This window comes from Vibrio limimangrovi (genome assembly GCF_054064025.1).
The window spans coordinates 57,672-115,342 of record NZ_JBSUGF010000006.1; the positions used below are offsets into that span (position 1 = coordinate 57,672).

The window sequence follows — 57,671 nt, forward strand, 5'->3', positions numbered from 1 at the left end:
TTGAGTGGATTCGTCACGATGTCATCCTTCATCAGTAACGGGCCAAACATCTCCGTCCCCCAATGCAAGGTTTCTAGTGTTGACCAAGCGTGCAAAGAAGCAGCTGTGCCAATCGTGCCTTCTAGAAGTGTGCCTCCGTATAAACCGATACCTGCAGCTTGAGCAACATGTGCTTGTTGTAAGGCTTGGATTGGGCCACCGGCTTTCGCGATTTTTAAAGCAACTGCACCTGCGAATCCGCCTTTTGCTAGGTGATACATATCCTTAGCGTCTGCGACTGATTCATCGGCTAGAATCGGTAGGGAAAATTTCTGGGACAAGCGAATCAAAGCATCAAAGTCTTTCATTGGTGTTGGCTGTTCGACCAAATCAACGCCCGCTTCAGTGAATTTCGCCATAGCAATAGCGGCGCTGGATTCATCCCAAGCCTGATTGACATCGACACGAATACTCGCCGAATCGCCCACAGCCTGTTTAATAGCAATGACGTGGTTAATGTCATCCTTTAATGCTCCAGAACCAATTTTGAGTTTGAAATCACAATGGCGCTGAGCGTCTATTAAACTCAGTGCTTCATCGATATCTTGGTTGGTATTACCACTGGCTAACGTCCATAGAACTGGGAGATGTTGATGGACTGCCCCGCCAAGTAATTCAGATACCGAGAGGTTTAAGCGCTTCCCTTGTAAATCCAACAAAGCGGTTTCTATCGCCGACTTCGCCAGGTTGTTACCCCGGATGGCAGAATTGAGCCTTACCTTTAAGGTATTGATGTTGTGAGACGGCTGCCCAATGAGGTGAGGTGCAAAGTAAGTATCAATGGTCAGTTTGACACTCTCAGGGCTTTCAGGGCCATAAGCTAAGCCGCCAATGGTAGTCGCTTCGCCGATCCCCTCGAATCCGTCAGAATCTTTAATCCGCACAATCACCATCGTTTGTACGCCCATGGTTGTAACGGAAAGCTTGTGCGGACGTATTGTTGGGATATCAATCAGACTCGCCTCAATGGAATGAATGTTTGCTGACATATAGGCTCCAAGTAACTTTGTTAAACAATATGTAAATGAGATGTGAATCATTTGTTTGGTAAAGGTTATGTGTAATAGTGGACTGATACAAATATCAAATAAGTAGTGAGCAATACCCAGGAGGTATGATGGAGTTAAGACACCTGCGATACTTTGTCGCTGTCGCTGAGGAAGGAAATCTCACCAGAGCCGCAGAAAAGCTATGTATTGCCCAGCCGCCGCTAACTAGGCAGATAAAGCAACTTGAGGAAATAGTTGGTGTTCAGTTGTTTATTCGTAAGCCCCGGGGGCTAGAGTTGACGGACGGCGGAGCGTACTTTTTAGTTCATGCAAAACAAATTCTCGACAAAGTGATGGTGACGATTGAAGGGACGCAGCAGATAACGAAAAAACGCAAAACATTATTTTCTATCGGCTTTGTTCCTTCGGTGTTTTACGGCCAGCTACCACTGATGGTAAGACGGCTAAGGAAAAACAAAAATTTAGAAATCGTGTTACATGAATTAACAACTCGTGACCAAATTGAAGCGTTGAAAACAGGAAAAATTGATATCGGCTTCGGCCGAGTCCATATCGATGACCCTGAAATCGAACAGGAATTGCTGTTTGAGGAACCGTTAATAGCTGCAATTCCTAGTGGTCATGAGTTAGGGAAAAGTAACCCTTCCTTACAAGAATTGGCCGAAATTCCAATGATCACGTTCCCCACTGGTCCCGGCGCACAATTTGCTCATTTTACTCAGGGACTATTTTATAACCGTGGTTTAAGAAGCAATGTCAGCCAACAAGTCAATGACTTACAAACCGCACTTTCCTTGGTTGCTTCAGAGATGGGATTTACATTGGTTCCGGAACAGGTACGTAAACTAAACCGAGAAGGTATTGAGTACGTCCGGCTTCAAGATACCAGTATCAAAACACAAGTCATCGCCTCTCGCCGAAGAGGAGAAAACATCAACGCGGTAATGCGACTAGTGAACACAATCTTGGAAGAGCTAGTTGAAAACCGCAGAACGGGCCGATACTCCTAACCCTTAAATGGGTTAGGTACCTTTTGCCCGATTCATCAAACGTTTATGTGGCTTAAATGCCACTTTCTACACACTTCACCTCACAAATACTTCTGTTTTTAAACCACTCTATACCCCTAGTTTTCTGGGTGAATTCACTTACCAGAAGTTCGATATACGCACAAAATAAACTATATTCGAACTTTTTTATTCTTTTCGCTTGACGACGGCCGATATTTTGAGCAAACATTACGTACGAATATAGAATATTAGTGCGTATATCGCACAAATACGTGAAACACATAATCAGTAAGGAGACATTGTTATGGCTGAGTTCCTTTCTCTCAAAGAAGCGATAAGCAAGCATATTTTCCACGGCGACACTGTCGCGATGGAAGGTTTTACCCACCTCATCCCGTTCGCAGCTGGGCATGAAATCATCCGTCAGGAAAAAAGGGATTTAACGTTAATTCGTATGACGCCTGATTTGGTCTATGACCAGTTAATTGGCGCAGGATGTGTGAAAAAGTTGATCTTTTCTTGGGGAGGAAATCCTGGAGTAGGATCTTTGCACCGACTACGAGACGCTGTAGAAAAAGGCTGGCCACATCAATTGGAACTCTTTGAGCATAGCCATGCGGCAATGGCATGCGCTTATGAAGCTGGTGCAGCTGGATTGCCCCTCGCAGTTCTACGTGGATATGTCGGCAGTGATCTGCCAAAAGTTAATGAACAGATCAAATTCATTACCTGCCCTTTTAGCAACGAACAGTTGGCTGCCGTGCCTTCGATTAGACCTGACGTGACCGTCATTCACGCTCAAAAAGCCGATAAAAAAGGCAATGTACTAATAGAAGGCATACTCGGTGTGCAAAAAGAAGCGGCACTGGCCGCTAAACGCAGCATCGTCACGGTCGAAGAAATTGTTGATGATCTTGATGCTTCCGTGAACGCTTGCGTTCTGCCTTCATGGGCAATCACGGCTATTTCACACGTTCCTTTAGGTGCGAAGCCTTCCTATGCCTTAGGTTACTATGAACGCGACAATAGCTTCTACAAACAATGGGATGGCATATCACGCGACCGCACAAGCTTCCAAGCTTGGGTACAGGAAAACATTTTCGAACAGGGAGAAGCATAATGAGTTTTGAATACACGTCTTCAGAGATGATGAGCATCACCGCAGCTCGTGCACTAACAGATAACATGACTTGTTTTGTCGGCATCGGCCTGCCAAGTGAAGCCGCGAATCTTGCCCGACTGACTCATGCGCCGAATATTACCCTGATCTATGAATCGGGTACGTTGCAGACCAAGCCAAACGTTTTGCCATTGTCGATAGGTGACGGCGAATTGTGTCACTCGGCATTGAGCACCGTATCTGTTCCTGAAATGTTTCGTTATTGGTTACAAGGTGGTCATGTCAGCGTAGGTTTTTTAGGTACGGCACAAATCGATCGTTTTGCAAACCTGAATACGACTCTGGTTGGTGATTACCGCGAACCAAAAGTGCGTTTACCAGGCGGTGGTGGTGCCCCAGAAATTGCCACCAATGCAAAAGAAGTCTTTATCACAGTGAAGCATTCAAAACGTACCTTTGTAAAAGATGTTGATTTCATCACCACTGTAGGCTTCGGTCGCGATGGAAAGGCAAGAGACAATGTCCCTAATCTCGGCAAAGGCCCGACGGTTGTTATCACAGACTTATGTATCCTTCGCCCTGACCCTGCAACCAAGGAATTGATAGTAGTTTCGCTGCACCCTGGTGTGACTCAAGAGGATGTTATAGAAGCGACTAGCTGGGAAATTCAGTTTTCCGATAGTCTGGAAACGACACCAGCGCCAAGTAGCTTAGAACTAAAAGTATTACGTGAGCTAAAAGAAAGAACTCAGCGCCAACATGCCAACCAAGAGTGAGTACCGCTATGACTAATGTTTACCTTTGTAACCCTCGACGTTCAGCTATCGGTCGCTTCGGTGGTACCCTTGCAAGTGTTCGCCCAGATGATCTTGCAGCCCAAATTTTTAAAGCTGTCTTAGAACAAGCACCCAATATGGATCCTGCAGCAATTGACGAAGTTATCATGGGCTCGGCTAACCAAGCAGGCGAAGACAACCGAAATGTTGCTCGTATGTCAGCTCTGCTTGCAGGCTTACCGACATCCGTTCCAGGAACCACGATTAATCGCTTATGTGGCTCAGGAATGGATGCGGTCGGAACGGCTTTCCGGGCTATCAAAGCGGGAGAAATGGATTTGGTACTGGCTGGTGGTGTGGAATCGATGTCACGTGCGCCTTATGTGATGGGTAAAGCCGACAGCGCGTTCACCCGAACCCAACAAATTGAAGACACAACGATTGGCTGGCGCTTCGTTAACCCACTAATGAAACAATTATACGGTGTCGACTCCATGCCAGAGACAGCGGAAAATGTTGCTGAAACCTATCATGTTTCACGTGAAGATCAGGATCTTTTTGCTTTTCGATCACAGAAAAAAGCGCAACAAGCAATTGCGGACCAAATTTTTGCACAAGAAATCGTCCCGATTGAAATTCAGCGCAAACGCCAAGAACCGTTAATATTCAATACCGATGAACACCCACGACCAAGCACGTTGGAAAAGCTCGCCTCGCTGCCAACTCCATTCCGCAACGGCGGAAGTGTTACAGCAGGCAATGCCTCGGGGGTAAATGACGGTGCAGCGGCCATGCTCGTTGCCAGTGAGGACGCGGTCAGTCAACATAGCCTAACGCCAGTAGCCAAAATATTGGGTATGGCAACAGCGGGGGTAGAACCTCGAGTGATGGGTATTGGCCCAGTGCCAGCGGTGAAAAAACTGCTGGAGAAACACAGAATAAGCATTCAAGATATCGATGTTATCGAGCTTAATGAAGCGTTTGCAGCGCAAGGGCTCGCGGTGTTAAGGGAATTAGGAATCGAAGACGATGATCCTCGCGTCAATCCCAATGGTGGCGCTATTGCATTAGGACATCCTTTAGGTATGTCAGGTGCCCGTTTACTGATGACAGCCGCACACCAATTACAACGAACAGGTGGACGTTATGCCCTATGTACGATGTGCGTTGGAGTAGGACAAGGTATCGCGACACTTATCGAAAGAGCTTAAACAAGGAGATCGCATGGGTTATATGAGCTATCTAGGTCGCACTATCTGCTGCCATAGCCATGGAGAAGAAGGGAAACCGTTGCTGATATTGGCGCACCCTCTTGGTATGAATCAAAGTGTCTGGGACGGAGTTCTTCCCTACCTCATCCAGAACTTTAAAGTTGTGACCTGGGATCTACCCGGTCATGGAAAAAGTGAGGCGTTGGCAGAAGATGCTACTGAAATCATGCCTGATGACTTGGCAGGAGAAGTGCTCGCGCTCGCCGACCAAGTCGGAGAAGAGCGTTTTCATTTTGTCGGTACATCCATTGGTGGAGTTATTGGACAGCAACTGTTGATCAACCATAGTGAGAGAGTAATTTCTGCCGTGCTAACCAATACAGGCGCGGTGATTGGTACACCGGAAAACTGGCAGGCCCGCTCTATAGATGTACGCGACAAAGGGCTAGGCTTGATGGCGGAACAAATAGTACCACGCTGGTTTGGCCAACTGGCTTGTCAACAACAGCCAGGTCTGATTGACGCCTGGAAACATCAACTCGCTGAGTGCGATAACCGCAGTTATGCGCTGCTGTGTGAAATGCTTGGAAAAACCGATTTTCGTCAGAAATCGTTGAACAAAGCAGTGCAATTAGTCTTGGTTGGAGGCGCTGATGACGTCGCGACTCCTCCTCAGGCACTTCAGCAACTGGCAGACCTGAGTGAAGCAAATGCACCTATTATTCTCGATGAGATCGGTCACGTCCCATCGGTAGAAAATCCTGCATTGTTTAGCAAAATACTCCTATCGAACATGTGTTGATTTGAAATATTCAGGCACGCCACGATCTTGGCGAGGCCTGATTTTTTCATTGATACGACAACCATTCTTCCTTCTTTACAGACATTGATTGTCTTTTTCTATAGTGCGATAATCGCACAATTATTCGGTTTTGGATCTATTACGATGGAACATAGCACTTCTGATAAAGATTTTCTCACTACGTTTGCTAAAGGACTCAATGTAATCCGTTCATTCGAGCCTAATTCGATGAGTATGACCCTCACAGAGGTCGCCAAAAAAAACGATCTATCCAGAGCATCAGCAAGACGCTTCTTACTGACCATGCTAAAACTAGGCTACGTTGAAACCGACGGCAATCGATTCTCCCTAACAGCGAAGGTTCTTGAACTTGGGTATTCCTACCTGTCGACATTGGATGTCGGAGGCACAGTCTCTACCCAATTAGAATTGGTCACTCAACAGCTTGGTGAGTCTAGCTCGGCAGCTGTACTCGAGGGAGAAAATATTGTTTATATCGCCCGAATCCCCGTCCGTCCTCTGATGGCTTTTAACTTACAGATCGGTGCCAGACTTCCGGCGTATGCAACGTCGATGGGACGAGTACTGCTTTCTGCACTTCCAGAAGAAGAGTTAGATCATTTGTTAGCGCAATCCAATCTTATCCAGTTGACACCAAACACGCTGACATCGCCTAGTGAACTAAAGGCAGAGATTGCCAAGGTTCGCGTACAAGGATATGCCATCAATGATCAGGAATTAGAGCTGGGGCTACGTTCCGTGGCAGTTCCCGTATTCAACCGCAACGGAAAGCTTCGATTGACCCTGAATGTAAGCTGTCACTCAAGTAAGACCACCGTAGATAGGATGATCAGTGAGTTTGTTCCTGTGCTACAAAACACTGCAGAGCGAATTTCGATGTCCCTGCCGTAATCCACACAACATTACCTTTGCGCTAGGTTGATTGAAACATTAAGCCATCGTTATCTTGTCACGAAGGTTGGGAGTCGTGGCGAATTGACCATCCACTGTAATGACAATGGCTTCCATCCCTTCAATATTATTAACCGCCTCTAAAATACTTTTTGGCCCCAACCCAAACAGTTTGGTGGTGTAGATATCACAGTCCAATGATTTATCCGCAATGATGGTCAGAGACGCCACATTGTTTTCAACAGGGTAACCGCTGTGGCTATCAAAAATGTGGTGATACTTACTTCCGTTGTGCTCAAAGGTTCTTTCATAGATACCAGAAGTCACAACTGACTGATTTCTTATCTTCACCTTGGCAACGCTGTGCCCTCTTGGCAGAAAAGGATTCTGTATCCCCACATCCCAGTCCAGATTATTTTTAGGCGACTCTCCATAAACTAGCAGGTTACCGCCAATGTCAATCATGGCAGAAACCGGCTGTTTTTCCTTGAAAAAATCCATGACCTTATCGCTGAAATATCCCTTCGCTATGGCACCCAAATCTATTTCAACACCCTGATTTTTAAAAAACACAGAGTGCTGTTCATCGTCCAAAACAATATCAGCAGGATCTAAGTACTTTAAAACCTGTTGGATCTCAGTTTGGCTTGGCACTCGCGCCTCTTTAAAGCCAATGCGCCAAAGCTTAATCAAAGGACCAATGGCAATATTTAAAAAACTATTAGCGGCAAGGCTATGCTCCTTCCCTATTTTGATTAATTCATACAAGTCATGATCAACGGCCACAGGCGTAATGTTCGCCGTGGTTTTCAAAGAATGCAATTGAGACTGTTCACTGTTCGCACTAAAAACTTGCTCGTAATGTTTTAGCATTGCACACGCATCGGTTAACCATCTATCGGCCTGCTCCCCCTTAAAATAAAGGCGAATTTTTGTGCCCATAAGTTCAATAACCTTAGTAGCTTCGTTCATGTCATCTCCTTTCAAAGCATCAGCTATAGGCTGTATCTTTATTATTTAAGAATGAATCAAGCAGCCCTTTGTCCACAGCTGACATCTCCCTATCACTATGATGGGCTATGAAATAATCTAAGTTCAATTGTTCGATGGGTAACGGATAAATATTGTACTTCGAAGGGCATGGCTCTATGGCCAGACTTTCAGGGACAAAAGTCATACCGACATCGGCCATAGCAAGATGTTTAATCGTGGCAATTTCACAGCTTTCTAAAACGATATTGGGTTTTATTTTATAAATACTAAATAAATGATCCACCTGTGCTCTAATGGCTGATCCTTTTGCGGTTAACACAAGCTTCTGCCGTAATAAGTCTTCAATGGCAAGGCTACCTTGGACAATGGTGGCGGTATCTTGTTGATAAAGAGGACAAGATTTAGGTATAACCGCGACATACCCATGCCTTCCCCAAGAAGCCGCGACAAGGTTAGGGGCAATATTGCTTGAGTTCTGCCCAATAAAAAAGTCTATCTCCCCTTTTAAAAGCCGCTTCTCATTGTGTTCCGGGATATCTTCCACCAACTCTATTTGGCATTCAGGATACAGAGACACGAATTTGGGCAAAAAAAGCGGGATAAGGTAGCTGCCGATACTGGATAAAATACCAATTTTTATTGTCTGCGTATTCATCTCCGACATTGCCGCAATTTGTCTGCGCATATTGGAGTAAACCGTCTGAAGAGAACCGAGGTAATCATAATAAACCTTACCTTGCTCTGTTAAACGAAAAGGGATCTCACTGCGGTTAATTATCTGACTATTCAGCTCTTTTTCAATCCGTTTAATGACTTGGGTTAAGTAAGGTTGAGAGATATAAAGGGACTCAGCTGCCTTGCTGTAGTTGCTGAAATTTAGCAGAGCATCAATATACGATAAGGTATTTTGATTGTGGTATTTTGACATTTTCCGTCCTTTCCGGTCGCCCATTCTCGCCACTATAACAAATTACTTATTAGACGTTAATACATAGCTATTAGATAGAAAGACAATCCTATGATAAAACAGTAACCAGAAATTAATTATGGTTATTAAGAATATAGGGAAACCTCTAATATGAACTACTTAGCAATTGTTGGCACGAATTCAAACGTGTCAACAAACCGCATGTTACTGCAATTCATGAAAGAGCATTTTGTCCAAGAAGCCCAAATCGAGCTCTATGAAATAAGTGAGTTGCCGGCATTTTACGAGGCACAGGGAGACCAAGTGCCAGAGGAAGTTGAAAACCTGTCCACTAAGATCCTGCAGGCAGATGGGATTATTATTGCGACACCAGAGTATGACCACGCGATTCCCGCTGTATTAAAAAGTGCGTTGGAATGGATCAGTTATACCAGCCAAACGCTCACGGATAAGCCAGTATTGATCGTTGGAGCGTCCCATGGTGCACTAGGTTCCTCCCGCGCTCAAGCTCACCTTCGTCAGATTCTTGACTCCCCGGAATTAGCCGCACGACTTATGCCCAGCAGCGAATTCCTGCTTGGAAAATCACAATCAGCCTTTAATGCTAGCGGTGCTTTAATCTACGAAGATAAGCTCACTGAACTAGATGAAATCTTTAGAGAGTTTGTCCTATTTACCGACCTTATAACAAAATTACTATCAGAACGATCCGTCACTAAAAAAGATAAAAAGTTCGCTTGGCAAACTCAGGAGGCATAACAGAAATGAAATTTACAGCAATCGTAGGAACCACGTCTCCAAAGTCCCACAACCGTACACTGCTTCAGTTTATGCAGGCGCATTTTGAAGACAAAGCAGAAATCGAACTGTTGGAAATCAATGAAGTACCGATGTTTAATCAGGACAACCCGTCCAACAATCCACAGCTTCTGGAAATCAATGAAAAAATAATCGCTAGTGACGGTGTTATTATTGCGACCCCAGAGTATAACCACTCTATTCCCTCTAGCCTAAAGAGCGTGCTTGAATGGCTAAGCTATGAGCTTCACCCTCTGGATGGTAAGCCGGTGATGATTCTAGGCGCATCGATTGATTCACAGGGTTCTTCTCGTGCTCAGTTGCACCTTCGTCAGATCTTGGATGCTCCTGGAGTCAATGCCAACGTGATGCCTGGCTACGAATTCTTACTGGGTAATGCCAACAAAGCGTTTGATGAAAATGGTCAGCTTAACAACGAAGGCACCATCGATTTCTTAGAAATTTGCTTCTTAAGGTTTATGCGATTTGCCAAAATCTCAAATCAATTAAATGAAGAAGAAGATTTCTCTTTCACACCTGGAACCTATGAAGTTAGTGCGTTAGGTCATGGTGGCGCCCTACCAATGAAAGTCGCTTTCAGCGATAAGAAAATCGAAAGCATTGATATTGACACAGGCGGCGAGACAGAAGGCTTGGCCGACGTTGTGTTTGTTCGTATTCCTGACAAGATAATCGAGGGTCAAACCCTTAACGTTGATGCTTTATCTGGCGCATCAGAAACAAGTAACGCAGTTATCGATGGGGTTGCTAAAGCGGTAAAATTAGCTGGCGTAAACCCAGATATCCTTAAAAGACGTCCAAAACCAGCCAGCAGCCTGAACAAAGGTGACGAAGAGTACACCTGTGATGTGGTTGTGATTGGCGGCGGCGGTGCAGGCTTAAGTGCAGCAGCAACCGTTCTGCAACAAGGTAAAAGTGCTATTGTGCTAGAAAAATACCCGGCGGTTGGCGGTAACACGATCCGTTCAGGTGGCCCTATTAATGCGGCTAACCCAGAGTGGCAGCACACTTTCGATGAAAACCCAGGTGAAAGACATACGCTTGAAGCGATAATGAACACCGACGAAAGTATGGTTCACGAAGAATATTTAGCTGACTTCCGCGCTCTTAAAGACGAGTTCGCCAGCTACCAAGCAGAGTTCGGAGAGAACAAAGGTTATCTATTCGACACACCGCTGCTTCACCGTATGCAAACCTACTTTGGTGGTAAACGTTCAGACCTTCAAGGTAATGACATTTATGGTCAATACGACTTGGTTAAGATCTTAACCGACCGAGCGTTAGAGAGTGTTAAATGGTTAGAAGACATTGGTGTTGAATACGACAAAGAAGCGGTTTGTGCTCCGGTTGGCGCACTATGGCGTCGTGGTCACAAACCAATTAAACGATACGGTACCGCCTTTATTCTTGCACTAAGTGAATACATTGAAAAATTGAACGGAACTGTCATTACCGATAGTCCAGCCAAAGAATTCCTAGTGGAAGATGGCGAAATCAAAGGTATTATCGCAACCGGAGTGAACGGTCAGAAAATTACGGTTCACGCTAAAGCCGTCGTTCTGGCCAGTGGTGGTTTTGGTGCCAATACTAAGATGTTACAGCAGTACAATACCTACTGGAGCAACATTGCTGACGATATCAACACAACCAACTCCTCGGCAATGACAGGGGACGGTATCGTTCTTGGTCAATCAGTGGGTGCAAGTTTAACCGGTATGGGTTTCTCTCAGATGATGCCTGTCGCAGACCCAATTACAGGAGAACTCTTCAGCGGTATTATTGTGCCGCCAGAGAACTTCGTGATTGTGAATACACAAGGTAAACGTTTCATCAATGAATTCGCAGGACGTGACGTATTGACGAAAGCGGCGCTAGAGCAAGGTGGTCTTTTCTACCTGATTGCCGATGATGAGATTAAGAAACATGCTGTTAATACCAGCCAAGAAAAACTTGACCGACAAGTGGAAGCCGGCACGTTATTTAGAGCCGACACTCTTGAAGAGTTGGCTGTAAAAGTAGGCATGGATCCAGTGGTATTAGTTGATACCGTTAACAAATACAATAGCTATGTTGAAGCCGGATACGATCCAGAGTTCCATAAAGATACCTTTAGCCTGAAAGTGGAAAAAGCACCTTTTTATGCGACACCTAGACATCCAGCGATTCACCATACAATGGGCGGTCTGAAGATAGATACAGCAACACGCGTTCTGGATGAAAACAATCAACCTATCAAGAACCTGTATGCGGCTGGTGAAGTAGCCGGAGGTATCCACGCAGGTAACCGCCTCGGTGGTAACGCACTGACAGACATCTTTACGTTTGGCCGAATTGCAGGTCAAACTGCTATCCATGAAATGGACTAAAACCGTCTAACCTCGAGCAAAAGGGGGCGAGTAATACTCCCCCCTCACCAATCGCACGTAGATATACAATCAAATTAATATTTAACTATCTGATAATCGTTAACCAAGCTGGCTTTAAGGCTTTAACTTAGCATCAGAGTGGTTGGAAATTTAATAAATCTGAGACGCCTGTGTAAATTCTATAACATTCACAATGCTTCGTTCACAAAGTCGATTAGGGCGTGCTAGAACGCCCATGGACAGAAACAATTCAGCACGTTGCACTAAACTGGATTACACAAATTTAAGAACGTCGGTGAGATGATTTATCTTGTGTAACAAATGGCTTCGTTCAGCTGGTTCACTATCTGGATCAGCATGGGAAAAATAAAGGGTCGTCACCCCAGCATCCACACCCGCTGCAATTCCTACAAGTGAATCGTCAACAAATAGACATTCATCCGCAGTGGCTTGTATTTTATCCATAACATATAGAATAAAAAGAGGATCAGGTTTCCATTTATTGGCATCAAACGCGCTGAAGATCCTGCCTTCAAAATAGTGCTGCAACCCGGTTAGCTGTAACGTCGTGTTCATATTCAAAAATTGCTACAGTATGGAAAAGCATCTTAATACCATAGTCGTTTGTTTACTCGCTTAGTGATTAAACTCAGCAGTCACCGACACCGAAAAAATTCAATAACTCAAAATTTGTGGGGCGTCCAATTTCCATGACCAACAAACTAAACCTTTGGCAGCTTACACATTAAGTCTCAACTGCTGCCAACTCCCACATTAATTAACTCAGGAATAACTTCTTAGGCACTCTTCTTACTCATCACTCTTTTTACTATGTACCGCCTCCTTATGACCAATTACACAAAAAGACACACCAATAATAAAGATTGGTAGATCAATATCACCAAAAACATCCATTTTGGTTTACCAATAATTGATTAAAAAATATAGTCTAGTTGTCCAATAACACGAAAAAGGCAAAAAATGAGCAAAAAAATTTTTACCCTCGCCCCTGTAGCTTTAGCCGTTATGATTGCTGGATGTAATTCTGATGAAGGCAAAACGTACACTCAGCCAAGCGTCCAGTCTAAAGTTCATGAAGTATTGAATATTGATGGATATACCTTCAGAGATGCTAACGGTGATGGAGAGCTGACTCCTTATGAGGATTGGCGTTTACCTGTCGATGAACGAATTAGTGACCTGCTAGACCGAATGACGTTAGAAGAAAAAGTCGGCATGATGCTAATCGATACTCTCTATGCTGAAGCGCGCGGAACGACAGGAACGTTACATAAAAATTATATTCACGATCAGCACATGACCCGCTTTATCTTCCGTAATACCATCCTGACACAAGAAGAGATTGATAATCTTACCGATGATGAACGAGATAACCCACCTTCAGGCCCATTTGGTGCAAACTATCCAATAAGCCCTATGGAAGCGGCGCAGTATATGAATGCCGTTCAAGAAGAGATGGAAAAAACTCGACTAGGTATTCCTGCCCTACATAAATCTAATGCCCGAAATCATATCGAACCAGATGCCAGAGCTGGGATTAACGTCTCGGCCGGCGCTTTCACTGCATTCCCGAAGGAAGGCGGATTAGCAGCAATGAACGATATGGACATGGTGGCAAAATTTGCAGAGGTGATGAAAGCGGAATGGAACGCCATCGGTCTACGTGGTATGTATGGCTATATGGCTGATTTATCTACCGAGCCGAGATGGTATCGTGTTCATGAAACCTTTACTGAAGATGCTGACTTAGCCTCAAATATAATCGATACTTTAGTTACTAACCTGCAAGGTAACAGCGTTGACTCTGACAGTATCGTATTAACACTTAAGCATTTCCCTGGCGGCGGCCCACAATTCTTGGGGCTGGATCCACACTACCAAGCTGGCCAACATCAAAGTTACCCAGCCGGTCAATTTGATTACCACGTAAAACCATTTAAAGCCGCAATTGATGCTGGTGTTGCGTCTATCATGCCTTACTACGGCATTGTCGGTGGAGGTGACTGGTCAATCAATAGTCCTGATGGAGAAACAAATCTAGATGTCGGCGCTCCTCTCGGTGACCTGCTTAACGATCGAGATAAGGATACGGTACGTGTGGCCAATAACGATTACGGCGCTGATGTAGGCTCACCTGAAGGCAATGTTGGTAGTGCCTTCTCCAAAGGCATTCTGGACGATTTACTGCGTAAAGAACTTGGCTTTGATGGCGTAATCAATTCTGATACGGGCATCATTGGTGAACCAAATGCACCATTAACCGATTATCAAGCCCCAGCAAATAACCGTGCATGGGGTTTGCAAGACAAAACCCAATCAGAGTTATTTAAAATTGCTATTGAAGCTGGCACGGACGTATTTTCCGGTTTCCACGAAAATGCCAATATCTTGGATGTCGTAACACAGTACCCAGAACTGGAAGAACAGGTCGACAAGTCCGTTGCACGACTGCTAAAAGTTCAATTTGAACTTGGTTTGTTTGAAGATGCATACGTTGATGCATCGAAAGCGAATGAGATTGTAGCAAACCCAGATTCCAAAGCACTTGCGGATGAAGCACAGCGCAAAGCCATCGTGCTGTTGGATAACAAAGGCAGCGTACTTCCACTACCTGAATCAACAGCATCGGCACCAGTCAGCTTATTCACTATGGGTATGGACGGAACTGTCGCAGCAGAACACGGCTACGATGTCACCGTCGGCGACAATGAGGACGGCGTAAAAGTAGCGGATGCGACTGGAAGTGATTATGCGTTAATCAGAGTTAGAGTAAGTAATACTTCTGCTGGATTACTGTACTTCGGTGGCTCGAACTTCAATGAGGTTTCATCACTTGATTTCACAACAATGGCATCAGCTGCTGCCGGAGAAGGGGCTTCCTGGAAAATCTCGCCTTCACTGGAAGATATCCAAGCAGTGATGAATGAAGTCGGCGCTGAAAATACCGTTCTGTCTGTCTACTTCCGTCAGCCATATGTACTTGATGAAACGAGCAAAATGAATGACGCTGGTGCGATTTTGGCGACATTTGGTTCCAATGATGCGGCGTTAATGGATGTTGTTACAGGTAAATTTACCCCTTCTGGCAAGCTGCCATTTGCACTAGCAAATAAAGCGCAGGCAATTATTGACCAGGCATCAGATGCACCTGGTTATGCAGAGGCCGATACTTTATATCCATTTGGATATGGTATGGACGGCTTCGAAAAATAATTAACTGAAGACTACAAGGCCTGACGATTCAGGCCTTTATTAATTCTTATAAACCGAGGCATAGCATGTATACTTTGAACTGGAATGATAGCTCTGTTCCACACGAATTATGGGTAGAGAAAAATTCAGACGACACCACAACGCTCAATTTAAACGTAATCAAAGATCTCGAACCTGAATTACTTTCAATTAGTTTGCCCTACTCTGTAGATACAGTTGCAGAAGCGTGGCAAGGCAGTGCTAAAGCGATTTCAACGGCTTACGAGGATAAACATTTATACTCACAAGTTCGCAGTCTGTTTAATTTTGATCAAGGCTGTGTGGTATGGGCAGTGACTCATATCATGCTAAGTGACGGAAACAAAATGTCGGTGGATCGTCTGGCACTCATCCCCTCGATGAAAGAAGCAGACAACCAATTAACGCCGATGAATTAAGCAAAATAAACAGAGCTAGACTTCAAATGAAAAAAGCTGGCAATGCCAGCTTTTTCAGATCAATAACTTGAATAATTAACATCGCGTAAATCTCTCGCCTAAGATTCTGCGTTTAATCGCCCGGCAAGATAATCCATACAAGTGTCAGGGCTCGTCAAAACCGGAAGCGTCTCTGTTATCAGAGAAGCGGCGTTCACCATTGAAGCCTGTGCGAGCAGAACGGCTTGATAATGTTGCTCCGACTGTAACGTTTGGCCGATATCTTCGGCAATACAGCGATTAAACGAGTCCAGCTTGCCTTCTGTATAGAGATCCCATGCACGGTCAATCTGTCTGAATGTGAACTGCGTTTCCGGGGCTTGTGACTTAAGTAACGCCCCTGTCGGTTCGATAGTACTTTCGAGGGTCACCGCAACTAGCACACTATCATACTGCGCACTGATCTTCGCCATCGGCTTATCAACTCTGAACACGTTTTCATCAGGAAAACTGTCTACCACAGAACCTAAAGTGGAGCAGGTGCAGATGATGTAGTCGAATCCATCATTGAGCTTGGCTTTAAGGTATTGATGGATAACCTGAGTTGATCGCTCAGTTTGACCATTGTTACGAATGTCGGTAAGGAAACTTTCTTGAACATCATGGCTGATATCATGTTGGGGAAATTTCACCGCAGCGAGTGGTTCAAATAGTTTAGTATTGCTATCAAGTGTATGGAGAAACAAAATATTCATTACAAACCGTCCAGTATTATTTGTTCGATATAAAAAAACCTCTCCGAAAGGAGAGGTTTGGACTCGAAAATTTTGATTAAGCGTTAACGAGATCCACCGCCTCACGAGTTAGACGAGCAAGCTCTTCCCATTCACCAGCTTCAACCAGTTTTTTATCAACCATCCAAGTTCCGCCGCACGCAAGTACACGTGGCACTGCAAGGTAGTCTTTGATGTTCTTCTGGTTAATGCCGCCTGTAGGCATGATGTGCACGTCACCGTACGGAGCAAGAAGGGCTTTCACCATGTTTACACCACCGGACGCTTCCGCGGGGAAAAACTTAAGCGTAGTTAAACCCATTTCCAGCGCTGCTTCGATTGCACTAGGGTTATTTACACCAGGAATAATATCAATACCAATCTCCTGGCAGGCTTTTACCGTATTCGGGTTAAAGCCCGGCGATACAACGAAAGTCGCCCCTGCTTCTTTAGCCGCAATCGCCTGTTCTTTATTAAGTACCGTACCAGCACCGATCAGCATATCTGGCTGAGTTTCACGAAGTAGTCGAATTGCTTCAACAGCCGCATCAGAACGGAACGTAATTTCAGCGACTGGTAGACCGTTTTCTGCTAACACTTTACCTAGTGGAATGATGTCTTCGGCTTTATCGATAGCGATAACCGGAATAATTTTAAGCGCTTTTAGCTGTTCGTTGATTATAGACATTATAAATCCTTTGTCATTAGTTCTGTTTTTTCGTCACAATATCTGTGGCTGATTTAGGAATAATTGCACCACGATGCTGGATAACAACACCGGCAAGCGCATTACCACGCTGGCACGACTGTTCTAAAGATCCACCAGCTAGATAACTAGATAAGAAACCGCCGTTAAATGAATCCCCTGCTGATGTTGTGTCTACCACGGTTTCAACTGGTGTTGTAGCAACCGAATAGCAACTGTCATTGATGCTATCTCCGACCAAACATCCTTCTTCACCAAGCTTAACAATCACTTTGTTAACACCTAGTTTGTGCAATCGAGTCAGTGTTTCTTCAGGAGTGTTGTCCCCCCAAATGAGCTGTTCGTCATCGAAGGTAACCAAAGCGAGATCCGTGGTCTGATACATGGTTCGGTAATTTGATTTAACCGTTTTAAGTTCATCATCAGGCCACAGAGCCGGGCGATAGTTACTGTCAAACGCAACCTCAACGCCCTGAATGCGTAAAGCACCCAGAAGGTTCAGCAACTTAATTCGGTCTTCCTCTTCCAGGATCGCAAGACTGATACCACTCACAAACACCATGTCCATCTGAGTCAAGGATTCTTCGATACGAGTAAAGTCTGGATGCTGAAGCAGGTAGCGTGCCGGCGATTGATTACGCCAGTACAAAAAAGTACGCTCGCCTTGATCGTCTAGCTGAATAAGATAAAGCCCGGGAGTACGTTTCTCATCCCGCAACACTAAATCTGTACTGATGCCTTCCCCTTGCCAGCGGGTCACCATGCCTTCACTGAGAGGATCGGTACCCATTGCAGAAACGAATGAAACCTTAATGGCTCGATCTTCGGTATTGAGTTCGCAACCGCGGCTTAAATAAACCGCGGCATTGAGCGTATCTCCACCAAAGGTTTGATGCATAGCGCCAAACGGCTTACCGTTTAGCTCAATCATGCACTCTCCGATAATAGCGATATTTTTCATAACAAGCTCTTAGGCAAAGTAACGCTTAGCGTTGTTAAAGCAGATATCTTCAACCATTGGACCAAGTAAAGACAGGTCATTTGGCACTTCGCCATTTTCAGCCCAGCGGCCAACCATGTCACACAAGATTCGGCGGAAGTACTCGTGACGCGTGTACGATAAGAAGCTGCGTGAATCTGTCAGCATACCAACGAACTGGCTTAATAGACCAAGCTGTGACAACTGCTCCATTTGACGTTGCATGCCATCTTTCTGGTCATTGAACCACCAACCAGAACCAAACTGAACCTTACCTGCGATACCGCCACCTTGGAAATTACCAATCATGGTTGCCATCATTTCGTTGTCACGAGGGTTTAGACAGTAGAGGATCGTCTTAGGTAGCTCGTTGGTTTTATCCATATCATCAAGCAGATGTGCTAGCTCAAATGCGAATGTGCGGTCGCTGATAGAATCAAAGCCGGCATCAGCGCCCAGTATCTTGAACATGCGCGTGTTGTTATTGCGCTGAGCACCAATATGCAGCTGCATTACCCAACCCAACTTCGCATAACGCTTACCTAACCATACTTGTACTGCTGTCGAGAACTGAGCGCATTCCGTTTCTGACAATGTTTCTCCATTCAAACGGCGAGTAATTAAGCTATCAAGCTTTTGTTCTGAAGGAATTTCAGCATAACGTACGATTTCAATACCGTGGTCTGCTGCGCGACAACCATGAGCATCAAAATGTGCGAGGCGCTTGTCCAGAGCCTCCAGAAGCGTTGCAAAGTTCGAAATCTCAATATCCGCCGTCTGACCAAGCAGAGTCATGTATTCCGCAAAAACATCAAGTTCGATCTTGAAGGCTTTGTCTGGGCGCCAACTTGGTAATACATTAACATCAAAGCTTTCATCCGCAGCAATCACTGCATGATGCTCCAGTGAGTCGATTGGATCATCCGTTGTCCCTGCCATGACAACATTCATCTGCTTCATGATGCCACGAGCCGTAAATTCCGGCGTTTGCAGAAGCTCATTACATTCGTGCCAAATGCTGTCTGCAGTTTCGGCGTTTAATAGCTTATTGGTAATACCAAACGGGCGACGAAGCTCTAGATGTGTCCAGTGGAACAGAGGATTACCCAGCGTCATTGGGACGGTTTTAGCCCAAGCCTGGAACTTCTCATATTCAGTCGCATCGCCTGTGATCAAGCGTTCCTCAATACCTGCCGAACGCATCCCGCGCCATTTATAGTGATCACCTGCAAGCCAAATCTGGCTCAGGTTTTCAAATTGGCGGTTTTGTGCAACCTCTGCCGGATTTAAGTGGCAGTGGTAATCAAAAATTGGCTTATCTGCAGCATGCTCATGGTAAAGACGACGAGCAGTCTCATTGCTTAATAAGAAGTCGTCACACAGAAAATTTTTCATCTTTTTCCCCTTAAAGTGCTGCCACAGTGGCTCGAGCGCCATTTTCGATCAAAGACTGATATGCAGAGCTTACCGCATCAATCACCATTGGATTCTGACCGATTTCCGGTGCAAAAATTGCTTCGATTGCCAACAGCGCTGGTACAACCGATACGTTCTGACCATGCTCATCACATATCGCTTTTAGTTGTTCAGCCATAGGATCACGAACATCAATCTCATTGCCTTGCTCATCCACGGCTGACACATAACGCATCCAGCCCGCGATGCCTGCAGCCAGCCATTTGAAATCAGAGCCCTGCTCCAGGTGGAAACGTAAGCTGCCGCCCATACGCTGAGGGATCTTCTGGCTGCCATCCATTGCGATTTGCCACGTTTTATGCTTTAGGCTTGGGTTAGTGAAACGATCGATAAGCAATTTCGCATAACCTTCCAGGTCAGTACCTTCTGGCATATTTAACGAAGGTGCTTGAGCTTTTAGCATCATATCCAGTGCTGCTTTACGGTAGCCTTCGTCGGTCATTGTGTCAGAGATATGCGCATAGCCACCGAGGTAGCCAAGGTACGCAAGGAAAGAGTGACTGCCATTCAGCATACGTAGCTTCATCTCTTCGTAAGGTACAACATCTGCAACCAGTTCTGCGCCTGCGATATCCCAATCAGGACGGCCTGCAACAAAGTTGTCTTCGATTACCCACTGGCGGAATGGTTCACATGCAATACCACATGGGTCTTGAACGCCCAGAAGGTCAGTAATTTCGTTTAATGTTTCTTCTGTTGCCGCGGGAACAATGCGGTCAACCATAGTACATGGGAAAGTCACATTGGCTTCAATCCATTCACCTAACTCTGCGTCTAGCAATTTTGCAAACTCAAGAATGGCAGCTTTTGCTACATGGCCATTTTCTTGCACATTGTCACAAGACATTACCGTAAATGGTGTTAAACCACGCTCTCGACGAATTTTTAATGCTTGTACGATGTAACCCAATGCCGATTTAGGTTGAGTTGGGTTTTCTAAATCTGCGATAACAAGCGGACTATTTTTATCTAGTCGCCCTGTCGCAGGGTCTGCACAGTAACCCTTTTCTGTAATGGTCATAGAAACAATCGCAACTTGTGGCTCTGCCATTTTCTCAACAACAGCCTCAACACCATCAAGCGCCGGATGTAGCGACTCAGTCACCGAACCAATCACTTTAACATCAGTCGATTCAGCCCCCTTTTCAGCAACGGTATATAGATGCTCCTGCTTGCGAAGTGACCTAATTAATTCTTCACCACCAAAAAGGTTAACTTCGCAGATCCCCCAATCACTTTCAGACTTACGTGCAACCTCATCTGTAAATAAGCCTTGGTGAGCGCGGTGAAACGCACCAAACCCCAGATGAACGATTCGTGACTTCAGTTTAGAACGGTCGTAATTATTCAACTGAACGGTTTTATTCAATACCGTATTAGAAATATTTTGCATTTAGTTATCCCCATCTCGCGGGAACCCCGCGAGAAGTATATAAATTTATGGATTAGATTTAGTAGCCCAGAACCAGCTTCGGTAAGAACAGACTCAGCTCAGGAATAAAGGTAACAGCCATAAGTGCAGCTACCAGAGCTGCATAGAATGGCAACAATGGTTTGATAATTTTATTAATCGGCACATCTGCTACCGAACAACCAATGAATAACGCACTACCTACAGGAGGAGTACAAATACCAATAGCCAGGTTAAAGGTCATCATGATACCGAAGTGAACTGGGTCAATGCCCATATCCAATGCAATCGGCAGGAAAATAGGTGTGAAAATCAGAATCGCCGGAGTCATATCCATGAAGATACCAACAATCAAAAGAATTAGGTTAATAATCAAAAGGATCATTAAAGGATCTTCTGAGATTGCCAGCAGAGCGTCAGCAATGATGTATGGGATATCTGCGTTGGCCATTGCCCAAGACATACCCATTGACGCACCAACCAACAGGAGTACAATGGATGTAGTCACTGCTGATTCAAGTACAATTTTAGGTAGTTGTTTCCAAGCAACTTCTTTGTAAATCAGTACCGCAAGAACAAAGGTGTATACCACAGCAATAGCGGATGCTTCTGTTGCAGTGAAAATACCACCGATGATACCGCCCATGATAACCACAATAAGCATTAACGAAGGTGCAGCTTTTACAAACGTATCCCACACAACACGTAGTGTCGGTTTTTCAGCAACAGGGTAACCTCTTCGCTTAGCGATGAAACCAGCAACAAGCATTAAGCTTAATCCCATTAAAATACCCGGGATGTATCCTGCTAAGAAAAGCGCGGCAATAGATGTACCACCAGATACCAGCGAAAATACGATCAATGTATTACTTGGTGGAATCAACAGACCGGTAGGACATGAAGTAATGTTCACAGCGGCAGAAAAATGCTCATCGTATCCGTCTTTTTTCTGTAGTGGTGCCATCGTACCACCAACCGCAGCAGCAGAAGCCACAGCTGAACCAGAAATCGAACCGAACATCATGTTTGCCATCACGTTAACGTGCGCTAAAGAGCCTGGTAATCGACCGCCCAGTACTTTCGCAAAGTTAATTAAGCGAAGGGCAATACCACCCTGGTTCATAATGTTGCCAGCCAGAATAAAAAACGGAATCGCCAGCAATGCGAAGTTATCCAATCCGGCAGCCATCCTTTGTGCGACTACTGCGATAGCAGGCTCAAGCGGAAGACTTGTTAAGATAGTGGTAAGCGACGAGAGTCCGATCGCAAATGAGACTGGCACACCAATAGCCAGCAGCACACCAAACGTGCCAAATAGTATTAGTAGAATTTGCATTTCCATAAGTGGAGTCCTTAATTAGTCTGCTTGTGATTCAACAGAGCATTCATCATTAGCGGAAAGAGATTTCACTCGTTCACAAGAAAAAATCACAGAATAAAAGATCATCAATGCTCCACTGATTGGAAGACAAAAATAGATATATCCCATCTCTAGCCCTAACGCCGGCGTTACCTGTCCGGTAGCTAAAGTTTTCATAGCCAACTGACTTCCGCCATACACCAGAACAACCCCGGCAAAAACAGCGATAGCAATCTGAATAACTATTTCATTAACAATTTTGCGCTTCCCTTTAAGCGTCATCGTCAGAAGATCAATGGCCAGGTGACGTTTGAGGCCGGTTGTATAAGCTGCGCCGATCAACGCAACCCACATGAAGAGATATCTAGCAAGTTCGTCAGTAACTGTGCTTGGTTTACCAATTACATATCTTGATAAGACCTGCCAAATTACACAAAAAACAAGAAAGGTCGATAGAGATACAGTAAATGCTGCAAGCCCCTTATTAATGTAGTTGACCAGTTTATTCATTTTCATTTCCTTTAAACCACCGCGTTCCAATATGGTTTACCAATACAAGAATTTTATTTTTAGCCGGTGCTTGGTTAAGTCGTAAGGTTCGTGGGGGATTATAAATAGCCAACTGAACTTGTCACGTGAGCTGAATCACACAACAATTGGCACACCAAATTGTTTACTTTTATTGTGATCCAAGACAATTTAGGCGGAATTTATGTTTGAACAATGGATATTGGCATGCCAATATCCATTCGAAACAAAAATTGCTCTATAAATTAATTACGAATAAAAAAGGTTACTGATATGAAAAAAACAGTATTAGGTGCAGCGGTTGGGGCTGCAATGCTACTTGGCTCCACTGCATCTGCTTTCGCAGCGACAACGTTAAAATTAAGCCACAACCATCCTAGAGACCATGCGGTTCATAAAGCGATGGACTACATGGCAAAAGAAGTACAAAAATTAACGGATGGAGAAGTTCGAATTCGTATTTACCCTGATGCCCAACTCGGCACTCAACGTGAATCAATGGAACTGATGCAAAACGGTGCGCTTGATATGGTAAAGAGTAACGCTGCTGAGCTAGAAGCCTTCTCTCCAGCCTACTCTGCTTTCAACCTTCCTTATTTATTTAGAGACAAAGAACATTACTACTCAGTGACTGGTGGTGAAGTTGGCAAAGAAATACTGAATTCATCCAAAGACAGTGGATTTATTGGTGTTACATATTACGATGCAGGCGCACGTAGCTTCTATACAAGTAAACCAATTAATACTCCAGAGGATCTTAAAGGCCTTAAGGTACGCGTACAGCCAAGCCCATCAGCAATCGCGATGGTTAAAGCGCTGGGCGGTAACCCAACACCACTTGCATACGGCGAACTTTACACAGCACTTCAACAAGGTGTTGTTGATGCAGCAGAAAACAACATTCCTTCATTTAGCTTGAGTCGTCATAGCGAAGTTTCTAAATACTACAGTATGGACGAACATACTATGGTTCCAGATGTTCTAGTAGTTTCGACTAAAACATACGATAGCCTAACAACAGAACAGCAAGAAGCTTTGATGGAAGCTGCTAAAGCTTCATCTGAGTACATGAAAGAACTTTGGGCTGAATCTGAAGCGAAAGAGCGCAAGAAAGCAGAAAAGATGGGCGTAACGTTTGTTGAACCAGACAAAAATGCATTCGTGCAAGCTGTACAGCCTATGTATACAGAGATTGCTTCATCCAACCCTGAGCTAAGCAAACTGGTGGACAAGATCAAATCGGTTCAATAATCAGTAAAATTAGGAAGTTGCCACTTTTATAAAATTTTGGTTGACCAATTATTTCTTACCATTATCATAGCGTAAGAATCAGATGGAATATTTAAAAATAGCATCAAATGTCTAATACACCGAAAAGAGCGTACCAAGAAATTGGGCTCATACTACAAAATGAATTAATGGAAGGTCTGTACAAAGTCGGAGACAGGCTACCTCCTGAACGTGATATAGCAGAACGCATGAATGTTAGTCGTACAGTCGTGCGGGAGGCGATCATTATGTTGGAGCTCCAGAAGTTAGTAGAGGTTAAGAAAGGCTCTGGTGTTTATGTTTGTAATATTCCATCGTCAGCCGATACAGTAGACAACGAAATCGACGATGACGTAGGTCCGTTTGAGTTGCTTCAAGCTCGCCAGCTACTAGAAAGTAATATTGCAGAGTTTGCAGCGACGATGGCCACGCCTAGTGATATTGGTCGAATGCGTCAAGCACTCGCTTTAGAGCGCAAAGAGCTAGAAAGCGGTTCAGCAGAGAGTCGTGGAGATGAACAGTTCCACGTTTGTATCGCTGAAGCTACTCAAAATACTGTATTGGTCGATATCTTAAAGCAATCATGGGGAGGGCGTTTCAAAAGCCCAATGTGGAAAAAACTCCACACCCGGATACATGGTCAAGATTATCGTAACGAGTGGGTGGATGACCACGAGAAAATACTTGCTGCCATCCAACGCCGAGACCCTATTGCAGCCAAAAGTGCCATGTGGCAACACCTTGAAAATGTCAAACAACGCCTACTTGAGTTGTCTGATATTGATGACCCTAACTTTGATGGATATTTGTTCAATTCAAATCCAGTCATATCGCTGAAGACGAATTAACTACTGTCGCTGTTAATCATTACTTCCAATATAGCTAGCTATACCTCTGTATAGCTAAAAATAGTAAACGCATTTAGTTTTGTACTCATTTTTGAGTAGGGCTGACTGCGTCTAATACAAGGTAAATTACATGGAACAAACATGGCGTTGGTACGGTCCTAACGATCCTGTATCACTAGATGATATTAAACAAGCGGGTGCAACTGGCATTGTGAACGCACTGCACCATATTCCAAATGGTGAAGTTTGGACAAAAGAAGAAATCCTAAAACGTAAAGCGATTATCGAAGCGAAAGGATTTGTCTGGTCTGTTGTAGAAAGCGTCCCAGTTCATGAAGAAATTAAAACTCGCACAGGTAACTACGCTCAGTGGATCGAAAACTACAAGCAATCTCTGATTAACCTCGCTGAGTGCGGTATTGATACCGTTTGTTATAATTTTATGCCAGTACTTGATTGGACTCGTACTGACCTAGAATACCAACTTGCAGATGGTTCAAAAGCGCTGCGCTTTGATCAAATCGAGTTTGCAGCATTTGAACTGCACATTCTTAAGCGACCAAACGCAAAAGCTGACTATACAGAAAAAGAACAACAAGAGGCACAAGCGCGCTTCGAGTCAATGACTCAAGCGGAAATCGATAAGCTAACTTCAAACATCATCGCAGGTCTCCCTGGCGCTGAAGAAGGCTACACACTGGGAGAGTTTCAGGCTCGCCTTGATACTTACAAAGATATCGATAAAGAGAAGCTTCGTGAGCACATGGTATTGTTCTTGAAAGAGCTAATGCCAGTTTGTGAGCAATATGGCCTCAAGCTAGCTGTACATCCGGACGATCCACCGCGTCCGATTTTAGGCCTGCCTAGAATTGTATCAACCATTGAAGACATTGAAGCACTAACTACTGCAGTTCCGAGCAAGATGAATGGCATTACAATGTGTACTGGATCTTACGGTGTACGTGGCGACAATGATCTTGTGAAAATGATCGAAACTTACGGTGATCGTATTTACTTTACGCATCTACGTTCAACTCAACGTGAAGAAAACCCGATGAGTTTCCACGAAGCGGCACACCTTGAGGGCGACGTTGATATGTATAATGTTATCAACGCACTACTTAAAGAAGAATACCGCCGTAAAGGCGAAGGTGAGACTCGCTTAATCCCAATGCGCCCTGACCACGGCCATCAAATGATTGATGACCTGAAAAAGAAAACTAACCCTGGTTATTCTTGTATTGGCCGCCTAAAAGGTCTTGCGGAAATACGTGGCGTAGAGCTAGCACTAAAACGAACGCTATATAGTTAAATATCTGCACCCAAATAGACCCTGCTATAAGCCGGGTCTATTTTTATTGTTTACACTGCCAGTATATCCGAGAAACTCCTTACTGTATTACTCGATGTTTAACTGATAAAAATTCATATCACATGTAAAAATAAAAAGTACTTTAGGTTTTGGTTAAAGATTAGAAAATAATAACCTATTACGTTTTACTACTTACTATTGGTAAAGATTGATAAGTTACTAATGCACCTAGTACTCCACCCAATATAACTTTAAAGACCAACGCAGAATAAAATGATATTGAATTTATATCTAGCAATAGAAACCCACCAAAATTTATAGCTAGACTCAATAGTGCTGACAACAGTGCGAATAATAAACTAGCGATAATATAATGGCGTGATTGCCAGTTATCTCTCATCATCAGTCCGTTTAGCTTTCCACCGGCAACGCGTTTTGAGGTTATCAATGTCGGCACTAATGACGCCATCAACCCAATAGCAAAGCCTTGTATCATTGAGTCTAGGAGCAACCCATCGACACCCCACACTGGTAAATTCTTTACCGGATAAAAAACTAAATACAGAAACAATAAACTAAGAACAGAGTTAATGACAAAGCTAACTAAAGATTCCTTTTTTAAATAATATTCCGATTCCATTTATATTCTCCAATATAATAATGGGTACAGTTTATCGCACAGCTTAGACACAGAGTATTTCTGTGTCTAAGTCATAATGAGAAAAGAGAAATTAATGTAGATAAAATAAAGTTATAAATTTAGTCTGTTTTTTAATACAGGAAGACTATTAAGTGCCTTGGAGTAAAATATTTTCATTCCTTCACATAAATAATTTAGCCCCTTTTCACCCTCCGGCGTTTTTAGTAAACGATTTTTAGGGCACTCACCCCAGCACATTTCTAAAAAGTAACACTCACGACAATATTTTGGCAGCGATTGATACTTATGAGAACCAAATGCCACTTGCTGAGAAGAAAATACGGCGTCAACCTGATGTACATCTGCAATATTGCCTAACTTGTATTCCGGATAGACAAAATGATCACAACTAAAAATGTCACCGTTATGCTCTAATGCGACTGCTCCACCACACTGCTTGGCATTCACACATTTCTGAGCTCCACGACCAAACATAATTGAGATTATATTTTCAAACTGGTCGACAAATACTGCACCGAAATCCTTCTCGATCCACTCCTGCCAAACGGCAGAAAGAAAGACGCCCCACTGCTTTGCTGGCACACTCCAATCTGTCACGATAGATTTCGCCTCTCCGGGTTGATAACCTCCCCCACCGATTTTCGGAAAAGCTTCTTTAGGCCAGAATCCCGGCGCAACATCAGTAAAGCTATTCGGTTCAACCGCTGGTATGAACTGAATAATGGCAGGCTTCACTTCGTCACGGATAAAGCGATAAACCTCCAACGGGTACTGTGCGTTATCACGATTAACTACGCACAATGCGTTAAATTCCACATTATGCTTATGTAGCAAATTGACTGCTTTCATAACCGAATGGAAGCTGGGGTTACCATTTTTGGTCATGCGATGGCGATTGTGAAACGCCTCCGGGCCATCAATTGACAACCCAACAAGGAAATCATGTCGGGCTAAAAATTCACACCATTCATCGTTCAGTAAAGTGCCGTTGGTCTGCAGATCGTTATAAATCACCTGCCCCGTTTTCTGGTATTTCTTTTGCAAAATGACAACTTTTTTAAAAAAGTTTAATCCCATCAAAGTTGGCTCACCACCTTGCCAAGTGAATACCACCTGCTCTCCGGTATTAGCCTCTATGTACTGACGGATATGTTGTTCCAATACCTCGTCGCTCATACGCGGACGCTTAGGCTGAGCAAATAAATCTTCTTTATGCAGATAAAAACAGTAAGAGCAATCGAGATTACATTGAGCGCCACTTGGCTTTAACATGGTATGAAAACTACGGATACCACTTCTGTCGGTATGCTTAAACTTCATTTTGGGCTCAACCAGCTTTGCGCGGTTAAATAGCTGCTGGTTATGCTCCTCAGCCGTGACATCGACTACTTTTATGTTCTCGTACGACATTGCCTCTCCCTGATGGCCTACGGTTTTTACTGTATTGAGATTATCTGACGCTCTCCTGCGACAAATTTAGTAAGACTTAGCTGACTGCAACGACCTGCTGCTCGATGATACCAAACGGTCCATCGTGACCATCTTCATACTTAGCCTGCATGCGCACTGTATCACCAAAGCGCATAAATGAAGTCTTACATTCTCCCAGATCTATCATCTCGATCACACGTCGCTCTGCAATACATGCCGAACCCGCACTTCGCGCTTTATTTGAAACCGTCCCTGAACCGATAATACTGCCAGCGGTTAATTTGCGGCTGCGGGCAGCATGAGCAATTAACTGACCAAACGAGAAGTTCATCTCCTTACCGTGTGGTTCACCGAATCTATTCCCATTCCATTCAACCGCCAAATGCATGTTAACTCTGCCATCTCGCCAAGCATCCCCTAACTCATCGGGCGTGACCGCGACAGGAGCGAAGCTTGAGGAAGGTTTAGCCTGCAAAAAGCCAAAACCCGTTGCCATTTCTCTTGGGCCCAGCGCTCGCAAACTCCAGTCATTGATTTGTACAATCAAGCGAATGTGTTGCTCAGCATTTTCACTGGATGTTGTCATTGCGACTTCATCAACAATGACGCCGAACTCGCCCTCAAAATCGATCCCGTCGTTTTCAGAAGCCATCATCACATCCGCATGTGGACCTAATAAGTCATCACTGGCTCCCTGATACATGACAGGGATGGTATCCATATCAGCGATAGGTTTAGTATTAAAGGCTTGTTCCATTAGCTTAGCGTGGTTTAAAAAAGCGGAACCATCTAACCATTGTGGGCTGCGTGGCAAAGGCGCACCACATTGGGCGGGGTTGAATGTAAAAGCTAACGGCAGCAAACCATCGTTAAGCTGCTGATACAGAGCTTCTAAGTGTGGCTGATACTGACTCCAGTTTTGAACGACCGTCAATAAATTTGGGGCAATATGAGCCGCACTGACTGCCTGAGATAAATCTTTTGATACCAGTAGTAAGCTACCGTCCAGACTGCCGTCAGTTAAAGTCGCAAACTTCATTTTATTCTCCAATCAATGCAACGATAAAGCCAAATGCAAACTCGACTTTATCGTTATTAAATCCCGATTTACTCGTCGTGAGTTGCTATTGCACGTGCAATTTCCGGCTCATATTCGCCATCCACCAAAATGAACAAAATACGGCACATTTTGTCTGTTCGGTTGGCCCACGCGTGGTTTGTACCTCGCTGAACAACGACACTGCCAGGCTTCAAATCCACTTCACCGTCGTCAACAATCAATGTTAGTTCGCCTTCAATAACAATCCCGTAGTCGATGGATTGTGTGCGGTGCATAAGTGGATGAGGAGAGTCTTTCTTTACTGTCGAAGCATGATTATCACCAACACTTTCAAACATGCCCTGCATCTTTTCGTGCCCATTGTTGAGGAACTCTTTTGTATCTGGCGGAATGTCAACAAAGCGGATACGAGTACCATTTTTAGGCGGTGGCAATGTTACCGGACCTATGGTTGGATCGTCACCATTATCAATTACTGCTGGTGTCGCACTGGTATTCCAGATTTCGTGAAAACGCGTTCCCGGTACAGCTTCCAAATCCATTAATGTTGATAGCGGGCCATTGTGAGTAATGATTGCGTTGCCATTTTCATCATGGCCGGTCACCACGCGGTGTATATCAGGTAAACTCATGCTTATTCCTTAAGTTATTCGTTATGGAGTAATTTTTAACAAACTGGTTTATTATTAAATCGGCTGACTAAGCAAAAAGAGTGATTCACGGGTAATACGTGAATGCTCTTCTTTATCGCCACCTTCAATTTCAATTTTGCACAGGCGTGCGGAGTTATCGACAACCATCCGGCAACGCTCCCAACGACGTTCATGGAAGCGGTCTAAAGCCTGCTGTAATGTTTGGTCAGAAGCTAACTCCTGAGCCAGAACTAACCCGCTTTCAATACCAATCCCGGCCCCTGACGCTAGGTGCGGTGATGTAGCCGCGACCGTGTCTCCAATCAGAATTAATCGGCCGCGATTCCATGGTGTCGGGACAATTAAATTAGCTAACGGTCGGTAGTCAATATTCGCTCCTTCTTCAAACACATGCGGAATTAAAGATTCAATGAAAGGGTCGCTAAACTGCTTCATTAAATCCGCACACACTTGTGGCCAGGTTATCGGGTCAATGTGTTCTTTTGTCGGACGGTCTTCTGTAATAAACATGTACATATGAGTATCAGAAACCGGGTTAACCCCTAGCTTAAGATGGTCGCCCAGCCACATACAGACTCGCTCTATACGCTCTGGTCGCGGCACGATGGCGCGCCATACGCCCTGACCGATGTACTCAGGACTCGCCACTTCAGGGAAAAACCGTTCACGCAAATGAGAGTGCACACCGTCAGCACCAACAACTAAGTCATACTCACTTTGATTACCATCGGTAAACTGAACCGCTACACTATTTTCTCCCTGCTCTATGTCTGTGTAAGAGCAACCTAAACGCACATTCACACCTGATTCGCGCGTCGCTTTGGCCATGATCTTCGCAAGTGTGGGACGGAAGATCCCCGCAGTTCCGGCGACAGTGCTGCCCTGTGGCGACGGTGTCGGTAACTGAACGAGTAAATGTCCGCTCCCGGTGTAAATTTCGAGCCCGTCGCTAATACAACCTTGCTCTACGACCTCTTTATACAGTCCCAATTCATCCAGAGCCCTAAGCGTTGCACCATTAACTGTGATACCCGCTCCCAATGGACACCAGTCCGGATCGACTTCAACCAGATCGACTTCCATACCATTACGACTCATTTGTATTGCCGCTGCCATTCCGGAGAAACCTCCGCCAACGACCAGTACTTTCTTCACGTCCGTCATATTGATTACTCCCTTTTCCTTATTATTCTTCCCTATCATTTGGAAGCATTCACATCACCATTAAGCCTTGAATGTTGAGCGAGTGATGTTGAATGCTGAACTCCATCGGGTCTGACTATTTCGTTCAAAACTGGCAAGTTAAAACCTGACCGTCTACTTAAATACTGCGGTGAAATTAGACAAAGAAGCATTCTTCGCCGTACTCTCTTCCAAGTTGCTCTGTTCGTTCTCTTCACTTTTAACCTCAGACTTCTGTGGCTTAGGCTTGAGTAAAAAGTACGCCAATGAAGGCAAACCAATCAGCGTGCCCAACATGTTCCAGATAAACATGAAGGCCAGCAGCAACCCCATATCCGCCTGAAACTTAATGGGACTTGCCACCCAGGTGATGACGCCGATTGATAAGGTAAAGCCGGTTAACATTACGACTTTGCCAGTAAAGTTGAGTGCTCTGAGATAAGCCTGTGACAACGACGCACCTTTACGCAGCTCAACCAGAGTTATCGATAAAATGTACAGTGCGTAATCAATACCGATACCTACGCCAAGTGCGATGACTGGCAAGGTCGCAACTTTAACGCCCATATTGAGGTTAACCATCAACGCTTCAGCTAAGACAGAAGTGAGCATCAGGGGCACTAGTGCCACGACAACAGCGCGCATAGAGCGGAAGGTTATTAAAGACAAAACTGCAACGGCGGCGTAAACCATGAACATCATCTTGTACCAGGCGTCTTTTACAACAATGTTGGTCGAAGCCTGATAGCCCGCGCTGCCTGCCGCCATTAAAAACTTCACGTCCGGCGTATCGTTTTCAGCGGCAAATTGAGTCACAAGGTTAACCAAACCAGTCAAAGTGTCGGCTTTATGATCACTCAGGTAGGCATATACGGTTAGCAGGTTACAACTGTTGTTGTATAAGCCTCGCGGCGCTCCCGCAGTAATGTAGTTAAGCATGCTCTGGTTAGGTAAGAATTCATACCACTTCGGGTTACCTTCGTTCAGCCCGGACAAAACACGACGAGACAACAGCGACAGTGATTTTGTAGACTCCACTCCCGGTAGCTGGCGCAGTTGCCACTCAAGATCATCCACTTTCTTTAGTGTTTCGTATTGAGAACACTGACCGTCAGGCGTTGTGACCATCACAGCGAACACATCACTGGAGGCACCATAATGTTGATTCATGAATGCCACATCTTGGTTATAGCGGCTGTCTGCTCTGAGTTCAGGGGCTCCCTGATCTAAATCGCCGATCTTTAGTTTTTGAGATTCATAAAGGCCAAATCCACCAAGCACAACACCGAATGCAACACCAACAATCGCCCACTTGCGCTGCGTGAACATATCGAAGAACGCCCACAGACGCGGTGTTTTGCTTGGGTCGTCAATTACAGAGTCGTGGCTGATACTTCGTTGAGCGGCTTTTTCACTAACACCGATAAATGACAGCAGCACCGGTAACAGAATCAAGTTAGTAAAAATCAGTACCGCTACGCCAATTGAGGCTGCGATAGCGAGCTCTTGAATGACTTTTATATCGATCATTAACAGCACAGCAAAGCCAACCGCATCCGCTAAAAGTGCGGTTAAACCCGCCATAAACAGGCGTCGGAAAGTAAAACGAGCGGCAACGAGCTTATCAAAACCTCGACCAACGTCCTGCATAATGCCATTCATTTTCTGAGCACCATGGCTCATACCAATCGCAAAGACTAAAAATGGCACCAGTATTGAGTAAGGATCGAGATCGTAGCCAAGTGTCGGCAGTAAACCTAACTGCCAAACCACGGCTAAAATCGAAGCAAACACCACTAGCCCCGTAGAACGGACACAGCGGGTGTACGAAAAAACCATAGCGGTCGCGATGACTACCGCCAGTGCGAAGAACCATAAAACGCTCTGTACACCATCAATCAAATCACCGATTAGCTTAGAGAAGCCCGTAATATGAATGACGAGCCCTTGTTGCTGATATTTGACTCTTAGATTCTCTAGTTGGGTCGCTACTTCATGATAATTCAGTGGGCTTCCATCAGAATCATTACTAAAGAGCGGTACATAAATAACCGTCGACTCACCATCTGCTGCAACCAGCTGACCAATTTCTCCGGAACGATCAATATTCGCTTTCAACTGTGCCAGGCTCTGCGCTGAACCATCATAGTTATCAGGAATAACAGGTCCGCCTTCTAGACCCAACTCAGTCACACCAATCCATCGAGTGGATGGCGTCCACAATGATTTCATCTGCATACGATCGACGCCCGGCAGAAGAAAAATTTCATCACTCAGTTCTCTTAGTGCATCCAGGTAGTTAGCATCGTAAATTGAGCCTGTTGGGCTTTCGACTGCAACGCGCACGGCATTACCCAAACCCGTTAAACTATCTTTATGCTGCAAATAGTTTTGGATATAAGCCTGATGGGTTGGCAGCGTCTTTTCATAGCTAGCATTAATACTCAGTTTTGTTGCCTGCCAACCCAACACTAGGGTAACTAAAGCGAATAACACGACAACTAACCAGCGATGATTAAACAGGGTGCGTTCTATCAGTGAGCCGCTGTTAGGATCAAATTCTTGATTTGTGCCGGATAGAGGTTGAGATGGATATTTCATTTCTCGTCTCCTGACTGGTCATTTTCTAAATTCAGTGCGATAGGTCCACGCACACTTAATGCGAGCAAACGATCTTCAGATTGGCTGAGCATATTTGTCAGTGACGGCATTGGCTTCATCGATACAGGAACAAGCTTTTCACCCTTGAGGCGCAGTACCATGCCTGCCTGATTAGCAAAGACGATCTGCCCGTTAGCGGTGATTGCCGAAGCGCTGATTGAAGCGGGCACCGGCACCGCTAATTTGTTCCACTGGACCCCGTTATCGTGTGAAATAAACGCGTTGCCACGTAGACCAGCAAGCACAATACCTTGCTGCTGAGTTAACTGAGCGGTAAAAAAGCTGCCTTCGTATGGGCTGTTTAAGGTTTGAAAGGTTCGGCCGTGATCAGCAGACAAAGCAATAAAACCTTGTTCACCGCTGACTAAAATACGGGCTCCCGCTTGACGGATACTGTACAAATGCATTCCCATTGGGTTGTCAATTCGATCAAACCAAGATTGCCATGTCTGACCGCCATCACGACTTTCAAACGCCAGTCCATATGCACCAATAACAACCAGATGCTCAGGCCCTAGTAACATTATATCGAGAAGTGGTTTGTCCGGTCCGTCCTCAACAAAGCGTTTTGCTGTCGCAATTCCCATCTCATCTTGCCTAAGCTTCGCTTCTTCCAAGAGAAGATTCGCGAAATCAATGCCATTCATTTCAATCGACCAGTGCTGGCCAGCGTCTTCGGTTTTCAATACCACGCCACTATGGCCCACGGCATAGCCGAACTTATCATCAAAAAACTTCACCGCAGTTAAAGTAACACTCACAGGGCTCTCAGCTTGCTGCCAGGTATTGCCTTGGTCATCCGATAACAAGATGAGCCCTCTCTCACCGACAACAACAATGCGTTGATCTGCATAAGCAGAACCTAATAAAACTGAATGAGCACCTAGTTCGGTTTTAGTTGCAGGTCTTTCTAGCGCATCGGCTACAAATGCCTGGGCGCGCGAGATAAATAACAATGCGGCTAAGAGACCGATCGCAGTGAGTAACGTGATGTAATCTCGTCGTTTATTGTGACTTTGGCCGGTAACGATGTAACTCTGTCGGTTATTCGCTACCTTGCTAGAATCAAAAGACATGCTGCAATTCCCCCAGCCCTTGATGTTGCCTTGCCGTCCATCAGCAGCAACTTAATACAAAATTCGTTGTGTGACCTAAATGTCTTGTATCCTGTCGTGCTGGGTATTCACCTTGCGATGAATACCCAGCATGACCTCACCAACGTTACACGCCGGCTTAGCTAGGCGTTATGCATAATCACCTAGTTCTGGTGTCTGTGGACCTGGTGACCACTTATCACGGTATCGAAGTAAAAATGCTTGCGACGAATCCGCTCCCATTGGGAATGAACGTGCTTCCCAGCTTTCGTCATGCAAATCCATATCCGCATCCATTTCGATGTGGCATCCAAACGGACTTTTGAAGTACCAGAACCAGTTGGAACCCATAATGTGACGACCCGGCCCCCAAAATGCCTGATGGCCTTTCTCAATGAATCGGGAACCGTTTTGCATGACTTCGGTTGGTCCACCGAAATGGAAAGTGAAGTGCTCGACATTCTGCATAAACGGTGGCGCACCAATTAAGAAGTGGGTGTGGTGATCGAGGTTACCGCCCGGTTGTAAAAACGGACCAACCCCCTCAAAGCGGTCGGTACAACGGAAACCTAAACGGTTGACATAAAACGCTTCAGCCTTAACCGGATCAGGGACAAAGTAAACAATATGAGACAACGTACGCGGACGGATATCTGCATCTACATCGACTCCAATTTTGTTGATTTCACGACTTACTTCCACACCAGGGGCATTAACAATTTCCGCATCTAAATCAAGCGGTTTACGTACACTAAGCTGAAACCCAATCACGAAACCGCTGTCATCAGTGGACTCAATAGAACCATCCGACAAAGTAATAACTTCACGGTCTTGCTCTAACTCCACTGCAATCGCTTGTAGTGTCTGTTCATCCGCGACACCCATTACCGTTTTGCGCATCATGCATTTCGGGTTAATGCTAGGCGGTAAACTCTCATCTGAGACATGGGCCAACTCAACGCCTGTTCCGTCCAGTGCTTCAAAACGGCCACCACGTTCCGTCACGTCAACGGGTGTCAAACCATAATCAAGCAGGAACTGACTGCACTCAGCGACGTCTTCTACAGCAAATACGATGGTTTCTAAGCCTGTAATATTCATATCACTATCCTTATGTTTTTTCTTAGGCTGTATGGCCTTGCAATACTTCAGCAACCCAGTCGGCGATATACGCTCCCGCGTTGGCCGAGTTGTCAAAGCTAGAATGCTGAACCCCACCTTCTTTTTCGGTAAAGATCTTGAGTTCACGTTGCGGGCTGTTAATCAACTGCTCATAAGTTCGGTGCGCCCATTTAAGAGGGATCTGAGAGTCTTTTTCTCCATGTGTAACCAAAAACGGCACTTTGATTTTCTCGATCACACCATCCAGATGTACGTTTTCAACGATTGAGAACAGTTCATCCATGTCTTTCGCGCCCCATACCCAGCGCACATGCTCCCAGTAATGCGGCACAGGGAAATTACCCTCTTTTTCTAAACGGCGTTTTTGTACATCACGCCAGTCATGGTTTGCTCCCCAGACCACCCCGCACGCAAAGCGAGGTTCAAACGCAACCGCTCGTGGGCAGTAGTAACCACCCAATGAGACCCCTTCCATACCAATACGGCTTGAATCAACTTCATCTTGTTCTTCTAGCCAATCAACCACTTTACTCGCCCAATGCTCACTATCGTAACGTGCAGTTAAGCCTTGTAAGCGCAGTGCCTCACCAGTTCCTGGTTGGTCAACAATCAACGAGGAGACGCCTCTCTTAGCCAGCCATTGAGGTAATCCAACGCGATATTTCATCTCTTTCGTAGAATCAAGACCGTTTACCTGAACAAGAATCGGAGCTTTACCAGATACCCCTTCCGCTCTTACATAAAGTGCAGATAAATGTTTGCCTTCATATGGAATTTCCACGCGTTGACAGTTCTCTTGTGCAAGATCGATCCCGCGCAGAAATGTCTGTATAAATTTGTTGTACAGATCAATTCGGCCCGGTGAATTATGGCCTTGAAGACGTTCCGCCGTAATGTAGTACGTAGAGGCTCGACCATATTTTTCACCAGCAGAAATCATGCGCCCTCTGGCTTCATCCTCTTCAGCTAGCAGGCAAAGCTTGTCGCCCATGCGCTCCCAGCTTTCGCGAAATGCCTTCGAGCCTGCCGCGTCTTTCGCATCAGCCGCTTCTTTTAACGGGGCACACATTTCTTCAACTTCACCAATCTTTGCACCCATTTCCAGGGCCAAATTAATCGACAAATCCCAAGGATAATTGGTGGGAAAATAACGAAACATACTCACTCCTTTTGAGTCAAACTGCTTAAATAAAGAATTGTTGTATTTAACAGATAGCCAGATATGCTCTGGCTATCTTTTTATAACTGAGTTAGTTAACGTACCCCTTGAGCCGCTAACCCCTGGCCGGTAAAGATATTCGTTGCCCAGCGTTTGCTCGGGATATGGTGGTTGTCTCCGCCATTAAACAAATTTGATACATATGCCTCTCCAGACAGCAGATTGTAATAACCGAACGTTTGCTGAACCGTGCCCGGAAAATCAGGCATCACATAGTTAAACATCCATAGCGTCTTCCACAGTTGGCCATTCGCATCCCAGCGGTCAGCAAGTAGCGCAGTCCAGCCATCTTCATCCAGGTAATAGACGCTTCGCGGAGCTTGGTGTCTCATGCCATCTTTTAACGTCGCTTCTACAGCCCAAACTCGGTGTAGCTCCCATCTCACTGCTTCTGGATTTAGGTGGTTACCCGTAATTGCCTCTTGATCGGAGTACTCTAAGAAGCCATTTTGATTGTAAGGCACGAGCAACTCTTTCTTGCCAAGTAGCTTCCAGTTAAAGCGATCGGTTCGTCCTGAGAACACTGACAGTTCATCGAAAGACATCAGGCCTGCAGAAGCCGGAGTCGGTGTATCACAACAGGCATTCGGCAGTTTTCTTACCCTTCTCTGTCCGGTTAAGTAAACATAGGCTGCCGATTTATCTGCATCGATATTGGTACGGCCTACAATGCGCTCACCGGCACGAATTGGCGGACCGAAGTTCTCCAGGTTTACTTCCCAGAAATAGCCATCAAAATCTTTAGGGTCTTTATCTTGGAAGTAATAAGGCATGTTCTGCTTTAATACGCCATCGGTAGTCAATACCTGGTCGCCATTGGCAGTAATCTGATACTGAGTAATCTTGGCTTCCCAGCTTGCGCCTCGCCATGCCAGGCGATGATTGTTAATCGCTTCCAGACCATTTTGAGGAATAGGGAACGGAATACCACCGTAGGCACCATGGATCATGTCGCCATCCATCGTGGCGTTAACTGCATTTTTTGCGGTATTGTCATAAACCCACTGTGGTGCTGAAGCAGTTCGGTGCGTCGGGTATACGTTTAATTTGTATGTGTTCGGATACTTTTTAAGCATCGCTTTCACGCCATCGGTCAGCTTATCGGCATACTGTTCCATGTTCGAGGCGTTCACGGTATAAAGCGGTTTATCATCTTTAAAAGGGTTCGGTCTTTTGCCTCCTTGCGGTTCGGCCTGCGACTTAGCCAAATCACCAGTCCACTTAGGGATAGAGCCATCTGCGTTACCCGCTCGCTCAGCACCAAAAGGCGTTAAATCACTATTAAGTCGAGCGGCCTCTTCGACCGTCACCTGCGCCCAACTGCTACCGCATAGTGTCCCAAAGATAGCCACAGTGACCCATGCCGGAACGGTCGCTTTTCTAAAATTGCCCATCATCGTTCTCTCCTTAGAATGTAGTGCTGACTGACATCGCGATAAAATCACGGTCTTTTAATGCTTGCTTGTATTGCGGATCCCGATTGTCATCCAGGTAGTTGCCTTCATCACCTAAGTAACTGATATAACTTAGTGAAAACTTCCATTGATTGAGGTAAAGGGCATTAACACCAACGTTGACATCGCCACCACCATCTATACCAAAAGAAGGACCAATAGCCGATGAGTTGCCCCATGTATGGTGGTAACCAACAACAGGGGAGACATCTAACCCACTAAAAAGCTGACGGTATGTCGGGCTGTATACCAAACGGAATGACGTCGCGTCACGGTCAGAGTTGGGGTTTAGCATCTGTTTGTTTTCGTCAACGATCAAACGTCTGTTCCAGGCCACTTCACCTAAAAAGCTCGCTTCATCAGAGATAAAGCTCGGCCCCAGGCTTGCCAGCCAGTTAAAGTTGATATGAGCAGTTTCACCTAATGCATAGCCGGGAGTTTTATCGTTGTCATAGTTCGGGCTCATCGGAGTAACAGACGCGCTTGAGCTGGCAAGTGGCGTATTAGTTCGATAGGAAATCTCCCCTGCTAAGCTCCATATACCGATACTCTTAGCCATACTCGCTGCATAGGCTTCGATCCCATCATGGTAAACCCATTGGTATTCACTAGGAGTAAACGTTTGATCTAGCTTGAAATAAATATTGCTAGGCGTATTGGCGTTATATCGAATGGCGTACAAACCAAAATCCGCATCTAAGTCATAGCTGGTCCAGCGAAGCTGAGCACCGTATTGGCCTGAGTCTGAACCTTCAATATCTCCGATGCGGTCAAACTGTACACCTGGCCCTGCAAGCACTCTTTCACCACCAAGAGTGTCTCCCGTTGAAAGGTACGCACCGGCAGGTTGCAGACGGCTCTCTTCCCATTCAAATCCCCAGTACGCGCCAAATGAAAGGGTTTCGGTTAATGGCAGACTGAACGAGATTTTTCCCGTCGGACGAACCACTTCTTTAAACTGGGAGTTAGGGACAGACTGCAACTTAACTACGTCCATCGGTGCCTGACCACCAGCGATACCATTCGCGCCATAGAACAGACTTTCGCCCCAAATCAAAGCGTATCGGCCCGCTCGTATAGTTGCTGTCATATCATTGTGGACAGGGATTCGCGCATAAACGAAAGCATCCATTAGCTCTGCTTTCCGGCCCATGATTTCACGCGTGTAATCAGAGAACTCGCTGGCTGGCTGATGGTTTGATGTGAAACTCTTGTTGTCTGTGTCTTGGTTGTAGATAAAATCGTACCAAGCGGCACCACTGACACGTAGCCCCATCTCTTTGTATGAAGCGTCCAGTTCAGAAAACAAGTCGAATCGATTCGAAACGAACCCTTTATCAAAGTTATTGTTGCCATCATCCTGATTAGGCGAGCTGGTTAATAGTTCTGAAGGATCTTTCAAACGGTAAGCGCTACTGTATTTAACCGTATTGTCAAATTGCACCCTAATGTCAGAGTTCGAGGTGTTCACTTGAAATGCTAAAACACTATTTGAACCACATAAAACTGCCAGTGCCGTTAACTTAAACGGTATTGAATGAATAAATCTCGTCCTTTTCATTTTTATTGCCACCCTTATGAGTTTTTATTTTATTGTTCTGAACATGAAAAAAAGCAGTGATACTAACCAGCAATCAAAATAATCAAACAGAAACAAATTCAATCTAGTTAATATAATAGATTCGGTAAAATCAATTTAATCTAATTGAGCATTCGATAATTCAGAAACATATTATTAACATACAAAAAATAATCATCTAAAACTCAAAAATGACAGCACTAAGGAACTAAATCATACGGAATTGCAATCATGAAATAGAAAATTAAAATTTAAATGAGTTAAGTCACACCATTTTGTAATTAAATTACATAAAATATCAAAAGTGATCTCTATCAAATATTTAATCTTTAAATTGTCAATTACTCATACAATCAGTTTTAAAAGCTAAGGATCACAGTAAACAACATCACTCTTTGATAGAGTAAAAAGATAATTTATAAAAATAGAAAGCAATAACTTACCCCTATTGCATAACGGTGAGACAATGAGATTTAACAAGTTTGATTTAAATTTATTAGTAGCGCTTGACACGCTTTTGAACGAGAAAAGCATTACAAAAAGTGCGGAAAAACTCAATATGAGCCCTTCTGCAGTAAGCAGTTCATTAGCACGATTAAGGGAATATTTTAATGATGATTTACTTACGCAAATAGGGCGGAAGATGGTGGTCACACCTCTGGGCGAAGACCTTAAAATCAATGTGCGTAATGCATTGATTAATATAGAAACAAGCATATTAATCAACCCAATCTTTGACCCTAAAGACACCAATCGGCTGTTCAGTATTTTGTGTTCTGATTATACCCAAACCATCTTAGTACCACACCTGATGGAACTAACCGCCAAACAATCCAGTAAAGCGTACTTTCAGTTTTTAGCGCAAAATTCCTCACCAAATGAGAGCTTAGAAAAAGGTGAAGCCGATTTATTAATTATTCCTGAAATATTCGTTTCTGACCAACATCCAAGTGAAGTCCTGTTTGAAGAAGAATATGTTTGCATAAGCTGGAAACACAGCAATATTTCAATAGGGGAAATGACAAAAGAAAAATATATCAATGCCGGTCATATCGCGATGCGACCAACAGTAGACAAAAAAGTATTTAGTGACAGAATTGGATTAAATAAGTTAAACAATAACGATTACTTAGAGCGCGTTATTGAAAGTAAATACGGTTTAAAATTAAATATTGTCGCAACAACTTATAGTTTTACTTCGATGCCATCTTTGGTTGTAGGATCAGAAAACATAGCAACTGTACATGCTCGATTAGCAAAAAAACTAGCCACAATTTTGCCTATAAAAATACACAAACTTCCCTTTGATATTCCAAAGATGAAACAATGCATTCAATGGCACGAATATAAAGATAAAGACCCCGGCTTATTATGGCTAAGAAAGTCTCTTCTTGATTCAGTAAAAGAAATGGATAAAGAAATAGAATATTTAAAATAAATTTTAATTAAATAAAAGCTGGCACTGATATTATCAATGCCAGCTTTTTTATTTATCTGCCACCATACGAGAAATTTTGCTGAACGACTTTTACTCGCTCTACGTAGTTATGAAATTCTTCTTTCAGTTCTGCCGTAATTTTCGGATGTTTAGCGGATAGATCATTTGTTTCCCCTCTATCCTGCGTTAAGTTAAACAAACGAAGCGGTACATCTTCCCGTAGTTCGGGTTTTCGAGTCCAACCCGCTTGCATGCTCAGCTTCCAGTCACCTTTAATAACATAACTATTGCCCATCAGTTCATCAGCCAATGCTTTATCCTGAGCATGGATGGAATCAAAACGGTTGGGAGACTGAAGTTTATCTAAGAAAGAAACCCCTTCGATCGCATGAATGGTTCTTCCCTGATAAGTATTGCCTGGCAGACCAACCCGGGCGGCGGCAAGAATAGTCGGCATAATATCCGTGACTTGAATCCGGGCGTTAGTGTTCGGGTACTGTTCAGTTTGCTTATTCATCTTAATAACAAGCGGTGACGAAGTTGCCCCTTCCGCTCCAGTATAGCCTTTGAATAAACGGAATGGCGCGGCACTCACCTCGGCCCATCGCAGACCATACGTTACGCCAGATCCCGGACGACCAATATTGTCGATCGAGTTATCCATCTGTGTACCCGGAATTTTCGGTGCATATGCAGGATCACCTTCTGCGCCATTATCAGACATAAATACAATCATGGTATTTTCGTATTCGCCTATCGATTTCAGATGTTCGATTAGCCGCCCGATATTGCTGTCCAGGTTGCTTACCATTGCGGCATACACTTCCATCTTACGCGCCTCTAACGCACGTTCATCCGGACTGAGTTCACTCCAGAGTTTCGGTCCGACTCCTCCCTGTGCAACACTCTTAATTCCTTCAGCGATAGGCATATCTTTCGGAATAATACCGATCTTTTTCATGCGCTCAATGCGTTGCTGACGGATAGCTTCATAGCCTGCATCGTATTTACCCTTTTGAGCAGCGATGTCTTGTTCAGGCGCATGCAGTGGCCAATGTGGCGCGGTGTAAGCGGCGTAAGCAAAAAACGGTTTTCCGTCGTCTTTACCAGCGTCAATGTACTCAATCAGCTTATTAGTATAATAATCTGTAGAGTAGAAATCCTTAGGTAGCCCTTTGGCTGGAAAGAGCTTACCGTTTTCTGTGTACCACGACATATCAAACGGTGTCGGTGGCTTTCCCTCAGGAGGCGCAAAATGCGAACCGCCACCATCAACTAAGGTAAACGTCTTTTGGAATCCCCTTTTAAAAGGAAGCTGCTCGGGATTGATACGGAACCAAAGTTTATTTTTTTTATCAGGGGCTTGAACGTCATAGCCCAGATGCCACTTACCCACCATGTAAGTATGGTAGCCATTGTCCGCTAAAAGGCGTGGCATAGTGACAGCATTCTCACTCAGGTGCCCTTTATAGCCCTTTGGAATACTATCAAAATCATAGTGGTTAGAAGGCCCCCAGGGAGCGCTAACCGGATTATTCATGGTGATGTTTAACCCTACGACTTCAGCCATGTTGCCAATGCCGGCAAGGTGATGATCAAGACCTGTCAGCAAACTAGCTCTCGTCGGCGAGCTCACGGCAGCGGTATGAAAATTGGTCAGGATACGCCCTTGGCTGACGAGACTATCTATATTCGGCGTATTAATTTCACTACCAAATGCGCCAATATCTGAGTAACCAAGATCGTCTGCAAGGATCACGAGTACGTTTGGTGATTTACTGTAAGAGGTTACCGTTTGATTCTGGGCTGTGTCAGCAAGCACGCCGTTACTTAAACACAGTGTTGCTAACACTGCCGATAAGTGAGTTTGTTTAATTCGCACGGGAAGCGTCATAACGCCCGACTTAACGACACCAAACTTCTTCGCTGGTACTTTAGCGGTAATATTGAAACTCTCTCCTAACGCAGAAGGGGAACGTGCTGCTGATGGTGCAGTCATCAACTGACATCGCCCTCTTCTCACTCTTTGCTGTTTGTTATTGTTGTCCATCCGTCAACCTCGTCCTTTGATTATAGATTCACCACCACGCCGTCAATAGATTAACCTGCGATTAACAAATAAATAACAACAATATTTATATGCGTAAATTGGATAAAAGTGAACCGATGCATCCATAAAATCGAACGATGAAAAAACAACTTTAAATATCAATGACTTAAAAATATTGCAATTACAGAAAACCCTAATTTCCATAGTAAATAGAGGGATAGAAAATGACGACCGGGTCACAGACATTTTCTTGTCCACCGCAAGAAAATGTTAACATTATGTACAAAAAATAAAGCTTGCTTCAGAAAAGAATTCAGATGGTTATTCAGTGGTACAAGCCAACACATTAAACAAGCTTTGTGCAGCCGCAGATAGCTCATGATCTTTTTTGGTAATGATCCCTACTGGGCTCGAAATCACGGGTTCACACAGCGGCCTGCAAACTGCCCCAATATCAAGCATTTGCTGACGACATAGGTTAGGAACAATACTCACCCCTACCCCACAGCTTACCAACTTTCCTATGGTCGATAATTGCTGACTTTCCACTCTGACATTCAAACTAATACCAATTGGTTCTAATGCCTGTTCGATCATCGCTCTGAATGAAGAAGGTCTTTGTAAACTGACAAATGAATAATCAAGTAGCTGTGCACAACACACATCAGGCAGTTGAGCTAACTCTGATTCGGGTGGCACTATTGCAATAAAGTGATCGACAAATAAAGGAGTAAAATTTAACCGCTCATGGTTATGAGGCTCGAACGCTATACCAATTTCAACAGTATCGTTTTCTACCATGGTCACGACTTGCTCATTGATAACGTCATGAATACGAATGTTTATGTTCGGGTAACTTCGATGAAAGTTAAGTAGCATCGACGGTAATAAGTTCGCGGCAAACGTAGGCATTACAGCTAAGGTCACCTTTCCTTTCCTCATGGAAAAACGCTGATGCAGCTCTTCTTCTACATTTTCCCACTCTGCCAGCAGGCGTTTCGCCATTGGCAATAAAGCCTCTCCTTCAGGTGTCAGCCGGACATGTCGCGTTGTCCGACTGAAAAGCCTTCCTCCCATTGACGTTTCTAACGTTTTGATTGTCAGACTCAAGGCAGACTGCGTCAGGTGACACTGCTCACAAGCCTGAGCAAAGCTTAGTGTTTCCGCCACAGCCAGAAACGCTCTCAACTGCTTTATCGTCATTGCTTTCTCACCATTAATTAAAAAACCTCATCAATCATACATAAAATCCAATTTATAAAATATATAAATTCACATTACATTAACAAAACACCAACACTGAAAATCAGAAAGAGCGAACTATGGCAGGATTTGATAAACGCGTTTCAACATACCAGGAAGCATTAGCAGGCTTAGAAGACGGAATGACAATATTGGCCGGCGGCTTTGGCCTATGTGGTATTCCTGAAAACTTAATTGCAGAGATTCAGCGCCGGGGTAATCGTGAACTCACCGTCGTCTCAAACAACTGTGGTGTGGATGATTTTGGCCTTGGACTATTGCTGCAACAAAAACAGATCAAGAAAATGATTGCCTCGTATGTCGGTGAAAATCGTTTATTTGAACAGCAACTGCTGTCTGGTGAACTGGAAGTAGAACTGACACCGCAAGGAACCTTAGCCGAAAAAATGAGAGCTGGCGGTGCAGGAATCCCCGCTTTTTATACTGCAACCGGGTACGGAACAGCTATTGCTGAAGGTAAAGAGTGTCGTCAGTTTGGAGATAAACATTACATTCTAGAACATGCTATTCGTGGTGATTTTGCCATCGTCAAAGGCTGGAAAGCAGATCCTTTCGGTAATGTCGTTTACCGCCACACGGCACAAAATTTTAACCCGCTAGCAGCAGCGGCAGGACAGATAACGGTAGTTGAAGTCGAAGAAATTGTTGCTGTTGGTGAGCTAGACCCAAGCCAGATACATACTCCCGGCATTTATGTCGACCGCCTAATTTGCAGTCAATTTGAAAAACGTATTGAACAACGTACGCTTTCTCAAAGCTGAATCTCACCGATACCTTACAGCTGTGCAGAACTATTCCTTCCTTTATTCAGACAATCATATTAATGGAGTCAAAGATGGCTTTAACCAGAGAACAGATGGCCAAAAGGGTCGCTCAAGAATTACAAGATGGCTTTTATGTAAACTTAGGTATAGGTATCCCCAGCTTAGTCGCTAATTACGTTCCTAACGGCTTAAGTGTCATGCTGCAATCTGAAAATGGGCTGCTAGGCATGGGCTCATACCCGACAGAAGAAACCATTGATGCCGATATGATTAACGCAGGTAAGCAGACAGTTACCGCATTACCGGGCGCTTCTATCTTTAGTTCTGCCGAATCGTTTGCGATGATCCGAGGTGGTCATGTTGATTTAACTGTACTTGGCGCTTTCGAAGTCGACGTCAACGGTAATATCGCTTCTTGGATGATTCCAGGAAAGTTGGTGAAAGGCATGGGCGGCGCTATGGACCTCGTTGCCGGAGCAAGTAATATCATTGTCACTATGACACACGCTTCAAAAAGTGGTGATTCCAAATTACTTGATCACTGTAGCCTGCCTTTGACTGGCGCAGGCTGTATCAAAAAAGTGCTTACCGATCTCGCATACTTAGAAATAGAGAATGGTGCTTTTATCCTGAAAGAACGAGCACCCGGCGTGACGGTAGAAGAAATAAAAGCTAAAACACGAGGCAAACTCGTCGTGCCAAGTCACGTCCCAGAGATGGTTTTTTAAATGAACGCGTAGAGGTCAAAAATTGAAATCCATCGTACTTTATTATCTCAAATCGGGCTTCACTTGATCGCTCTGCACATCCGCAGGTTCTCTTACTGACGTAAATCATTATCTAAATTACAAGCTACACTCTGAATTTACGGTGGTCTTATTTACAGCTTGAAGATAGGCAACACTATCATCTCGTACACAGCGCCCCTTAATCACTAAGCGGCGCATTTTTACATTTGTCATAGTTAATGGAAGCAAAATGAATATCGTCATTACCGGCGCTAATGGCTTTGTTGGACAAGGACTAGTTCGTAAACTATGCACCCATCCATTCATCGGTTCAGCCCGAATAACTCATTTAACCTTAGTCGATCGCTGCTTTAATCTGAACGATTTACCAACTCACACCCCAACGATAGAAATGTCTACTGGCGATCTATCGGATAAACAGTGGCTACATTATACCTTATCTACACGCCCTATTGACGTTCTGTATCATTTAGCAAGTATTCCTGGTGGTATGACGGAGACTCATCCGGAGTTAGCTCAGCAAGTCAATATAGAAGCGACTATCCAACTGCTGAATATTTGTCGAAACCAAATGGAAACTGCACAGAGACGCGCAAAGTCTATCTTTGCCAGTAGTATTGCTGTGTTCGGGAAAATGCCAGAATTGGTAACCGATGATACGCCTTTACAACCACAAATGAGTTACGGAGTGCATAAAGTCATCGGCGAAATGATGGTGAGTGATTACAATCGCAGAGGCTGGATAGATGGGCAAAGCTTAAGACTACCGGGTGTATTAGCCCGACCACCTCAGAAATCAGGCCAGTTATCTGCATTTCTCAGCGATATGATAACTTACTTATCACAAGGTAAAATGTTTGTATGCCCAATGTCTCCAGGCTCCAGAACCTGGGCTTCGTCTCTTCCTAATGTTATATACAACCTAATCCACAGTGCTACATTGTCACAAGAAAGTTTGAATGGTGTTACAACTTTTACCTTACCAACCTGTTGTTTTAGCATGTCTGAATTAGTCGATGCGATAGGCGAAGTGTATGAGCAAGATGCTATCAATCTCGTTAATTATCAACCAGACTCTAGAATAGAACAATTATTTGGCAACTTCCCACCACTAGTGACTAACGCCGCCGATGAGGCAAATTTCAAACCTGATAAGGATTTAAATACCTTAGTTAAACAATCGATATCATATTCTAATTAAATTCGAATATGTACTGACCATTCCCCTAAGCTATAGCAGTAAAAAGAGGCCTTGTAGCTATGTGACAAGGCTTCCGCTAAAATGTTAGCAAATACTTTTCTTACAAGAACTAAGCCCAAAGGCTCGCGTTTTTGCGTTGAGAAAAGTAACTATTTGTTCAACGCAGAAAGCTAATTGGCATCGGAATGAATGTGTAGCTTCTCCATTGACAGACACATCGTTTCTTGCATTTCTAAATAGTCTTTTCTTATCATTGTATTAAGTAACTTTGTATGGTCAAAAATAAAATCACGGACTTTAGCAACTGCGGTAGGTTGTTGGTGAAAAATATTTCCGAGCTTACGAGCGAACTCTACCTGGTGATTTACATAATCTACTCGTAACTCTTCAAATCTCCGGAAACTTTGTTTGACTGAGGATTGTGAGGTTAAATCACAATCGGCCAAATGCTCTGCAATAAAATATCCATCTTCGATAGCCATTCCCATGCCATAAGCCGCATAAGGCGAGACTGGATGTACTGAATCGCCCAAACAAATTATTCTATTACGGCTCCAATGCTTCAATGATGGGCGATTATAGACATCCCAACAAAAGATCTGCGAATCAAAATCCGTAGCGTTGGGGAAGCGTGGTAAAGGATCATCAAATTTATTTAAAATTGTTTGTACATGCTCCTGCACGTTAGTCGGAATCTCTGCATGCTCTTTGCTTGGTTCAACGATCCACCATTCATAACCAGGTTTACCATCATGTAACATTGGAAAGTAGCTGGCTTGATATTTATCTGAATGTGCAATCACCCCACTGTTAGGTTCCAGACCTTCAATAGGATCACACCATGCCAACCAAATCCTTAAACCTATATGGAATAAACCTTGCTCACCAAAGGCTTGTTTTGCCACTGCCGAATTAATCCCATCAGCACCGATTAATATATCTGCTTCGATAGGTGGCTGATCTTTGAAGTGCAGCTCAACACTATTTTCCAGCTCATTGTAGTGAGAAAAAGAGTGATTAGAAACAATGGTATCTTCAGGCAATAAAGCTAGCATTTTGGCAAATGCGCTAGAGCGTAAAACACCATAGTGCCAGCCTTTAATTCCAAATAATCGTTCGATATTAGGATTAAAAGGGAGTTGTGCTCTGGTTCTTCCTTTATTATTTTTAAATGATACTGATGTATGAGTGCCAAAATTATCTATATCAATCCCGTATTCTCTTAGTATTGCTAATACTGGCACACTGAGAAGAACCGCTCCCCCCAATGCTTTGGGTTGAGGTTGACGCTCAAATAATTTGACATCAAATCCTTTTTTTAAAAGAGCGATGGCAGCGGATACTCCACCTGGTCCTGCACCAACAATCGCGACTCTTTTTCCTTTTCTCCAGCTCATAACTCATCCTTGCGTTAACTAATTGTTAATTTATACTAAGCTAATTAGCCGGACGATAACGTGTTATTTGTCCATTAATTAGGATGAATAGTCCTAAGTGTTAAGGAGTTGTGAGTCAGAATGGAAATATTGAGCGAATTGCTGAATCGGTTGCGAGTACGTTCTACGAGTATTTCAAAATGGACGATTTATCCTGAATCTGGCGTTTCGATAGAAGAGTTTGTGCCGGGGTATTTTTTTACCTTAATCAGTGGAAGTAAGCTTCGGGTGACCTTTTCCAATAACAGTTTCACTTTAGAGCCTGGTGACTCTTTATTAGCTCCATTTGGTCAAGAAAGTATGGTTGGTACAGCTGGAGCCAAACATTTTACTCCGTTAGCACAACTAAATTGGCAAAACATTTCCGATCAACCCTTCGATATAGAGCAACAATATCCGTTTGTTATGCAGGTAACGGTTGGTAAGGCTGAACTACAACCACCAACGATCTTACTTGGAATTGCATTTACATTGGAAAGTGATTATAAATTTTTGAGCTCAACAGACTTCCCGTCAATAATTCATCTTAAGCGTGAAAATAACAATTTGTTTGAAATATTACAGCCTGCGATAGAGTTTTTAATTAACGATAATTCAGTGGGTTACTTTGCTATTGCAACAAAAATTTCTGAGCTGGCGGTCATAGGGGCCCTACGAAGTTATATTATTAACAAACAAGACTTTTCTCTTGGAACCTTGAGAGCCCTATCTCACCCTAAAATCAGTAAAGTTATACAAGCAATACACACTCAAGCTCATAAGTCATGGACTCTGACATCTTTATCCAAATTAGCTGGAATGTCTCGCAGTAGTTTTTGTGATTCTTTTGTGCAAGAAGTGGGGTGTACACCTATTGATTATCTACAACAAACACGAATAGAAGTCGCTAAATTATTGCTAAAAAAAGGAGAGCTATCAATTCTTGCCGTTGCTTTACAAACGGGTTTCATGTCTGATCGTGTGTTTAGACAAAATTTTATTAAGTATGTGGGCATGTCACCGAAAAAATTTAGGTCCAATCTTCAGGTTGAGTAATAAAATAAGCAAGAGCGCACGAAACCGTTCGTCAACCGTTTAAAAATCAAGTGTGAGTTATCGCACTTGATCTGCTTTGTCTTCTTGAGTGATCCTTCTCAGCCGTCATGCTAATGACATGAAAATGTAGTGTGTATTCAAACAGGTTTAAAAGCCTGATCGATATCGTATTCATTACTTTTCGACAAGATGTGCCATGCTACCCGACCGAGTTTGTTTGCAGGCGCGATAATAGCTTTTGCTTTGCCTCTGCGTGCAATTAGTCTTCTCAACCATACCCCCAAAGCATCAGTTGTATTAGCACTACATCGAACCACTGCTCGAGCACCATGAATAAGTAATGCCCTTAATTCGCGGTTGCCATTTTTCGATAAAGATCCGAGGCTATTTTTACCACCTGTACTATTTTGTTTAGGAACCAAACCACACCATTCAGTGAACTGCCTTCCATTTTGGAATTGGTTGCCAGTGCCTATTTCACTAATCAATGCTGCTGTCAGAATCGGACCAAAGCCAGGAATATTTCGAATAGCGTCATACCTTGGACTCTGCTGAATCAACATGGTTACGCTTTGAGCCATTCCATCTATCTCTTCGCTAATACTGAATGCCAGACACATATAAATTCCGTCTGGTTGGTTTTATCTATTCAACACTCTAGCGAGCCTACTGCTTTGAAAAATAATTCAGTTACCGCTTTGCGATCACGCTCGAATGATGGGCATCTTTACTTGAATAGTTGCCATAGTTAATTACGAGAAAAACGAAATAATAGCATGCTTCAACGAATTTGATTCATGACCGATTACCTTGTATCACACTCGCTACTACTATTCGCATACACTAGTAAATGTTATCATCATCACATTAAATGCTGAGGCGGCTATGGGTGACTTAGACAGTTCCTCTGGTATCCCCAAAATATAATTTTATTACTTGGTACCCCACCTGATACCCCCACCAGCTTAACCAGAAAATTAAAAGGTAAACATTTCAAATGGTTAATAATTCAATCCAGTGGTTTCCTGGCCACATGCACAAAGCACGTAAAGAGATCGAAGAAGCCATCCCGCAAGTGGATGTGATCATTGAAGTACTGGATGCTCGTATTCCTTTTAGTAGCGAAAACCCTTTGATTTCTCAAATTCGTGGCGACAAACCCGTTGTTAAAGTATTGAACAAGCGCGATTTGGCTGATCCTGAGCTCACTCAACTATGGATTGACCATCTTGAGAAAGAGCAAAATGTTAAAGCCATGGCAATCACGACTTCTGAGCCTCAGGAAGTTCATAAAATCATGGAACTTTGCCGTAAGCTTGCTCCTCATCGCGAAGAGATTGGTAAAAACATTCGTACTATGATCATGGGTATTCCCAACGTAGGTAAATCAACCATTATCAATACGCTTGCGGGTCGCACTATTGCCATTACTGGAAACCAACCTGCGGTCACTCGACGTCAGCAACGTATTAATCTGCAAAACGGCATTGTGTTATCTGATACACCGGGAATTCTGTGGCCAAAAGTAGAGAACCCGCACAGCGGTTTTCGTCTCGCGGCAACAGGCGCTGTGAAAGATACGGCGATGGAATATGATGAAGTGGCATTTTACACGATTGAATACTTAGCAGAGCAATACCCAGAAAATCTTAAAAAGCGTTACCAGATCGAAGAACTGCCGGAATCCGATATTGAGATTATGGAAGAAATTGGTCGACGTCGAGGTGCATTGCGTGCAGGCGGACGTGTCGACTTGCATAAAGTGTCAGAGATCCTGCTTCACGAACTACGTCAGGGAACATTAGGACAGATCACATTAGAGCGTCCTGAAATGATTACTCAAGAGCTAGTCGAAGTGGAGATCGAAACCGCACGTAAAGAAGAAGAAAAAGCAAAACGTAAGGAAGAACGTCGCAAGCGTTACTTGCGTAACAAGCGTTAACCTGTTCTCGAGCATTTTCGCGTTATTTCACATCACTTACTTCTGTGATTAAAACATTCTTTGCCGAACCATCATAAAGAGCAGCTCATCGCTGCTCTTTCAATACCTTCATTGGATTAAACACAAGAGCCTAAGAATAAACGATGTGTGATTCGATACCATTCACCAACGATTGGGCATTAGACCAGCGGAACACTTTTTCCATTACTTCCGTACCACCTGGCGCTTGCCAGATACGTTCCTGGCACTCCTGACCACCGATATGACGATAAAATTCAGTTGCTGACGTGTTTTTCGAAACCACTTCCAGATACAAGCCACTGTCTTTGAAGTACTGCTGCTGCCACTCTGCTACTGCCAGTAACAACTGCTTACCAATACCGCGCCCGCGGTAACCCTCGTCAACATGCACTGCGTCAATGAAAGTACCGCGCTCAAAGTCGTGGTTCCCGAACATACAAACGAATCCGAGCAAAAGACCCCCGTCTTCTGCCAGTACGATGTGTTGGTTAAAAGGCGGGTTAGTCAGACGAGTCTGCCAAATCAATAACTTATCATCGAGCACTTCTTTATCCAGATATCTGTTACTTAGAATGCCTCGATAATGGCGTTTCCAACTCTCTGCATGCAAATGTGCGATGCGCTCAAAGTCCTTATATTCCGCTGATCGTAAATCCATTACGTATTCCTATTTAATTACATCTTTTGTGTCTTGGCATATCCTTGGAATTTTCTACCGATAATAGCCTTATTTATTGGTGGTTTTTCCATGGCTAATGCCAAAGCCTATTTTTTAATACTACTCATTATTTAATTAAAAGCAAAATATGCCAGCCATATTCTGAGCGATTTCTATCAAGAATCATCACATTTATCTAACTTTAATTTGACTTACACGTGTTCGCTGATACTCTAGCGCACAGCTGTTAGCTCAAAGTTAGGAATATGTTGTGAATCAAAACAAACCACCTATTATCTGGTTGAATACATTGATTTTTTCTTCCAGCCTTTTACTTACATTTATTGTAACACCTTGGTACGCCTACCATTTCGGATTGGGTTGGGAGCACTTGATCTGGGGTATCATTGCGTACAGTTTTACCAACTTATCCATTACGGCAGGCTACCATCGCCTCTGGAGCCATAAAACGTACGAAGCTCATTCGTTCCTCCGTTATATATTCGCTCTCGGTGGCGCATTTTCTCTGCAAAATAGCGCATTACACTGGTCTTCTGATCACCGAGTGCACCACAAACATGTCGATAATAATGACAAAGATCCTTACTCGGCTAAACGCGGATTCTGGTATTCCCACATTGGTTGGATGCTACGGGATTACAACAAGTCGAAAGAAAACGAATATACCAACTGTCGAGATTTGAAACGTGACAATGTCGTAATGTGGCAACACAAGTACTATGTACCTCTTGCGCTCGTAACTAATATTGGATTTCCGGTGGCGTTAGGCCTGATTTATGGGGATGTTTGGGGAATGTTGTTGATCGTTGGTGCGGTTCGTCTGTTTATGAGTCACCATACAACTTTCTTTATTAACTCGTTAGCCCATGTTTGGGGCAAGCAGACTTTCACCGATAAAAATACCGCGCGCGATAACGGGATCTTAGCCTTTTTCACTTTTGGTGAGGGTTACCATAATTTCCACCACATATTCGAAAACGATTACCGTAACGGTGTTTACTGGTGGCAATACGACCCTACCAAATGGTTGATAAAATCATGCTCGTGGTTGGGGCTAACATCAAAGTTACGTACCACCTCAACGTTCAGAATTGAGAAAGCGCGCGCAACACAATTGTTGAAAAAAACAAAAGAAAAGCTCGAATCAAAACCGAACACTCAAACTATGCTTGATCAACTTCAACAAGAGTTTGATTCTCTTGTCCATCATATGCAGGAATATTACGAAGCTCGAAAAGACCTTATTAGTCAAAAAACGGCTGACGTGGTCAAAAAGTACGAATATTCAGTTTGCAAGGCGAAGTATCAACAGATTAAAGCGGAGTTCGAAAAACAACAACGTAACTGGAATCTGATGGTTCGCCAATACGCTTAACGCTCGCAATAACGATAGCAATCCGGTCAAATTTTAGCTCCGACATCTCGGAGCTTTTCTTTTATTAAAATCCTCTCGAACCGAATCCACTTCAAAGCAAGTAAATTTAAGCGTTTTGTGCTCAGCCAAGGGTGTCACACCCAAAATCGCAACACTATTTTATACCATACTAACGATCACATTTAGCACGTATCTCCTAGTGAGTAAAATTTAAGCAAAATATTCTAACGTCTTTATTTATTAAATTATTATTTGTTCTAGATCATGCAAGTCCCAGTTACAACTCGTGCCACAGAGAAGAATTCTGTAAATTCGCTTTCATAAATTGAAACAGTTTTTTTCTTTTTTCCATATCATCTGGAGACCTCCCTCTATGTTAGAGCTCTTAATTGGCCTGGTAGTGACCATTGCTGTTGGCTACTTTATTGTTAAAGGCTACAAAGCTGCCGGCGTACTTTTAACCGCAGGTATTGGCTTGCTTCTAATGACTGGCGTTTTAGGCCACCAAGTTCTGCCATCAAGCATCACCTCAACAGGCAATATGGTGACGGACTCATTGGAATACGTTAAGTATATGCTTCAGTACCGTGGCGGCGGCCTTGGCATGCAGATTATGTTGTTGTGCGGTTTTGCGTCTTACATGACACATATCGGCGCGAACAACGTAGTGGTAAAACAGTTCTCTAAACCACTTTCTGTTATTAAGTCTCCTTATATCCTCTTGGTAGCCGCTTATATTGTAGCCTGCTTAATGTCTTTGGCCGTAAGCTCAGCGACGGGTTTGGGTGTGCTTTTGATGGCGACACTATTTCCGATGATGGTCGCGATGGGTATTTCACGCCCAGCGGCAGTTGCAGTGTGTGCTTCCCCAGCAGCAATCATACTTTCTCCAACCTCAGGAGATGTGGTAATCGCAGCCGAGAAATCAGGACTCGCTCTTGATGTCTTTGCCGTTCAAACGGTTTTACCTGTTTCTATTTGTGCCATCATCGTTATGGCTGTAGCGGCGTTTTTCTGGAACAAATATCTGGATAAGAAAGAAAATACGCCAATGGAAAAAATTGACGTCTCAGCGATCAAAGCGGATGCACCAGCGTTTTATGCCGCTCTTCCATTTCTGCCAATCATCGGTGTATTCCTGTTCAACGGTCGTACCATCCCTGGTTTAAGTCTCGATATTTACACCATCGTGGTTGGCTCTATTTTCCTAGGTGCGGTTATTCACTACGTAGTGAACAGATTTGATGGCAAAAAGTCTCTGGAAGATTTGGATGCGTGTTACGAAGGTATGGCTGACGCGTTCAAAGGCGTGGTGATGCTATTAGTTGCCGCTGGGGTATTTGCTCAAGGTCTGATGTCAATTGGCGCAATCGACAACCTGCTTCACCTTGCTGACCAAGCGGGCGCAGGCGGTATCGCACTAATGCTTATCTTAACTGGTTTAACCGTTGCTGCTGCCATCGCGACTGGCTCTGGTAATGCGCCGTTCTATGCGTTCGTTGAGCTTGCTCCATCTCTGGCTGCAAAAATGGGGCTAAACCCTGCATTCCTTATTATCCCAATGCTTCAAGCATCAAACTTGGGGCGTACAATTTCTCCAGTTTCTGGCGTGATTGTAGCCACATCTGGTATGGCAAAAATCAGTCCATTCGAGGTAGTTAAACGCACTTCTGTGCCTGTTCTCGCTGGATTAGCAACCGTCATTCTGGGAACAATGGTTCTGGTTCCGATGAGCGCATAAAGTGTTAGGCTAACGCGCTGTTTTCATTGATTAAAGACCCAACTAAATGTTGGGTCTTTTTTATTAGTCTCATCGTCCGCTTCCTCCTCTTTTTAACGCCTCCCTGCTCTTTTAAACCTCAAGGGCAATACGCAACACGTGATATATTTCGCGAATGTAAGACAGTATCTGCGCTAGAGTTTGCTTACTATCTCAACAATTTATATAAAAAATCTGACTCATTCGAAAAATGGAACTCATAATGACTGCACTGATTGTATTTATTGTTATTGTTCTCCTAATCGCTGCGTATGCGATCAGCATCTACAACAAGCTCGTCACTCTGCGAAATCGCTTCAAAAACAGCTTTGCTCAAATCGAAGTTCAACTGAAACGACGATACGACCTGATTCCAAATTTAGTCAACACAGCAAAAGGCTATATGGAGCATGAGAAAGAGACATTTGAGAGAGTAATTCAGGCCCGAAACCAAGCGATATCGGGCCTGAAGGCGGCAAGCGAAGCACCGGATAGCGAGACAGCGATTAGCCTGTTAGGCCAGGCTGAAGGTATGTTGCAAAATGCATTAGGTAAACTGAATGTCGTTGTCGAAGCTTATCCAGAGCTCAAAGCCAATGAAACAATCAATCAACTTCAAGAAGAGCTAACCAGTACCGAAAACAAAGTTGCATTTGCACGTCAGGCTTTTAATGACTCAGTAACAAGTTACAACACTTACAAGCAAACCTTCCCGCCCGTCATTTTTGCCAACATGCTTGGATTCCAGGATGGTAAATTGCTTGAATTTGCAGACAGTGAAGCCATCCAAGAAGCGCCGAAGGTTGAATTCTAATGGATTTTTTTCACCATCAAGATACTGCGCGTCAGCGAACTGGACTTTTGGTGATACTGTTCGCGTTAGCCGTTTTCTCTATCACTGGTCTGGTTAGTATTGTATCTATTGGTATCTATTTTGGCGTTACGGGTCAGCCATTTGATACACAAGAGATCATAAACTACAGTTTGTTGAGCTTTGTTGGCGTCGTCGTCATTGTCTCAATTAGCTCATTGATTCGACTTACCGAACTGAGCTCCAATGGCGGACGCGGAGTGGCCGAGAGTATTGGCGGTAAACTGATTTCTCCGGATACATTCGACGCGAAACACAGGCAATTACTCAATGTTGTTGAAGAAATGGCGATTGCGTCAGGGATTCCTGTTCCTCCGGTCTACGTGATGACGGAAGAACGTGGGATCAACGCATTTGCTGCAGGAATGAGCATCGATGACGCTGTGATTGGCGTGACACAAGGCGCACTAGAAAGCTTTAGTCGAGATGAGCTCCAAGGCGTCATTGCCCATGAATTCAGTCATATTCTGAATGGCGATATGCGCTTAAACACCCGACTGATCGGCGCCTTATTCGGCATTACCTGTATCGCTCATTTTGGTCATTTAGTGTTAAATAATTCACGTCACAGGACTCGTGGGCTAACTCGTAGCAACTCTGATTCCAGCAAAGGTTACGCCGTCATTCTACTGATAGCGATTGCCTGCTTAGTGCTGGGATGGTTGGGAACTCTG

Annotated in this window: 49 protein-coding genes and 1 pseudogene (2 of these 50 cut by a window edge); 23 read left to right on the top strand and 27 right to left on the bottom strand. The window is 44.1% G+C overall.

Annotation, left to right across the window (positions count from 1 at the left end; all coding sequences use genetic code 11):
• Positions 1–1,028, bottom strand: the 5' portion of a protein-coding gene (locus ACWYU8_RS06185) for a muconate/chloromuconate family cycloisomerase (protein ID WP_457518073.1). 91 nt of this gene lie to the left of the window's left edge; the window shows 1,028 of its 1,119 coding nt (coding positions 1–1,028); it begins with the start codon at positions 1,026–1,028; its stop codon lies off the left edge, out of view.
• Between the two features lie 125 nt (positions 1,029–1,153).
• Between ACWYU8_RS06185 and ACWYU8_RS06190 the strand changes: the two genes are divergently transcribed.
• The 6 genes from ACWYU8_RS06190 (at position 1,154) to ACWYU8_RS06215 (ending at position 6,880) form a co-directional block, all read left to right on the top strand.
• Positions 1,154–2,059 (top strand): LysR family transcriptional regulator, encoded by a 906-nt coding sequence (locus ACWYU8_RS06190; protein ID WP_236699358.1) that lies wholly within the window; start codon positions 1,154–1,156, stop codon positions 2,057–2,059.
• Between the two features lie 304 nt (positions 2,060–2,363).
• Positions 2,364–3,179, top strand: coding sequence for a CoA transferase subunit A (locus tag ACWYU8_RS06195; RefSeq protein ID WP_457518075.1), 816 nt, complete (start codon positions 2,364–2,366; stop codon positions 3,177–3,179).
• Entirely contained in the window at positions 3,179–3,955 is a 777-nt protein-coding gene (locus ACWYU8_RS06200; protein ID WP_457518077.1) for a CoA-transferase subunit beta, read from the top strand. Before ACWYU8_RS06195 ends, ACWYU8_RS06200 begins: the two co-directional genes overlap by 1 nt.
• Before the next feature lie 8 nt (positions 3,956–3,963).
• Entirely contained in the window at positions 3,964–5,166 is a 1,203-nt protein-coding gene (pcaF, locus tag ACWYU8_RS06205) for a 3-oxoadipyl-CoA thiolase (RefSeq protein WP_457518079.1), read from the top strand.
• Positions 5,167–5,179: 13 nt separating this feature from the next.
• The gene (locus tag ACWYU8_RS06210) at positions 5,180–5,968 is read left to right on the top strand and encodes an alpha/beta fold hydrolase (RefSeq protein ID WP_457518081.1); all 789 of its coding nucleotides are present in this window, start codon (positions 5,180–5,182) and stop codon (positions 5,966–5,968) included.
• A gap of 144 nt (positions 5,969–6,112) precedes the next feature.
• Positions 6,113–6,880: an IclR family transcriptional regulator domain-containing protein gene (locus ACWYU8_RS06215; RefSeq protein ID WP_457518083.1), complete on the top strand. Its 768-nt coding sequence runs from the start codon at positions 6,113–6,115 to the stop codon at positions 6,878–6,880.
• Between the two features lie 39 nt (positions 6,881–6,919).
• Here the strand turns inward: ACWYU8_RS06215 and ACWYU8_RS06220 are convergent, their stop codons facing one another.
• Positions 6,920–7,852 carry an FAD:protein FMN transferase gene (locus tag ACWYU8_RS06220; protein WP_457518085.1) on the bottom strand — a complete coding sequence of 311 codons (933 nt, stop codon included), beginning with the start codon at positions 7,850–7,852 and terminating at the stop codon, positions 6,920–6,922.
• 19 nt (positions 7,853–7,871) lie between these two features.
• Complete coding sequence (locus ACWYU8_RS06225; protein ID WP_457518087.1) at positions 7,872–8,801, bottom strand: LysR family transcriptional regulator; 930 nt, start codon at positions 8,799–8,801, stop codon at positions 7,872–7,874.
• A gap of 150 nt (positions 8,802–8,951) precedes the next feature.
• Here ACWYU8_RS06225 and ACWYU8_RS06230 point away from each other — a divergent pair, with 150 nt between their 5' ends.
• Positions 8,952–9,560, top strand: a complete 609-nt coding sequence (locus ACWYU8_RS06230; protein WP_457518089.1) for an NADPH-dependent FMN reductase — start codon at positions 8,952–8,954, stop codon at positions 9,558–9,560.
• 5 nt (positions 9,561–9,565) lie between these two features.
• On the top strand, positions 9,566–11,986 hold the full coding sequence (locus ACWYU8_RS06235; protein WP_457518090.1) for a flavocytochrome c: 2,421 nt from the start codon (positions 9,566–9,568) through the stop codon (positions 11,984–11,986).
• A gap of 273 nt (positions 11,987–12,259) precedes the next feature.
• On the opposite strand, the gene ACWYU8_RS06240 is transcribed toward ACWYU8_RS06235, so the two are convergent.
• On the bottom strand, positions 12,260–12,562 hold the full coding sequence (locus ACWYU8_RS06240) for an HAD-IA family hydrolase (RefSeq protein WP_457518091.1): 303 nt from the start codon (positions 12,560–12,562) through the stop codon (positions 12,260–12,262).
• Between the two features lie 405 nt (positions 12,563–12,967).
• On the opposite strand from ACWYU8_RS06240, the gene ACWYU8_RS06245 reads away from it, so the two are divergent.
• Together ACWYU8_RS06245 and ACWYU8_RS06250 are read left to right on the top strand one after the other, a co-directional pair.
• On the top strand, positions 12,968–15,220 hold the full coding sequence (locus ACWYU8_RS06245; RefSeq protein WP_457518092.1) for a glycoside hydrolase family 3 N-terminal domain-containing protein: 2,253 nt from the start codon (positions 12,968–12,970) through the stop codon (positions 15,218–15,220).
• A gap of 65 nt (positions 15,221–15,285) precedes the next feature.
• Positions 15,286–15,657: a hypothetical protein gene (locus tag ACWYU8_RS06250; RefSeq protein ID WP_457518094.1), complete on the top strand. Its 372-nt coding sequence runs from the start codon at positions 15,286–15,288 to the stop codon at positions 15,655–15,657.
• Positions 15,658–15,755: 98 nt separating this feature from the next.
• Here the strand turns inward: ACWYU8_RS06250 and ACWYU8_RS06255 are convergent, their stop codons facing one another.
• From ACWYU8_RS06255 to ACWYU8_RS06285, 7 genes are all read right to left on the bottom strand, one after another.
• Positions 15,756–16,391 (bottom strand): hypothetical protein, encoded by a 636-nt coding sequence (locus ACWYU8_RS06255; protein WP_457518096.1) that lies wholly within the window; start codon positions 16,389–16,391, stop codon positions 15,756–15,758.
• Between the two features lie 76 nt (positions 16,392–16,467).
• Positions 16,468–17,097 carry a bifunctional 4-hydroxy-2-oxoglutarate aldolase/2-dehydro-3-deoxy-phosphogluconate aldolase gene (locus ACWYU8_RS06260; protein ID WP_457518098.1) on the bottom strand — a complete coding sequence of 210 codons (630 nt, stop codon included), beginning with the start codon at positions 17,095–17,097 and terminating at the stop codon, positions 16,468–16,470.
• A gap of 16 nt (positions 17,098–17,113) precedes the next feature.
• On the bottom strand, positions 17,114–18,076 hold the full coding sequence (locus tag ACWYU8_RS06265; RefSeq protein ID WP_457518099.1) for a sugar kinase: 963 nt from the start codon (positions 18,074–18,076) through the stop codon (positions 17,114–17,116).
• Positions 18,077–18,085: 9 nt separating this feature from the next.
• Entirely contained in the window at positions 18,086–19,489 is a 1,404-nt protein-coding gene (uxaC, locus tag ACWYU8_RS06270) for a glucuronate isomerase (protein WP_457518101.1), read from the bottom strand.
• A 10-nt stretch (positions 19,490–19,499) separates the two neighbouring features.
• A complete protein-coding gene (locus ACWYU8_RS06275; RefSeq protein ID WP_457518103.1) occupies positions 19,500–20,963 on the bottom strand; it encodes a fructuronate reductase in 1,464 nt (487 codons plus the stop codon).
• Between the two features lie 58 nt (positions 20,964–21,021).
• Entirely contained in the window at positions 21,022–22,323 is a 1,302-nt protein-coding gene (locus ACWYU8_RS06280) for a TRAP transporter large permease (RefSeq protein ID WP_457518104.1), read from the bottom strand.
• 15 nt (positions 22,324–22,338) lie between these two features.
• Positions 22,339–22,851: a TRAP transporter small permease gene (locus ACWYU8_RS06285; RefSeq protein WP_457518106.1), complete on the bottom strand. Its 513-nt coding sequence runs from the start codon at positions 22,849–22,851 to the stop codon at positions 22,339–22,341.
• A 291-nt stretch (positions 22,852–23,142) separates the two neighbouring features.
• Here ACWYU8_RS06285 and ACWYU8_RS06290 point away from each other — a divergent pair, with 291 nt between their 5' ends.
• From ACWYU8_RS06290 to uxuA, 3 genes are all read left to right on the top strand, one after another.
• Complete coding sequence (locus ACWYU8_RS06290; RefSeq protein ID WP_457518107.1) at positions 23,143–24,120, top strand: DctP family TRAP transporter solute-binding subunit; 978 nt, start codon at positions 23,143–23,145, stop codon at positions 24,118–24,120.
• 107 nt (positions 24,121–24,227) lie between these two features.
• Complete coding sequence (locus ACWYU8_RS06295; protein WP_457518109.1) at positions 24,228–24,986, top strand: FCD domain-containing protein; 759 nt, start codon at positions 24,228–24,230, stop codon at positions 24,984–24,986.
• Positions 24,987–25,116: 130 nt separating this feature from the next.
• Positions 25,117–26,298: a mannonate dehydratase gene (gene uxuA, locus ACWYU8_RS06300; protein WP_457518111.1), complete on the top strand. Its 1,182-nt coding sequence runs from the start codon at positions 25,117–25,119 to the stop codon at positions 26,296–26,298.
• A gap of 178 nt (positions 26,299–26,476) precedes the next feature.
• On the opposite strand, the gene ACWYU8_RS06305 is transcribed toward uxuA, so the two are convergent.
• From ACWYU8_RS06305 to ACWYU8_RS06355, 11 genes are all read right to left on the bottom strand, one after another.
• Positions 26,477–26,938 (bottom strand): hypothetical protein, encoded by a 462-nt coding sequence (locus ACWYU8_RS06305; RefSeq protein WP_457518112.1) that lies wholly within the window; start codon positions 26,936–26,938, stop codon positions 26,477–26,479.
• 111 nt (positions 26,939–27,049) lie between these two features.
• Positions 27,050–28,369, bottom strand: a complete 1,320-nt coding sequence (locus ACWYU8_RS06310; RefSeq protein ID WP_457518114.1) for an anaerobic sulfatase maturase — start codon at positions 28,367–28,369, stop codon at positions 27,050–27,052.
• Positions 28,370–28,445: 76 nt separating this feature from the next.
• Complete coding sequence (locus ACWYU8_RS06315) at positions 28,446–29,429, bottom strand: fumarylacetoacetate hydrolase family protein (RefSeq protein ID WP_457518116.1); 984 nt, start codon at positions 29,427–29,429, stop codon at positions 28,446–28,448.
• Between the two features lie 68 nt (positions 29,430–29,497).
• On the bottom strand, positions 29,498–30,082 hold the full coding sequence (locus tag ACWYU8_RS06320; protein WP_457518118.1) for a cupin domain-containing protein: 585 nt from the start codon (positions 30,080–30,082) through the stop codon (positions 29,498–29,500).
• Positions 30,083–30,136: 54 nt separating this feature from the next.
• Positions 30,137–31,267, bottom strand: a complete 1,131-nt coding sequence (locus ACWYU8_RS06325; RefSeq protein ID WP_457518119.1) for an FAD-dependent oxidoreductase — start codon at positions 31,265–31,267, stop codon at positions 30,137–30,139.
• Between the two features lie 153 nt (positions 31,268–31,420).
• The gene (locus tag ACWYU8_RS06330; RefSeq protein WP_457518120.1) at positions 31,421–33,886 is read right to left on the bottom strand and encodes an efflux RND transporter permease subunit; all 2,466 of its coding nucleotides are present in this window, start codon (positions 33,884–33,886) and stop codon (positions 31,421–31,423) included.
• On the bottom strand, positions 33,883–35,022 hold the full coding sequence (locus ACWYU8_RS06335; RefSeq protein ID WP_457518122.1) for a WD40/YVTN/BNR-like repeat-containing protein: 1,140 nt from the start codon (positions 35,020–35,022) through the stop codon (positions 33,883–33,885). Before ACWYU8_RS06335 ends, ACWYU8_RS06330 begins: the two co-directional genes overlap by 4 nt.
• A 168-nt stretch (positions 35,023–35,190) precedes the next feature.
• Complete coding sequence (locus ACWYU8_RS06340; protein ID WP_457518124.1) at positions 35,191–36,141, bottom strand: VOC family protein; 951 nt, start codon at positions 36,139–36,141, stop codon at positions 35,191–35,193.
• A gap of 22 nt (positions 36,142–36,163) precedes the next feature.
• Positions 36,164–37,321 (bottom strand): alpha/beta hydrolase family protein, encoded by a 1,158-nt coding sequence (locus tag ACWYU8_RS06345; RefSeq protein ID WP_457518126.1) that lies wholly within the window; start codon positions 37,319–37,321, stop codon positions 36,164–36,166.
• A 95-nt stretch (positions 37,322–37,416) separates the two neighbouring features.
• Positions 37,417–38,778 (bottom strand): DUF1329 domain-containing protein, encoded by a 1,362-nt coding sequence (locus tag ACWYU8_RS06350; RefSeq protein WP_457518127.1) that lies wholly within the window; start codon positions 38,776–38,778, stop codon positions 37,417–37,419.
• Between the two features lie 10 nt (positions 38,779–38,788).
• Positions 38,789–40,396: a DUF1302 domain-containing protein gene (locus ACWYU8_RS06355; RefSeq protein WP_457518129.1), complete on the bottom strand. Its 1,608-nt coding sequence runs from the start codon at positions 40,394–40,396 to the stop codon at positions 38,789–38,791.
• A 484-nt stretch (positions 40,397–40,880) separates the two neighbouring features.
• Here ACWYU8_RS06355 and ACWYU8_RS06360 point away from each other — a divergent pair, with 484 nt between their 5' ends.
• Positions 40,881–41,852, top strand: a complete 972-nt coding sequence (locus ACWYU8_RS06360) for a LysR family transcriptional regulator (RefSeq protein WP_457518131.1) — start codon at positions 40,881–40,883, stop codon at positions 41,850–41,852.
• A gap of 52 nt (positions 41,853–41,904) precedes the next feature.
• Here ACWYU8_RS06360 and ACWYU8_RS06365 read toward each other — a convergent pair whose 3' ends face one another.
• Both ACWYU8_RS06365 and ACWYU8_RS06370 read right to left on the bottom strand, forming a co-directional pair.
• Positions 41,905–43,902 carry an arylsulfatase gene (locus ACWYU8_RS06365; RefSeq protein ID WP_457518133.1) on the bottom strand — a complete coding sequence of 666 codons (1,998 nt, stop codon included), beginning with the start codon at positions 43,900–43,902 and terminating at the stop codon, positions 41,905–41,907.
• 321 nt (positions 43,903–44,223) lie between these two features.
• Positions 44,224–45,105, bottom strand: coding sequence for a LysR family transcriptional regulator (locus ACWYU8_RS06370; protein WP_457518135.1), 882 nt, complete (start codon positions 45,103–45,105; stop codon positions 44,224–44,226).
• Between the two features lie 119 nt (positions 45,106–45,224).
• Here ACWYU8_RS06370 and ACWYU8_RS06375 point away from each other — a divergent pair, with 119 nt between their 5' ends.
• The 3 genes from ACWYU8_RS06375 to ACWYU8_RS06385 all read left to right on the top strand — a co-directional run bounded on the left by ACWYU8_RS06375 (position 45,225) and on the right by ACWYU8_RS06385 (position 47,879).
• Positions 45,225–45,926 (top strand): CoA transferase subunit A, encoded by a 702-nt coding sequence (locus ACWYU8_RS06375; protein ID WP_457518137.1) that lies wholly within the window; start codon positions 45,225–45,227, stop codon positions 45,924–45,926.
• Between the two features lie 74 nt (positions 45,927–46,000).
• Complete coding sequence (locus tag ACWYU8_RS06380) at positions 46,001–46,657, top strand: CoA transferase subunit B (protein ID WP_457518138.1); 657 nt, start codon at positions 46,001–46,003, stop codon at positions 46,655–46,657.
• Positions 46,658–46,907: 250 nt separating this feature from the next.
• Complete coding sequence (locus tag ACWYU8_RS06385) at positions 46,908–47,879, top strand: NAD-dependent epimerase/dehydratase family protein (RefSeq protein ID WP_457518139.1); 972 nt, start codon at positions 46,908–46,910, stop codon at positions 47,877–47,879.
• A gap of 170 nt (positions 47,880–48,049) precedes the next feature.
• Here the strand turns inward: ACWYU8_RS06385 and ACWYU8_RS06390 are convergent, their stop codons facing one another.
• Positions 48,050–49,276 (bottom strand): FAD-dependent oxidoreductase, encoded by a 1,227-nt coding sequence (locus ACWYU8_RS06390; protein ID WP_457518141.1) that lies wholly within the window; start codon positions 49,274–49,276, stop codon positions 48,050–48,052.
• A 120-nt stretch (positions 49,277–49,396) separates the two neighbouring features.
• On the opposite strand from ACWYU8_RS06390, the gene ACWYU8_RS06395 reads away from it, so the two are divergent.
• Complete coding sequence (locus ACWYU8_RS06395) at positions 49,397–50,350, top strand: helix-turn-helix domain-containing protein (protein WP_457518143.1); 954 nt, start codon at positions 49,397–49,399, stop codon at positions 50,348–50,350.
• Between the two features lie 137 nt (positions 50,351–50,487).
• Here ACWYU8_RS06395 and ACWYU8_RS06400 read toward each other — a convergent pair.
• Positions 50,488–50,952: pseudogene (locus ACWYU8_RS06400) on the bottom strand (transposase); the annotation flags it as partial.
• 395 nt (positions 50,953–51,347) lie between these two features.
• On the opposite strand from ACWYU8_RS06400, the gene ylqF reads away from it, so the two are divergent.
• On the top strand, positions 51,348–52,292 hold the full coding sequence (gene ylqF / locus ACWYU8_RS06405; protein ID WP_457518145.1) for a ribosome biogenesis GTPase YlqF: 945 nt from the start codon (positions 51,348–51,350) through the stop codon (positions 52,290–52,292).
• A 130-nt stretch (positions 52,293–52,422) separates the two neighbouring features.
• Here ylqF and ACWYU8_RS06410 read toward each other — a convergent pair whose 3' ends face one another.
• On the bottom strand, positions 52,423–52,971 hold the full coding sequence (locus tag ACWYU8_RS06410; RefSeq protein WP_457518147.1) for an N-acetyltransferase family protein: 549 nt from the start codon (positions 52,969–52,971) through the stop codon (positions 52,423–52,425).
• A 271-nt stretch (positions 52,972–53,242) separates the two neighbouring features.
• Here ACWYU8_RS06410 and ACWYU8_RS06415 point away from each other — a divergent pair, with 271 nt between their 5' ends.
• The 4 genes from ACWYU8_RS06415 to ACWYU8_RS06430 form a co-directional block, all read left to right on the top strand.
• Complete coding sequence (locus ACWYU8_RS06415; RefSeq protein ID WP_457518148.1) at positions 53,243–54,367, top strand: acyl-CoA desaturase; 1,125 nt, start codon at positions 53,243–53,245, stop codon at positions 54,365–54,367.
• Between the two features lie 373 nt (positions 54,368–54,740).
• On the top strand, positions 54,741–56,108 hold the full coding sequence (gene dcuC, locus ACWYU8_RS06420) for an anaerobic C4-dicarboxylate transporter DcuC (protein ID WP_457518150.1): 1,368 nt from the start codon (positions 54,741–54,743) through the stop codon (positions 56,106–56,108).
• Between the two features lie 241 nt (positions 56,109–56,349).
• Complete coding sequence (locus ACWYU8_RS06425; RefSeq protein ID WP_457518152.1) at positions 56,350–56,940, top strand: LemA family protein; 591 nt, start codon at positions 56,350–56,352, stop codon at positions 56,938–56,940.
• Positions 56,940–57,671, top strand: partial view of a M48 family metallopeptidase gene (locus tag ACWYU8_RS06430; protein ID WP_457518153.1) — the 5' end (the start) only. It continues 1,128 nt past the right edge of the window; 732 of the gene's 1,860 nt are visible here — the first part of the coding sequence; its start codon is at positions 56,940–56,942; its stop codon lies off the right edge, out of view. The genes ACWYU8_RS06425 and ACWYU8_RS06430 overlap by 1 nt, the downstream gene beginning before the upstream one ends.

Coding starts and splice junctions, on each gene's coding strand:
- ACWYU8_RS06190 (WP_236699358.1), top strand. CDS start 1,154: ATGATGGAGTTAAGACACCTGCGATACTTTGTCGCTGTCGCTGAGGAA.
- ACWYU8_RS06195 (WP_457518075.1), top strand. CDS start 2,364: ATGGCTGAGTTCCTTTCTCTCAAAGAAGCGATAAGCAAGCATATTTTC.
- ACWYU8_RS06200 (WP_457518077.1), top strand. CDS start 3,179: ATGAGTTTTGAATACACGTCTTCAGAGATGATGAGCATCACCGCAGCT.
- pcaF (WP_457518079.1), top strand. CDS start 3,964: ATGACTAATGTTTACCTTTGTAACCCTCGACGTTCAGCTATCGGTCGC.
- ACWYU8_RS06210 (WP_457518081.1), top strand. CDS start 5,180: ATGGGTTATATGAGCTATCTAGGTCGCACTATCTGCTGCCATAGCCAT.
- ACWYU8_RS06215 (WP_457518083.1), top strand. CDS start 6,113: ATGGAACATAGCACTTCTGATAAAGATTTTCTCACTACGTTTGCTAAA.
- ACWYU8_RS06220 (WP_457518085.1), bottom strand. CDS start 7,852: ATGAACGAAGCTACTAAGGTTATTGAACTTATGGGCACAAAAATTCGC.
- ACWYU8_RS06225 (WP_457518087.1), bottom strand. CDS start 8,801: ATGTCAAAATACCACAATCAAAATACCTTATCGTATATTGATGCTCTG.
- ACWYU8_RS06230 (WP_457518089.1), top strand. CDS start 8,952: ATGAACTACTTAGCAATTGTTGGCACGAATTCAAACGTGTCAACAAAC.
- ACWYU8_RS06235 (WP_457518090.1), top strand. CDS start 9,566: ATGAAATTTACAGCAATCGTAGGAACCACGTCTCCAAAGTCCCACAAC.
- ACWYU8_RS06240 (WP_457518091.1), bottom strand. CDS start 12,562: ATGAACACGACGTTACAGCTAACCGGGTTGCAGCACTATTTTGAAGGC.
- ACWYU8_RS06245 (WP_457518092.1), top strand. CDS start 12,968: ATGAGCAAAAAAATTTTTACCCTCGCCCCTGTAGCTTTAGCCGTTATG.
- ACWYU8_RS06250 (WP_457518094.1), top strand. CDS start 15,286: ATGTATACTTTGAACTGGAATGATAGCTCTGTTCCACACGAATTATGG.
- ACWYU8_RS06255 (WP_457518096.1), bottom strand. CDS start 16,391: ATGAATATTTTGTTTCTCCATACACTTGATAGCAATACTAAACTATTT.
- ACWYU8_RS06260 (WP_457518098.1), bottom strand. CDS start 17,097: ATGTCTATAATCAACGAACAGCTAAAAGCGCTTAAAATTATTCCGGTT.
- ACWYU8_RS06265 (WP_457518099.1), bottom strand. CDS start 18,076: ATGAAAAATATCGCTATTATCGGAGAGTGCATGATTGAGCTAAACGGT.
- uxaC (WP_457518101.1), bottom strand. CDS start 19,489: ATGAAAAATTTTCTGTGTGACGACTTCTTATTAAGCAATGAGACTGCT.
- ACWYU8_RS06275 (WP_457518103.1), bottom strand. CDS start 20,963: ATGCAAAATATTTCTAATACGGTATTGAATAAAACCGTTCAGTTGAAT.
- ACWYU8_RS06280 (WP_457518104.1), bottom strand. CDS start 22,323: ATGGAAATGCAAATTCTACTAATACTATTTGGCACGTTTGGTGTGCTG.
- ACWYU8_RS06285 (WP_457518106.1), bottom strand. CDS start 22,851: ATGAATAAACTGGTCAACTACATTAATAAGGGGCTTGCAGCATTTACT.
- ACWYU8_RS06290 (WP_457518107.1), top strand. CDS start 23,143: ATGAAAAAAACAGTATTAGGTGCAGCGGTTGGGGCTGCAATGCTACTT.
- ACWYU8_RS06295 (WP_457518109.1), top strand. CDS start 24,228: ATGTCTAATACACCGAAAAGAGCGTACCAAGAAATTGGGCTCATACTA.
- uxuA (WP_457518111.1), top strand. CDS start 25,117: ATGGAACAAACATGGCGTTGGTACGGTCCTAACGATCCTGTATCACTA.
- ACWYU8_RS06305 (WP_457518112.1), bottom strand. CDS start 26,938: ATGGAATCGGAATATTATTTAAAAAAGGAATCTTTAGTTAGCTTTGTC.
- ACWYU8_RS06310 (WP_457518114.1), bottom strand. CDS start 28,369: ATGTCGTACGAGAACATAAAAGTAGTCGATGTCACGGCTGAGGAGCAT.
- ACWYU8_RS06315 (WP_457518116.1), bottom strand. CDS start 29,429: ATGAAGTTTGCGACTTTAACTGACGGCAGTCTGGACGGTAGCTTACTA.
- ACWYU8_RS06320 (WP_457518118.1), bottom strand. CDS start 30,082: ATGAGTTTACCTGATATACACCGCGTGGTGACCGGCCATGATGAAAAT.
- ACWYU8_RS06325 (WP_457518119.1), bottom strand. CDS start 31,267: ATGACGGACGTGAAGAAAGTACTGGTCGTTGGCGGAGGTTTCTCCGGA.
- ACWYU8_RS06330 (WP_457518120.1), bottom strand. CDS start 33,886: ATGAAATATCCATCTCAACCTCTATCCGGCACAAATCAAGAATTTGAT.
- ACWYU8_RS06335 (WP_457518122.1), bottom strand. CDS start 35,022: ATGTCTTTTGATTCTAGCAAGGTAGCGAATAACCGACAGAGTTACATC.
- ACWYU8_RS06340 (WP_457518124.1), bottom strand. CDS start 36,141: ATGAATATTACAGGCTTAGAAACCATCGTATTTGCTGTAGAAGACGTC.
- ACWYU8_RS06345 (WP_457518126.1), bottom strand. CDS start 37,321: ATGTTTCGTTATTTTCCCACCAATTATCCTTGGGATTTGTCGATTAAT.
- ACWYU8_RS06350 (WP_457518127.1), bottom strand. CDS start 38,778: ATGATGGGCAATTTTAGAAAAGCGACCGTTCCGGCATGGGTCACTGTG.
- ACWYU8_RS06355 (WP_457518129.1), bottom strand. CDS start 40,396: ATGAAAAGGACGAGATTTATTCATTCAATACCGTTTAAGTTAACGGCA.
- ACWYU8_RS06360 (WP_457518131.1), top strand. CDS start 40,881: ATGAGATTTAACAAGTTTGATTTAAATTTATTAGTAGCGCTTGACACG.
- ACWYU8_RS06365 (WP_457518133.1), bottom strand. CDS start 43,902: ATGGACAACAATAACAAACAGCAAAGAGTGAGAAGAGGGCGATGTCAG.
- ACWYU8_RS06370 (WP_457518135.1), bottom strand. CDS start 45,105: ATGACGATAAAGCAGTTGAGAGCGTTTCTGGCTGTGGCGGAAACACTA.
- ACWYU8_RS06375 (WP_457518137.1), top strand. CDS start 45,225: ATGGCAGGATTTGATAAACGCGTTTCAACATACCAGGAAGCATTAGCA.
- ACWYU8_RS06380 (WP_457518138.1), top strand. CDS start 46,001: ATGGCTTTAACCAGAGAACAGATGGCCAAAAGGGTCGCTCAAGAATTA.
- ACWYU8_RS06385 (WP_457518139.1), top strand. CDS start 46,908: ATGAATATCGTCATTACCGGCGCTAATGGCTTTGTTGGACAAGGACTA.
- ACWYU8_RS06390 (WP_457518141.1), bottom strand. CDS start 49,276: ATGAGCTGGAGAAAAGGAAAAAGAGTCGCGATTGTTGGTGCAGGACCA.
- ACWYU8_RS06395 (WP_457518143.1), top strand. CDS start 49,397: ATGGAAATATTGAGCGAATTGCTGAATCGGTTGCGAGTACGTTCTACG.
- ylqF (WP_457518145.1), top strand. CDS start 51,348: ATGGTTAATAATTCAATCCAGTGGTTTCCTGGCCACATGCACAAAGCA.
- ACWYU8_RS06410 (WP_457518147.1), bottom strand. CDS start 52,971: ATGGATTTACGATCAGCGGAATATAAGGACTTTGAGCGCATCGCACAT.
- dcuC (WP_457518150.1), top strand. CDS start 54,741: ATGTTAGAGCTCTTAATTGGCCTGGTAGTGACCATTGCTGTTGGCTAC.
- ACWYU8_RS06425 (WP_457518152.1), top strand. CDS start 56,350: ATGACTGCACTGATTGTATTTATTGTTATTGTTCTCCTAATCGCTGCG.